The following is a 44,423-nucleotide window of genomic DNA, read 5'->3' as shown; positions in this document are numbered from 1 at the left end:
ATTTTGAAGGTCCCAAAACCAACCCCGCATCCCCCAAACCAACCGAATCAACACCCGAATCACAACAGAATCAGGGGGAATCAGGCGCCTTTCCCGGCCTTCCCGCCCCGGATGCGATGCTTCGCGCGCCGGAATCAGGAAACGGCGCCGCGTACCAGTTCGAACGCTTCGTCCCCGCGCCCCGCCAGCACGGCCTTGGCCGAATAGAGTGCGGTGCCGAATATCTGCGCCGCCTCGATCCTGGGCGGCACCACCAGCTCGAAGCGATCGGTGACGACATCGAGCAACGCCGGGCCCGGCTCGGCCAGCCATTGGCGCACGGCGTCTTCCACGTCCCCGCTCTTCTCCACGCGCCGGCTCCAGAAACCCATCGCCTCGGCCACGCGGGAGAAGTCCGGGTTCTGCAGGTCGGTGAAGGCATCGAGCAACCCCTCGACCTTCTGCTCGAGCTCGACAAAGCCGAGCGCGCCATTGTTGAAGATGCACACCTTGATCGGCAGCTTCTCCTGGATCGCGGTCATCAGGTCGCCGAGCATCATCGAGATGCCGCCGTCCCCCGATAGCGAGATCACCTGGCGATCGGGATAGGCTGCCTGGGCACCCAGCGCCTGGGGCATCGCATTGGCCATGGTGCCATGGGTGAGCGAGATCACGGTGCGGTTGCGACCGGTCGCGGGCACATGGCGCAGCGCCCAGACCATCGGCGAGCCGCAATCGGCGGTGAACACTGCGTCGGGCGCGGCGTGGCGGGCGATCGTCTCGGTCAGATATTGCGGGTGGATCGCCCTTCCCTCCGCCGCCACGGCATGCTTGCGCTGGCCGGCCACCGCCTTTTCATGCCGCGCGAGACAAGTATCGAGAAAGGCGCGGTCGACACGTTCCTTTATATGGGGGAGCAGCGCATCGAGCGTGTCGCGCACGCTGCCCACCGCGGCGATGTCGACCGGATGGCGGCGGCCGAGATGGGTGCCGTCCATGTCCACCTGTATGATCGTCGCCTTTGACGGGTAGAATTGCCGCCATGCGAAATCGCAGCCGAGCAGCAGCAGCGTGTCGCATTCCATCAGCGCGTCATAGCCGGCTTCCGAGCCGAACACGCCGGTCATGCCGACGGCATAGGGATTGTGCGGTTCGAGGAAGTCCTTGGCGCGCGAGGTATGGGCGACCGGCGCCTTGAGCTTTTCCGCCAGCGCCACGACCTGGTCATGCGCATCCTGGCAGCCCGAACCGCCATAGATGGCGACCTTGCCCCCGGCGTTGAGCGACTGGGCGATGCGATCGAGCTCGGCCTCCGAGGGCAGGATGCGCGGCTCGGCGCGGTGGACGGCGAAGTCGGGCTCGTCGGGCGCCTTTGCCGCGGAGACGTCGGCGGGGACGATGAGGACGGCGACACCCTTCCTGGCCAGCGCCGCCTGGGCGGCCATCGCGGTCATGCGGCGCGCCTGGGCGGGTGTGCGGATCTCGTCGCAGAACACGCTGCAGCTGGCATAGACCGACTTGAAGTCGACTTCCTGGGGGAAATCGAAGCCGAGCTCGTCGCGGACGATCTGGCTGGCGATCAATACTACCGGCGCGCGGTTGCGGTGGCTTTCGAACAGGCCGTTGATGAAGTGGAGGCTGCCGGGGCCGCAGGAGCCGGCACAGGCGGCGAGCTCGCCGGTGAGCAGCGCATCCGCGCCCGCCGCGAAGCCGCCGGCTTCCTCATGGCGGACATGGACCCAGCGGATGCCGCTCTCGCGGATCGCATCGGTGACATAGTTGAGCGTGTCGCCCGGCACCCCATAGCAGCGGCGGACGCCCGCCTGCTCGAGAGTCTCGATGATGACTTGGGCGACGGTGCGGGCCATGGCGTGCTCCTTGCTGGTATCGGCAAGGGCGTAACACCCGGCGTCGCGGGACGGTCCTTATACGTCGGTAGGTATGGCCGCCACGGGACAGCCCCGCGGCGGCCAGATAGCCAGGATCAGAAGCTGAACCCGGCCGAGAACTTGAACGTCCGCGGCGGATTGCCGCCGACGCTGAAGCCGCTCAGGTCGCCGAACCGGCCATTGTCGACCGGGTTGCCGGCTGCATTGACTACGCCGACCACCTTGTTGTCGCGGTTGAACAGCGGCGCCGGATTGGTGTCGGTGAAGTTGCTGTTATAGGTGGTGTAGTTGTTCTCGTTGAGCACGTTGAGCACATCGACGCGCAGCCGGACCCGCGAATTGCCGAGGAAGCCGAGCTTGATGTACTTGGTCGCCGCCAGATCGACCTGGCGCAGCGCCCACAGGTCGCCGAGGATGAAGGGCTGCTTGTTGTTGCCCTCGATCACCGCGATGTGGCGGATGCCGGCGGTGTCGTTGTAGAAGCCCTTCACGAACGGCGCCGAGGACAGGGTCACCTTGCCCGAGAAGGTGAAGCCCAGCGGCGCATCGACACTGCCGGCCGCGACGAAGCGGTGCCGCGGCACGCCGGCCGAGGCGAGCACCGGATAGTCCTTGATCGACGGGTAATCGAGCGAGAAGGTCTCGCCGAACTGCCGGTTCTCCACCGCATCCGTATAGGTATAGGTGGCGTTGAGGCTCCAGGGCGAGCTGGCCGAATAGCTCTTGGTCAGCTTCACATAGACCGAGTCCGCCTTGGTCTCGAGCCCGTTGTCGCCCAGGATGATCGAGCCGCGGCCCGGAGGGGCGTTGCCGAAGGGCGAGCTCTGGTTGCCGGTGGGCGCGAAGAAGGTGCCGTCCGGACGGCGGTTGCCGAGCAGCCAGACGAAGCCGTCATGGCTCTCGACATGGCTGTAGCCCAACTCCGCCTCGAACAGCGGCAGCACGCGGCCGCGCAGGCCGAGGCTGAACTGGTCCGAATAGGGCACCTTCAGGTCGTTCTTGAGGAAGCGCAGCTCCGAGCCGCCCAGCGCGCCGACCGAGCTGACCAGCTGCGCCCTGCCCTGCGCCGTCAGATAATTGGCGTTCCACGCCACGCAGGTCGAGCTCGGCGCGCAATTGTTGCGCGTGTCGCCCGGCACCAGGAAGTTGAAGGTACGGGTGGAATAGGAGCCGACCTGGGTTTCCTGCTGGACGAAGTCGAACTGGTTGCGGTCGTAGGAACGGCCGAACCCGCCGAACAGCGTGTAGCGCTTGTCCGCATCGAAATTGTAGCTGAAGCCGATGCGCGGCTGCCAGGCGCCCTTGAAGGTCTTCCGGTTCTTCCCGTTCGAGATGTAGTCGGCGATCTTGTAGTCGGCGTTGTTCAGGTTCGGATAGTTGGTCGGCGAAACCGCTGCCAGCGACGAGGCCGAGGTGACGAAGTTCACATAGGCCGGGGTGCGGTCGTAATCCCAGCGCAGGCCGAGGTTGAGCGTCAGCCGCGAGGTGACTTCCCAATCGTCCTGGATATAGGCGCCGAACTGGAAATTGTCCGACTTCACCGTCGGATCGCCGCCCAGCCCCGAGTCATAGCCGAACTGCACCCGGTACGGGGTCGCATCGTTCCAGGTCGCGCCGTTATACTGGGTGTTGTAGAAATAGACCGGGTTGTAGTTGTTGAGCTGCAGCGACTTGAGGCTCACCCACTTGGCCTTCACGCCCGCCTTGAAGGTGTGGCCCGAGATGCCGGTGAAGGTGAAGTCGTTCTGCGCGCCCCAGCCCTTCTGGCCCTTGTCCTGGTAGTTCGCGCCGCCGCCGGTGCGGAAGATCTGGGCGTTGTTGGCGTCCTGGAAGACGAAGGAATTCTCGAACACGCGCGGCGTCGGCGCCCATTGCGCATATTCATAGGTCAGCTTGAGGTCGTTGACCCAGTTGCTGCCGGTATGCTCCCAGCGCGCCAGGCCGCGATACTCGTTGACCACCGTGTCGATCGAGTTGCTGCGCAGGTTCGAGCCGCTGTTGATGCCCTCGCCGGTTTCCTTGCGGACCTTGAGCGACAGCTCGAACAGGTCGGCGGTCGACGGCACCAGGTCGATCTTGCCGAAATACAGGTCTTCGTTGAACGTCCGGTTGGTCGAGCCGAACTGGCTCTGGAACGCCGCCGGAATATTGGCGGTGTTGTTCGCGCTGCCCGGGAAGATGTCGACCGGGACCTGCTGGCGCTTGCCTTCGTAGGTCACGAAGAAGTGCATCAGGTCCTTGATGATCGGGCCGCCGAGCGCGCCGCCGAACTGGAAGTCGCGGGTGCGGGCCTTGCCGGTAGGGCTCCGCTCCTCGGTCGGGGTCTTCGCGCGCAGCGACTGGTCGGTATAATCGACGAACGCCTCGCCGTGGAACTCGTTGGTACCCGATTTGGTGACCGCGGTGATCGCCACCGAGCTGACCTGGTCGAACTCCGCCTTGTAGTTGGAGCTGATTACCCGGTACTCGCCCACCGCGAGCTGCGGGAAGGGATTGCCTTGGCTGGAATCCTGGCCGGTCACGCCGTTCTTGAGGACATAGTCCTTCTGGCCGACGCCATCGATGAAGATGTTGACCGTGCGGCTGTCCTGCGCGCCGCCCTGCAGGCGCGACGCGCCATTGGCGCCGGTGACGAACTGCACGCCCGGCGCGAGATCGGCAAAGGCCAGGAAGTTGCGGTTGTTCTGCGGCAGCTGCTCGATCAGGCGCGTCGAGATGTTCACGCCCACTTCGCCGCCCTCCATCGAGCGCATCTTGCTGCCGGTGACGACGATCGCGTCGCTGGCGCCGGCATCCTCGCCCGCGAAGTTGAAGTCGAGCTGCGCGTTCTGCGCCACGGAGAGCCGGAACTCATCGGTGTTGCGCGTGCCGGAACCGGTTACAATTTCGAGCCGATAAAGCCCGGGACGCAGCGAAGCGAACACGTACCCGCCGTCGGGACGGACCTCCGAAGTGCGGCGATAGCCGGTGTTCACTTCCACCGCGACGATCTGCGTGGCGGTGGTGCCGGCCGGCATCGTCACCGTTCCGCGCAGCGACGCATCGGATTCCTGCGCATGCGCGGGCGCTACCGCGACGGCGGTCAGCGACACGCCAAGCATCAATGCTGCTGCGACTTCCATCACGCGGCTGCGGCGCACGCGCGCGCGTTCATTCACCCTGTCGGACATGAATTTCCTCCCCTTTGTCCGATCGGCCCGCTTCTGCAGCCTCGCCGGAAATCCCGCATTTTGCGTAGATTTCGACGAGTCGTCGGGACCGATCGCCTTTGCGGTAGCACGTGTAACCGGTTCCAGGTAGCAAAATGTTGCTGGATGATTGCCCCTTCCCGTCCCCGGCGTGTCGCCGAACCGGGCGGACATTGTGCTGCCGGGCAGACAAAAAAGGGGGCCAGCCAAGGGGGTTGGCTGGCCCCGTTCCTGGGGTGGAGGGATGGCTGGACTTGGAGGCGTTAGAAGGCCAGCCGGGCACCCAGGACAAATTGGCGCCCGCTGTGCGTGAGCACGTTCAGGCGGTTGCTCACGTCCACGAACTGGTCGTTCAGCGCATCGGTGAGGTTGATCCCCTCGAGGCTGAGCTTGAAGTTCTCGGTGACGTTGTATGAGATCTGCGCGTCGATGTTCGTGGTCGAGTTGGTGCCGTTGTACGAGTTACCTTCGGTGCCCGGCACGGCGGTCAGATACTTGGAGCGATAGGCGACCGAGCCGCGGATCGCGAACTTCTTGGTCTCGTAATAGAGCGTGCCGTTTGCGGCGTGCTTGGACAGGCCGAGCAGCGGCGCCTTCACCGTGGTCGCGCCATTGGCCGAGGTCAGATACTCGATGTCCGAGCTGACATAGGTGTAGTTGGCCAGCACGCCGAAGTTGCTCAGGAAGCCCGGCAGGAAGCTGAAGGGTTGCTGCACGTTCACTTCGAAGCCGCGCAGCAGGCCGCCCTTCGAATTGACCGGCTGGCTGACGATGAACGCGTCGGTCGGGCTTGCGGTGGTGCCGTTGAGCAGCGAGTTGGGCAGGCCCAGGCTGCTATAGGGCACGGTGGTGTTCAGCGTCTGGACGAAGGTGCCGATGTCCTTCTGGAAGGCAGAGACCGCGTAGATCGCGCCGCGCGTCGGGTACCATTCAATCGAGGCGTCGAGATTGGTCGACTTGGTCGGCTTCAGGTCCGGATTGCCCGAGCTGAAGGTGCGGTTGCCGCCCGAGACGTTGAGGTTGCCGCCCGGGGTGAGCGAACCGATGCCGGCGCGAGCGATCGTCTTGGCCGCGGCGAAGCGGACCATCAGGTTGTCGGTCACGTCGAACACGAGGTTGGCCGAGGGCAGCCAGTTCTCATAGCTGCGATCCGCGCTGACCAGGTTGATCGCGGTGCCCTGGCTGGCATAGCCGGTCGAGAACTGGTCGGTCTTCACATAGCGCAGGCCGACATCGCCGCGGACCGGCACGCCGGCATTGGCGAGGTTGAACTCCGCCATGCCCCAGGCGCCCAGATCCTCCTCGCGCACCGTGACGAACGAGCCGCGCGCGGTTGCGTTCTCGACGCCGCCGGTGGCGTAGGTCGGGTTGCTGTAGGTGTTGAGATAGGCCTGGAACGCCTCGAGGTTCGGCACGACCCACGACGTCGGCGTGCCCGAGGGGATGGTAAGCCCGCGGCCGAAGCCCGAGAAGACATTGGTGAGCGGTGCGAGCTGGGCCGCGGTGAGCGTGGTCACCACCGTCTCGCCCGACAGGCGGCGCTGCTCGGTCGAGCTATATTCGAACCGGCGCCAGTCCACGCCCGCCTTGAGCTTGAGCTCGGGCGAGGTCGTCCATTCCAGGAAGCCCTTGGCGTTGGTGAAGCTGTTGTCGACGGTCTGCGGCCGGATGCGGACTTCCGAAGTGCCGTTGGTGAAGGCGAAGTTCGCGACGTTGCCGATGTCCACGCCCGGTCGGATCGTCGGGAAGCGCGTCGAGAAGTCGTAGAAGAAGCCGTTGGTGTTGGCGGCGTCGATCGTCACCGTGGTCTGGATCGGATTGCGGAACTGCGAGCTCGAATAGCCGACGATCGCGCCGAACTTGAGCGACTCCCCGATCTTCTGATCGAGCGTGCCGGTGAGCTGGTAGAAATCGGTGGTGAGCTTGTCGTAGCGGGCCTGGCTGCGCAGATCGACATTGTCGAACGTGCCGCTGATGATGTTGTTGTTCGCATCGACGGTGCCCGAACGGATGATCGTCTGCGGCTTGCCGGTGCCCGAGCGGCTGAAGCTGATCGCCTGGAACTGCGATTCCTGGCGGGTGCCGTCGAGCCGCGAATAGAGGCCGTCGATCGAGATCAGCGTCTTCTCGGTCGGTCGGAACTGCACGCCGAGCGCGGCGCCCAGGCGCTTCTGGTCGATCGCATAGCTCACCAGGCCCGGGATACGCGGGTGATAGAGCGCGGTGGCCGGATTGGTGTCGTTGATCTGGGCGATGGTCTTGCCGGCGATCGTCGAGGTCGGCGCGAAACCGCCGTTGAAGCCGCCATAGGTCCAGCGCGTGATATTGGCGCCTTCCTCGACCAGCGCACGCTCTTCATAGGCGACCGAGAGCAGCACGCCGAAGCGGCCATCGGCGGTGCTGGTGGTGAGCAGCGTCGAGACGCGCGGCTTGGCCTTGCGGGCAAGGTCATTGTAGCTCGCCGCCGCCTGCACCACTGCGGTGGGCTTGCGATAGTCGAACGGGCGCGCGGTCTGCAGGTCGACGGTGCCGCCGAGCGAACCTTCCTCGACATCGGCAGTGGCGGTCTTGCGCACCGCCAGGCTGTTGAACAGGTCCGACGAGAAGATGTTGAAGTCGAAGCCGCGGCCGCGGTTCACGCCACCCGAATTGTCGGTGCCGCCGGTGGTGCCGATCGCTTCCATGCCGTTGATGCGGACGCGGCTATATTCCGGGCCGAGGCCGCGGATCGAGATGTTGCGGCCCTCGCCATTGACGCGGCTGATCGCCACGCCCGGGATGCGCTGGAGCGATTCCGCCAGGTTGAGGTCGGGGAATTCGGCGACGTCCTCGGCCTTGATCGCGTCGATCGTCGCGGTCTCGTTGCGCTTCATGTTGAGCGCGTTGTTGAGGCTGGCGCGGAAGCCCTTGACGACGATCTCGTTGGAAGGACCATCGTCCTGCTCGGGCGCGGCGGTCTGCGGCGCCGGATCGGCGGCAGCGGCTGCATCCTGTGCATGGGCATCCTGTGCATGGGCGCTCGCCGCGGCGAGCACCGCTGCCGCGCTGGACAGGGCAAGGACGGATTTCAGGATTCGAGTGCGGGACATGCCTTCTGTCTCTCCCATAATGTGTCCGCTTCTTTGCCGAGCGGATTTGATTGCAGGCTGGTTAGCGAAGAACCGCCGCGACAAGCCAACCTCAATCGAACATGGATCGATGCGCTTCTTGCACTGATCGGCAATGATCCAGCCATGAACCCCAGCGATCCAGCCAAGGCGGGACTGGATCATTCCCCATTTTGGCTTGGACCGCGCCCCCTTCCCCCGGTACGCCTCAAGGATCGCGAAGCGTCGGCAACAGGCGCGCTACCCATGGAGAGAGATTTGTCCGAGCAGGCCGTCCGGCCCACGCGAGTGCGCTATGCAATCATTGCGCTGATCTTCGTGATCACCAGCGTCAACTATGCCGATCGCGCAACCTTCTCGATCGCGGGCAATGCCGCCGCCGGCGAGCTGGGCCTCACGCCGGTGCAGACCGGCTATATCCTCTCCGCCTTCGCCTGGGCCTATGCGCTGTCGCAGATCCCGGGCGGGCTGCTGCTCGACAAGTTCGGCACCAAGCGCGTCTATGCCGGCGCGATCGCGCTCTGGTCGCTCTTCACCTTCAGCCAGGGCTTTGCCGGGCTGATCCCGATCCTCTCGGCCACGGTGATGCTGTTCGCGCTGCGCTTCCTGGTCGGTCTGGCCGAGGCGCCGTCCTTCCCGGGCAATGCCCGGCTGGTCGCCGCCTGGTTTCCCGCCGCCGAGCGCGGCACCGCCTCCGCGATCTTCAATTCGGCGCAATATTTCTCGATCGTCGCCTTCGTGCCGCTGATGGGCTGGCTGGCGCACAGCTTCGGCTGGCGCTCGGTATTCTGGACGATGGGCGGGCTCGGCCTGCTCGCCACCCTCGCCTTCCTCCGTTTCATCCACAGCCCGGCGAAGCACCCCTCGATCAACCGCGCCGAGCTCGACGAGATCGAGGCCGGTGGCGGGCTGATCCATATGGAGGACCAGGCAGGATCCTCGGCGGCGTTCGAATGGGCCAATGTCCGCAAGCTGATCGCCAATCGGATGATGCTGGGCATCTATCTGGGGCAGTATTGCATCAACGTGCTGACCTATTTCTTCGTCACCTGGTTCCCGATCTACCTGGTCAAGGAGCGCGGGCTGAACATCATGGAGGCAGGCTTCGCCGCCGCCGCGCCCGCCCTGTTCGGCTTTGTCGGCGGGCTCGCCGGCGGCTTCATCTCCGATCGCATTCTCAAGCGCACCGGCTCGCTCGACTGGGCGCGCAAGGCGCCGCTGACCATCGGCATGCTGCTCGCCACCGCGATCATCGCCTGTGTCTGGGTGCAGCAGGAATGGCTGGTCGTCACACTGATGTCGGTCGCCTTCTTCGGCAAAGGCGTCGCCTCGCTCGGCTGGGCGGTGATGGCCGATGTCGCGCCCAAGAAGCTCGCCGGGCTCTCGGGCGGCGTGTTCAACATGTTCGGCAACATCGCCGGGATCGTGACCCCGATCGTGGTCGGCTATATCGTCGCGGGCACCGGATCGTTCGACCTCGCGCTGGTCTTCGTCGGCGCGCACTGCCTGCTGACGATCTTCGCCTTCCTCGTCATCGCCGGCCCGATCCGCCGCGTGGAGATCGCCGCATGACCGTCGATCGCCGCCAGTTCCTGCTTCAGGGCGCCGCCGGCGCGGTCGCCCTGCCCGCCACCGCCCATGCCGCGCCTGCCCGGCTGGTCGCCAGAACGGAGATGCCCGCACCCGACTGGGCGGTGCTGCAGCGCAGGCTGCTAGCCCGCAACGCCGCCGCCTGCGAGGCTTTCTACACCAAATATGTCGACGCGCGCGGCTGGCTGAAGGTGTTCGAGCGCTGGGGCGCCAATGACGGCCCCGACGACGCGGCCGAGGCGACCAATGACTGGCTGGTGCTTCACGCGCTCGGCGGTTCGGACCGCATCCTCACCCTCGCCCAGCACTTCTGGGAGGGGCACCTCAAGCAGTACACCGCCGCCCGCACCCTGGAGGTGCCAATCGCGCGGCAGGGCATGTATCACCGCGAGTTCCCGGTCCAGATGGACTGGCAGCACAACAGCGAGGGCCTCACCAGCTTCAACGTGATGGGCCTGTCGATCCCGCGCGACCGCAAGCTGCTGGCGCGGACGATGCGCTACGCCGATTTCTACACCGGCCGCGACCCGACGGTGCGGAACTACGATCCCGAGCGCCGGATCATACGCAGCATGATGAACGGCAGCCGCGGCCCGATGCTGCGCGAGGCGACCCCGCTCGACTGGGCCGGCGACCCGTTCGAGGCAGGCGAGCGCTTCCACATGGAGCATGGCGAGACGACGTACCAGCAGACGCTCGACCATTATGCCGAATATGGCGACGTGGTCGGCGACAACCCGCTCAACCTCCAGGCGACCACGCTAGGGCTCAACGCCTATGCGCTGGGCGGGGGCGAACGCTATCGGCGCTGGGCGCTCGACTATCTCGACGCCTGGGTCGACCGCGCCAAGGCCAACAATGACATCCTGCCCAGCCATGTCGGGCTCGACGGCACGGTCGGCGCGAACTGGTGGCGCGGCACCTATGGCTGGGGCTTCTCGCCGGTCGTCCCGCAAACCGGCAAGCGCGAGGACCGCAACCGCGTGCCCCGCTCAATCACCGCCTTCTTCAACGGCACGGTGCTGACCGGCGACCTCTCCTATGTCGAGCTGTGGCGCCGCCAGAACGCCCGGATCAACGAGGCCGGCCGGCAGAAGGACGGCAAGTTCGAGGCGCCGACCATGTACGGCGCGCAGGGCTGGTATGGCTGGAAGCCCGGCCCCTATCGCAGCAACGGCTTCGAGATCTGGTATTTCACCCAGGATCCGAAGGACCGCGCGGCGGCGGGCGAGCACCCCTGGGTCTCGTTCCTCGAGGGCGCCAATCCCGGCTATCCGCTCAAGGCGATGCAGGCCGATCTCGACCGGATCGCCGCGCGCGAAAAGGCGCAGGCCGAGGACCCGACCACACCCGAAACGCGGCTGGCCGACTGGCCGCTCGACATCACCCCGGCCAGCATCACCAGCCTGATCCAGCTGATGACCGGCGGGCTGCACATCGGCCGCCCGCCCTGGTCGCCGACCTCGCCCAACCAGGGCGGCGTGCCGCTCCATTGCCGGCTGCGCTATTTCGACGCGGACAAGCGCCGCGCCGGCGTGCCCGAGGAGGTCGCGGCCTTGGTCCATGCGCTGGGCGAAAGCTCGGCGGAGGTGACCCTGGTCAATCTCGGCGAGGCGCCGCGCAATGTGATCGTGCAGGGCGGCGCCTGGGCCGAGCATCGGATCGAGAGCGTCGTGATCGACGGCATCGAGACGCGGATCGGCCGCCCGGACTTCACCCTGCGGCTGGAGCCGGGCTGCGGCACGCGGCTGCGCCTGGCGATGCGGCGGTTCGCGAACCGGCCGACCCTGGCGTTTCCGTGGGGACGGTAGGTTTCACAAGCTGGATGCTCCCCGGCGGAAGCCGGGGCCCAGGGTCACGAGCGAGACAGCAGAGAAACCCTGGGCCCCGGCTTCCGCCGGGGAACCGAAAGTGGAATGACGGCCCCAGCTATGCCGGCACGTAGGTCAGCCGGATCACATCCGGCCCGATCCGCTCGTCCGCCACCAGCCGCAGCCTCGGCCGTGGCCCCGCGAAATAGGGCTTGCCGCCGCCCAGCACGACCGGGTGCAGATAGATGCGATACTCGTCGATCAGCCCCAGCTCGGTCAGGCTCTGCGCCAGGATCGTGCCCGAGACTTCGATCACCCCGTCCTGCCCCGCCTTCAATTCCCGCACCGCCGCCGCAAGGTCACCCCCAAGCAGCGTGGCATTGGGCCCGACCGATTCCAGCGAGCGCGACGCCACCCATTTCGGCATCGCCCGCCACGCCTCGGCATAGTCGCGCCGGGCCGCGTCCCATTCGGGATGCTCGTCGTCCCAGTAGCGCATGATTTCATACATGCGGCGGCCATAGATGCTGCCGGTCAGGCTCCGCACATCCTCGATGAAGTGCCGGAAGACGATCTCGTCGGGCGCGAACGCCATGTGATCGACATAGCCGTCGAGCGACTGGTTCAGGGCGTAGACGAGCCTGGCCATGGCGATCTCCTTCGGAAGGGTATCCATACACACTTCCGGTTCCCCGGCGAAAGCCGGGGCCCAGGGCCACAAGCGAGACGATGGAGAAACCCCGGACCCCGGCTTTCGCCGGGGAACAGCCAGCCTAACCGCCCGGCTTGATATAGGGCGCGACCGACCAGAGCAGCCGCTCCTCGCGACGCGGATCGTCCACCACGCGCGTATCCACATCGAAAACCATCGTCGGCCGCTTTTCCAACTCGAATTGCGGCCAGGCCGGGATGCCAGCACAGTTCGGATCGCCGGTGCGGGCAAAGGCGATGAAGACGTCCGCCATCCGCCCCGCCAGCCGCCGCGCCTCGGGCCCGTCGCCGGTGCGCGCCCCCCTGGCGCCGGTATTGTCGAACACCAGCGGTATATCGAGCGTATGGAAGGCGCCGAGCACCCCGCCCGCCTCGGGCGACGGGAAGTCGAGCTGGTACATCCAGGTCGGCGCGCCGATCTTCGCGCGCTCCTCGGCCTGGATCAGATGGCCGGGCCAGGAACGCCCCGCCGTGCTTGCCGCCAGCAGGATCTGGCCGGGCGTCTTCTCCGGATAGATCTCGCGGTAACGCTGCACCACCCAATCGGGCGCGACGTCCTTGGTGATCTGCGCCGTGACGCGCTCGGTCAGATTATCCCAGCTGGTATCGCCGCGCTTCAGCACTTCGCCCAGCCAGAAGCCGGTCTCGTCATGCGTGTTACCGACGATCAGCGGAATATGCGCCGCCTCGCGCGGGGCATCAGGCACGAAGGGATGGCGCGGCAGCACGCCGTGATCGAGCGTGGAGGTGAAGCTGATCTCGCCCTTCCCCTCCAGCGGATCGGTCATACCCATCGCCTCGACCAGCCGCTCCACCGGCAGCGTCGCCAGCGCAGCGACATCCGCCGCTCCCGCCTTCGCCATCCAGGCCCTGGCCCGCGTGGTGGCGTGCATCGGGCCGGCGGCGGTGACGTGCTGGCCGCTCATCGTCGCGGCGCGGTGGAAGAGCGGGCGCGCCTCGGGCATCGCCATCAGCGTCACCACCTTGGCGCCGCCGCCCGACTGGCCGAAGATCATGACGCGCGACGGATCGCCGCCGAAGCCCGCGATATTGTCGCGCACCCATTGCAGCGCGAGCACGATGTCGAGATTGCCGACATTGCCCGATTCCGCCGGTCCGCCGAGCTGGGCGAGATAGGCATAGCCCAATGCCGCCAGCCGGTGGTTGAGCGTGACCACCACCACATCGCCGCGGCGGACGAGATGGCTGCCATCATAGAGCGGGTCCGATCCCGATCCGTGCGCATGCGCGCCGCCATGGAGGTAGACCATAACCGGGCGCTTCCCGGCATCGAGCGCGGGCGTCCAGATATTGAGGAACAGGCAGTCCTCGCTGGTTGGCTCTTCCGCCCTGGTCTGCGGCGCGGCCGGGCCGTAGCGCGTGGCATCGGCCACGCCCTTCCACGCCACCGGAGGCAGAGCCCGCCGGAAGCGGCGGGTGCTGGTATCGGCGCCGTAGCGGACGCCCTTGAACACCAGCACGCCTCGCTCGCTCAGCCCCCGGACCCGGCCATAGCGGGTAGTGGCAACCGGATCGCCCTTGGCTCTGCCCAGCGCCGCGCCGGCGGGCAGCAGCAACGCACCGCCCAGCACCACGCCGCGCCGGTCTATCACGCGCCCGCCGTCTGGGCGCAGAGCCGGCGCATCGGCTCGAGCGCGGGATTGGCGTTGTCGCGGCGCCAGGCCATGTGGAGCTCGACCGGGTTCTCCGGATCGGTGCGCAGCGCGCGGAACTGGACATCCATCAGGTGCAGCCCCGATGCCGATTGCGGCACCAAGGCCGCCGCCAGCCCGGCATGGACCAGCCCGAGCATCGAATGGATCTGGGTGACGTGCTGCACATAGAGCGGCGAGACGCCGGCATCGTCGAACAGCCGCACCAGCATGTTGTGGAAATAGCCCGCGCCCTGGCGGGCATACATGATCAGCGGCTCGTCATCGAAGTCGGACAGCTCGAAGCTCGGCCGCGACTGGCGCGGATCGCCCGGCGGCAGCGCCACCACCAGCGGCTCGTGCAGCACGCACAGCGTCTCGAACTCGTGCCGGTCGATCGGCGGGCGGACAAAGCCGATATCGATCAGCCCGGTGAGCAGCGCATCGACCTGGTCGCCGCTGACCATCTCGTGCAGGTCGAGATCGATATTGGGCAGGCTCGCCCGGGCATTGGCGACGATGTGCGGCACAAGGCCATAGCCCGAGACGGCGGTGAAGCCGATCGCGACCTTGCCGGCATCGCCTTGCGCCACGCGCCGGGCGGAGAGCGAGGCGCTTTCGGCGAGCCGGACGATGCGCCGCGCCTCGATCAGGAAGACCTGCCCCGCCGGGGTCAGGCTCACCTGCCGGCTGGTCCGCTCAAGCAGGGTGACGCCGAGGATGCGCTCGAGCAGCTGGATCTGCCGGCTGAGCGGCGACTGGGTCATGTTCAGGCGCTGCGCCGCGCGGCCGAAATGGAGTTCCTCGGCCGCGGCGACGAAGCAGCGGAGCTGGCTTAGCTCGAACATTACCCTAGCCTAGCACCTCCGCAGCGCCTGTCACGCGGCGTGCGCGACCGACTTGGCGGAGACACCCTCGACCAGCGCGCGCAGCTCGTCATGCTCGGCGGCGGTGAGGTCGGTCAGCGGGGTGCGCACCGGGCCCGCATCGCGCCCGACGACGCGCATGCCCGCCTTGACGATCGACACCGCATAGCCGCGTCCACGGTTACGCAGCGCGATATAGGGCAGCACGAACGCCTTGAGCTGGGCCATCACCTCGGCCTGGTTGCCGGCGCGGACGGCGCGATAGAAGTCGAGCGCCCATTCCGGCATGAAGTTGAAGATCGCCGAGGAATAGGTGGTGACGCCCATGGTGAGGTACGGCGTGGCGAAGGTCTCGGCCGTAGGCAGCCCGCCGATATAGGTGAGCCGGTCGCCCATCCGCGCGAAGATGCGGGTCATCAGCTCGATGTCGCCCACGCCGTCCTTGAAGCCGACCAGGTTGGGATTGCGCTCGCACAGGCGGGCCAGCGTCTCGTCGTTCACCACCGCATTGTCGCGGTTGTAGACGATCACGCCGAGCCCGGTGGAGCGGCACACCTTCTCGATATGCGCGGCCAGGCCTTCCTGGCTCGAGCCGACCAGGTAGGGCGGCAGCAGCAGCAGGCCGTCGGCGCCGGCCCTTTCGGCGCCCTGCGCGATCTCCGTGGCGATGGCGGTGCCATAGCCGCAGCCCGAGATCACCGGCAGCTTGCCATTGGCCTCGGCCACGGCAGCCGCCACGACGGTGATGACTTCGGCCGGGGTCAGCGAGAAGAACTCGCCGGTACCGCCGGCGGCGAACAGGCCGGTAAGCTCATGCTCGAGCATCCAGGCGCAATGCGCGCGATACGCATCCTCGACGAAGGCGCCGTCGGCATCGAAATGCGTGACCGGAAAGGACAACAGGCCGCCGCCAAGGCTGCGCGCCATTTCAACCGGGCTCCAGGTCGTCACGATCTTCTCCTAATCGCCGCCCGTCGCATCGACGGGGGTCGGGTTCGATCGTTAGCTATTGGGTGATCCCCTTCGCGTCCAAACCAAAGCCGCGATGGATCGATGCAAGACTTGGCTTGATCCACATGCAGATGCGGCGCGCCTGGCTTGGAGGCCAGACGCGCCGCGGGCGGAGCAGTCCTGCTGTCCAGGCGGGCTGCCGCCGCCCGTCAGTCTGCCGACTTCTGCACTTCACCCTTGCCCATCGCCGAGACCAGGGCGTTGCCCGAACCGGTGAAATTGGCGGCGGGCAGCGTGGCGGTCTTGTCCTTCACCTTGACCAGCACCTGCTCGACCTTGCCGCGCCCGGCGGTGCGCACCGACTGGACGGTGCCGATCAGCTTGCCCTTGGCATCGGTGACCGGCATGCCGACCGAGACCGGGAAGGCGCCGTCGCCATTGGCCGCCGCCGAACCGGCGAGGGCCAGGGTGTTGCCTCCGAACGAAGCCGCGCCATTGGCGGCACCCGAAGCGGCTGCCGAGACACCATCCGTGCTGGGCACGGCATTGCGGGCACGCGAGACGGCGTTGCCGGCCGTCTCGCGGGTGCGGCTCACCGCATTGCCCGTGGTATCGCGGACGCGGTCGGTCGTGGTGCCGGCACGGTCACGGACATTGGACACCGTGTCGCGGGTGCGGCCCACGGCATTGCTTGCCGTGCCGCGCACCGCATCGCTACCGACCAGCTGCGCGTCGGCGCTGCCACCGGCATTGCCCGAGGCCGAGCCGCTGCCGCCGATCGTGCGATCGCCGACCCGGGTGCTGTTCGCGACCGTGGAGTCGAGCGAGCTGTCGTTCGAAGCCGTCACGCGGCCCTTGCGGGTATTGACGTTCTTTTCGGTGTGCGACGAGCCGCGCAGGCTGCTCGTGGTGTCGCTGGTGCTGGGCAGGCGACGCGTCGGGGCGTCGATCGTGCTGCCGAGCGTGCCCATGCCCGAGCCGCCGATATTGCCGCCGAGGCCGCCGCCACCCAGGCCGCCGCCAAGACCACCGCCCAGGCCGCCACCGCCGCCGAGGATCTGCGCCGAAGCCGGAGCCGCCGCGAGTGCGATGGCGAGGAAGGCGCTGGTGCCGAGAAGCTTGATCATGTCCGTTCTCCCAAAAATTCACTGACATCGGGAGAACGGTGGCCGGTTCGGGTTTAATCCCGAGAGCGCGAATATTTTTCGGAATTTCTGCTTTTTCGGCGCAAAATCAATTCATTGTGCGGGCGTTCGGCACGCCTCGCACAGCACACCGCGGCCATAAAGCTTGTCCGGCCCGCGCGATCCGGCGTCGCGTGCCTGTGCGTCCACCTTGCCGATCGCGGCGCGCAGTCCGCCCGGGTCCGGCGTTGCGTAGACGCGCGCGATCGTCGCGGCGACGAAGGGCGCGGCGAACGACGTGCCGCGCACCCGCATGGTGCGGCCGTTTGCCCCGATCGCCAGCATGTCGGCGCCGGGGGCGGCATAGTCGAGATGGCTCGCCCGCCCCGCCTCGATCAGCGCGCGCCCCTTGCCGTCGATGCCGGTGACCGCGATCACGCCGGGATAGGAGGCGGGATAGGCCGGCGGCGCGGCGGGTCCGTTGTTGCCCACCGCCGCGACGATCACCGTGCCGCGCGCCTGCGCCGCCGCGATCACCTTGCCGAGCAGCGGGTTGGCCGGACCGACCAGGCTGATCGTCACCACGCTCACCCGGTTCTGCACCATCCAGCCGACCGCCCGGGCGATCGCGGTGGCGTTGCCGCCGGCCGGATCGCTGCCATAGACATCGGCCGAGGCGATCCGCGCGCCCGGCAGTCCGCCGCGCACCGTTCCCGCACCGGCGATCAGCGAGGCTACGGCGGTGCCATGGTCGTTCGCCCGCGGCGCCCCGGTCGCGAAGCCCGAGGACAGCGCCGCTCCCGCCGCGCCGCCGTCGATCACCCCGACCACCGTCCCGCCCCCCGCCGCGACCGGCGCGGCGGGACCCGGCAGCGCCCCGCTCGGCGCATGGAGCTGGTCGGCGCTCACCTCCTTGCCGCCGAGCTTGCGGATCTCGCGGATCGCCTGGCCCAGCGAGCGACCGCGCGGGACCGAGAGGCGCGCATAGCCGACGCCCAGCACGTCCTCGCGCGCGATCACGGCATAGCCCTTGGCCACTGCCTTCGCGATCAGCGCGTCATCGGGCTCGTCGACCACCACTTCCCCCGCACGCGCGGGAAAGCCCTGGGGATCGAGCGCGATGCGATCGGGATTGTCGCGCACCAGCTTCGCCGCCGCCGTCCGCCGGACATCCTCGAGCCGCTGCGCGACCCCGCCGGTCACGCCCTGCACCTCCTGCCCGACCCGGTCGAGCACCTGCCCCGCCGGCAGCGGCAGCGCGGGCAGCCCCGGCGCCAGCTGGGCATGCGCCGGCACCGCCAGCGCCATCCACCCGATCCAGAGCCATCTGCCGCGCATCGCGCCCTTCTTGCACAAAATGAAGATCATGTGGATTAAACGCGGCACCCCGTCCGTTTCATCCACGGACAAGAGGAACCGGGATTGGCGGCTTTCGAGGACGACCTGCTGGCATTGCTGCCGCGTCTGCGGCGGTTCGCCCGCGCGCTCGCCCGCGACGCCGCCGATGCCGACGATCTGTGCCAGGTCGCGCTCGAGAAGGCGCTGGTCGGGCGCGCATCGTGGCAGCCCGGCACACGGATGGACAGTTGGATGTACCAGATCATGCGCAACAGCTGGATCGACACCACCCGCAGCCGCGCCCGCGCCGCGCAGACCTTTGTCGACCCCGATGCCGGGCTCGGTATCGGCGCGGACGGCGGCGCCGAGGCGCGCGTCGCGCTCAGCGAGATCGACGCCGCGCTCCACACCCTGCCCGACGAGCAGCGCGAGGCCGTCGCGCTCGTGCTGATCGAGGGGCTGGCCTATAAGGAGGCCGCCGAAGTGCTCGACATCCCGATGGGCACGCTCACCTCGCGGCTGGTCCGCGGGCGACAGGCATTGATGGCGCAGCTGGGAGAAGCGGCATGAGCATCGATCCCGAAATGCTGATGGCCTATGCCGATGGCGAGCTGAGCCCGCTCGAGGCCAGGCGCGTCGAGCGCGCCATCGCCGCCGACCCGGCGCTGGGCGAGGAAGTCGCCCGCCACCGGGCCCTGCGCGCCCGGCTCAGCGGCCATTTCGCCCCGGTGGCGGAGGAGCCCGTGCCCGACCGGCTCGCTGCGCTATTGCGCAGCAATAGCAATGTCGTCGCGCTGCCGATCCGCAAGCCCGCCCGCCGCATCCCCGGCTGGACGCGCTGGGGCGGCGCGATCGCGGCATCGCTGGTGCTCGGCCTCTTCATCGGCCACGGTCTGCAGGACCCGGGCGTGGTGCAGACGCACGGCGACCAGCTCTACGCCGCCGGTACGCTTGCCGGTGCGCTCGACCAGCAGCTCGCCTCCAATACCGGCGCGGTCCAGGTCCCTGTAAGCTTCCGCGACGCCAAGGGCAGCTATTGCCGCGTCTTCACCTCGGCCACCGCCGACGGCATCGCCTGCCGCGATACCCGGGGCTGGGCGCTGCGCCAGACCAGGGCGGGGGCGAGCGCCGCGAAGACCGACTATGCCCAGGCCGGCAGCACCGATCCCGCACTGATGGCGGCCGCGCAGGAGATGATGGCGGGCGACCCGCTCGACGCCGGCGCCGAGGCGAAGGCGAAGGCAAGCGGCTGGCGGTAGGAGGCGACAAAATTCCCCTCCCTGCAAGGGAGGGGCTAGGGGTGGGTTAGAAAAGGTCGGGCTCGATGCCCGGCCTTTTCTTTGTCTCCGCCGGCTGGCTGAGCTCCCCCGGCCTTCGCCGGGGTCGCAACCCACCCCCGACCCCTCCCTTACAGGGAGGGGAGTAAAGCGGAATCCAGCTGCCTATTCCCCCCGCAGCAAAATCCGCCCGAACCGCGCCGCCACCGGCTTGCCATTCACCAGCGCCGCCCGGCCGTTGACGAAGACATAGTCCATGCCCTGGGCATAGGCGTGCGGCTTCTCATAGGTGGCGGTGTCGCGCACCGTCTTCGGATCGAAGACGATCACGTCGGCGAACGCGCCCTTCCGCAGCGCCCCGCGATCGACCACGTCGAACACCTGGGCCGGCAGCCCGGTGGCGGCGTGGATGGCCTGGGCCATCGGGATCACCGGCTTGTCGAGCACATAGTTGCGCAGCTTGCGGGGGAAGGCGCCGTACGCACGCGGATGCTCTGCGGTCTTGCCGAAGGGCGGCAGCCCGCCATCGGTGGAGGTCATCGTCCAGCCTTGCCGCATGAACGCCTCGACATCCTTGTCGCTCATGTTGAACGACACGGTGGGCGCCCCGCCCTTCTTGAGCATCTCGATCGCGGCATCGAGCGGCTCGAGCTTCATGATCGCACCGACTTCGTCGAGCCGCTTGCCGTCGAGCGAGGGATCGGCCTTGTAGGCACGGATCTGGATCGCGTGCGGCCCGGCGCGGCGCTCCAGATTGGGCACCATCTCGGCGCGGATTTTCGCGCGCATCGCCGGATCCTCCAGCCTTTTGGCCAGCGCATCCGCCCCACCCTCCTGCGCCCAGCCGGGGACGAGCGAGGCCATCAGGCTCGAGCCCGAGGCGGTATAGGGATATTGATCGGCCCAGACCTGGACGCCGGCCGCACGCGCCTTGTCGATATGGGCGATCACCTCGGCCGACTTGCCCCAGACCTGGGGGCCGAGCACCTTGATATGGGTGACGACGCCGGGGATCTTCGCCTCGCGCGCAACGGTGATGACTTCCTCGACCGCCGCGACCACGCCGATATCGTAATTGCCCTCGTCGCGGATATGGCTTTCGTAAAAGGCGTGCGGGAAGGCGCTGGCGGCCTTTGCCAGCCCGACGATCTCGGCGGTGTTCGAATATTTGGCCGGGATATAGAAGGGCCCGTCGGACAAGCCGTACGCACCGAGCTTCATCGCGGCGGTGACCAGCCCCTCCATCTTCGCCTGTTCTTCGGGCGTGGCGTGGCGATCGACATTGCCCATCACCGCGGCGCGCACGGCATTGTGCCCGATCATCAGCGCGACATTGACGCCGGGGGTGTTGGTGCGAAGGTCCCTGATCTGCGGCGCCAGGTCGGCCGGGCCGCCGCCGTCCGGATTGGCGAACAAGGTGGTGATGCCCTGGTAGAGCATCGGCAATGCCGGCGCGAGCTCGGGCGTCTGGATATTGGGCGCCGCGTGCGAATGCGGATCGATAAACCCCGGGGCTACGATCTTGCCCCGGGCATCGACGGTGGTCTTCGCGGTCGCCGAAGCGGGGATCGCTCCCACCGCGACGATGCGATCGCCCTGGATCGCGACATCGGCGTTCCGGCCCGGCGCGCCGCTGCCGTCATAGACGGTGCCGCCCCGGATCAGCACGTCATAGTCCTGCGCAAGCGCCGGGGAAGTGCTGGCGAGGAGCGCGAGGGCGGTCAGGCCCCACCGATATCCAGAGTTCCGGTTCCCCGGCGAAGGCCGGGGTCCAGTTTCGGCGAACCCGGCGAGGAGGGGCAAACCTCCCGAACTACGTTGCAACTGTTCCCCGGCCTCCGCCGGGGAACAGCTGGGTGCTCGGCGCGTGCCGAATGTCATGCTGCGCCTCCCTCTCACATCTTGAACCGGGCGCCGATGCGGAAGGTCCGCCCGAGCAGGTCGTAGATCGACTGGTTGGTCGCCGGCGTCGCATAGGCGCTGCCGGCCGGTCCCGGCGCCACCACCGGCGGATCCTTGTCGAGCAGGTTGGAGACGTTGAAGAACAGCTGCACTTCCTTGCCGCCCATCTTGAAGCCCTGGGTCAGCGAGGCATCGATGTAGAAGGCGCCCTTGATCCGGTTGTCGTTGATCGTGCGGTTGGTCACCGTCGAGGCCGGACAGCCGCTGGTGCATTCGACGAAGCTGTTGTCGTACACGCCGTCGCTCACCCCGCGCCCGATCAGCGTGAGGTTGAAATCATCGACGTCATAGCTGGCCTGGGCACGATAGAGCCATTTCGGGGTGCCGCCCGGGGCGTTCTGGCCCACCGTGTCGGTCGGCGCGTCGATGCCGTTGTCGAAATAGTTCTTGATGTAGCGCGTCGCCATGCCGCGCAGCGTGAAGTTGCCGGCGCCGATCCGGGTGCGGTACGAAGCTTCGAAGTCGATGCCCTGCGCCTTCTGCACCGCGAAGTTGAACGGGCTCTCATACACCTGCAGGCTGTTGCCGAACGAGTTCGGCCCGCGCACCACGGCGGTGCAGAAGGCCTGGATGCCTTCGTTGCAGCGATCGACGATCGTCTGGGCGGCAACCGATCCGATCGCGCCGTTGATCTTGATGTTGTAGTAATCGACCGACATCGCGAAGCCGGGCACGAAGGTCGGCTGCAGCACCACGCCGACACCCCACTGGTCGGCCTTTTCCGGCTGGAGCAGCGGGTTGCCGCGGGTGGTGCCCGCGAAGGTGACCGATGCATTGTTCTGCGAGGAATCGATCAGCACGTTGATGCGGGTCGATCCGGCGGTGAACAGCTCGCCCAGATTAGGCGCGCGGATGTCGCGCGAGCGGCTGGCGCGGAAGCGGATGTCGGGGATCGGCTCGAAGGTGACGCCCGCCTTCCAGGTGGTGACATAGCCCGAGGTCGAATAGTCGGTGCCGCGCACCGCGCCGTTCAGGTCGAGCCCCTTGATCACCGGCACCACCAGCTCGACATAGCCTTCGGTCACGCTGTAGCTGCCGAAGCTGGGCAGGAAGTTGCCGACGAACCAGCCGGTCTGGAATTCGGTGGGCACCGAACCGCTGACCTTCTCGCGGCGATGCTCGCCGCCGATCGAGACCGAGACCGCGCCGGCCGGCAGGTTGAACGCATCGAACGCCAGGTTGGCGGCGACCACGTCCTGCTCGAACTTCTGCTTGCGATAGGGATTGCCCAGCACATAGGCGAGCGCCTCGGGGCTGGCGACGCCGATGCCCAGGCGGTTGAGCGGCACGCAGCCATTGGTCGGCGCGGTCAGCGTCGAGCGGCAGACGATCGTGCCGGCGGGCACGCCGATCGCGTTGCCGGCGGGGGCGAACACCGCATCCTGCGCCAGCGCGAGCCGGGCATTGTTGGTGATGTCGCGCGCCATCTCGCGCGTGCGGCTGATGCCCTTCTGGTAATAGACGTCCCAGCGCGCGGTGCCGGCGAACAGGGGGAAGCTGCCGTTCGCGCCGATCACATAGCGCTGCAGCTCGCGCTCGGTGTCGTTCTTGCGGATCGGCAGGTCGGCGTTGCTGGTGCCCAGCGTGAAGCTGGTGATCGCGCCGAGCTGGCTGCGGACCGAGGCCGGGATATAGGCATTGTCCGAGCGGATCGTCACGTTGTTCTGGTTGAGCTGCACGCCCAGCCAGCCGAGATTCTCCGACTTGGCATAGGATGCCTGGCCGAAGACGTTGAGCCAGTCGGCGACCTCGAAGCTGACCCGGCCGAACAGGCTCTTGCGGTTCTCCTCCGGATCGAGCGACTGGAAGCCGTTGACCTGGGTCGCCTGCCAGTCGCCGCCGATCTGCCAGGGATCGCGGTTGGTGCCGAAATTATACTGGCTGACCGCGCCGCCCAGCCCGAACTGGGTGCCGCGCAGCGCGGTGTTCAGGATGACGCCGCCGCGCGTCGCCTGGCTCAGGCCGGCGCCTGACACGACCAGGCGCTCGGGCTGGCCGTTCCCCGCCACATAGGCGGGGTTGTTGATCATGTACCAACCCTTGTTGTTCCAGTCGCGCGGGACGCCGTGCAGGCCTTCCTTCACCGCGATCTCGCCGTTGAGCAGGATATGGCCGCGCCCGCCGGCGAAGCCGGTGCCGGCGGTCAGCGTCGCGCGGTAGTTGGGCGCGTCGCCATAGGTCGAGATGCCGTATTCGACCGAGCCCTTCAGGCCCGAATATTCCTTGTCGAGGATGAAGTTGACCACGCCCGAGACCGCGTCCGAGCCATAGGCGGCGGAGGCGCCGCCGGTGACGATCTCGACGCTCTTGATCAGGCCTTGCGGGAAGGTGTTGACGTCGACCAGCCCGGTGACGGTCGAGCCGACCGAGCGCTGGCCGTCGAGCAGCACCAGCGTGCGCGCGGTGCCGAGCGAGCGCAGGTTGAGCGCGTTGACGCCCGCCGTGCCGGCCGAGATGTTGAGGTTCGAGTTGGCCGGGGTGACGCTGCCGACCAGCGAGGGGATCTCGTTGACGAAATCGGCGACGTTGGCCGGGGCGGTCGCTTCGATGTCGCCCGCATTGATCACGGTGAGCGGCGTCGGGGCCTGGTAGCCGTCGCGCTGGATGCGCGTGCCGGTGACGGTGATCTCCGCCGATTGGGCTTCGGGTTCGGGCGCCGGTGCCGGCGGGGTCTGGGTGTCCTGCGCGAACGCCGCGGCGTTCCACAGCAGCGCGACTGCCAGCGCGGGCAGCGAAACGGCTCTCAGTGACCTGGTCATGTTTCTTCCCCTTGATCAATATGGTGGAGCGTTGATGCCTCCCGTGCGCCGGTTGCCCCGGCTGCACCGCATCGGCTCCGTCCTGCGGTCCTTATTGGCCTCCTATCGACAGCTCCCCGGTTTCGGCTGGCGGGGTAGCGGGCGGCCGCCGGCAGCGCCGGTCGGTTCGCCATTCTCGATTGCGATCACGCCGTTGACGACCACCGTGCGCATGCCGGTGGAGAACAGCGCGGGATGGATATAGTCGGCGCGCGGCGCGAAGCGGGCGGGATCGAACATGATCACGTCGGCAAAGGCGCCGGCTTTCAGGTGTCCGCGTCCGTCGAGGGCGAACATGTCGGCGGTGACGGCGGTGCTGCGGTCGATGAACGCGCGCAGGTCGATCACTTGTTTGTCGCGGACGTAATTCGCATATTTGCGGGCGAACGAGGCGTAGTAGCGCGGGTGTCCCTGCGACGCGTCCGAGCTGGTGACGACCCAGGGCCGGTTCATGAAGGCGGCGATGTCCGCCTCGCTCTGGTTGAACGAGGCGACGCCGGCTTCGCGCTGCTTGAGGATCGCGATGGCCGCGTCGATCGGGTCGATGCCCTTGGCCTTGGCGATCTGCTCGAGCGTCTTGCCTTCGGCGTCTGCGGGGCCGGAAGTGATGAGCAGCGATGCGGGGCCGCCGCGGCGGCGCAGGTTATCGGCGATTTCGGGCCGCATCTTCGCCATCACGGAGGGGTTTTCGAATCGCTCCAGCAACGCCCGCCGACCACCATTCTGCGCCCAGCGCGGGATGAGCGCCGCCGAGAGCCCGGTGCCCGATGCGGACCAGGGATATTGGTCGGCATGAACGATCTGCCCGGCCTTCTGCGCCGCCTCGATCTGGTCGATGATCGCCTTGGCCTGGCCCTGCACATCGACGCCGAGCGCCTTGATGTGCGCGATATGGACCGGGATGCCGGCCTCACGGCCGATCTCGATCGCCTCGGCAACCGCGCCCTTCAGGCCGATCGTGTAGGAGGATTCGTCGCGCAGATGGCTGTCATAGATGCCACCCTTCTCCGCCGCCGCCTTGGCCAGCGCCACGACTTCGTCCAACTTGGCGAAGCTCTGCGGCGCATAGAACAGGCCGGTGGAGAGGCCGAGCGCGCCTTGGCACATCGCGCTGGAGACGAGGCCCTGCATCTTCGCCAGTTCTTCCGGCGTCGGCGCGCGATCGTCCGGGCCGATCACCTTCAGCCGGACGGCGCCCAGCCCGACATAGGTGGCGAAGTTGATGCCATAATCGCGACTCGACTGGCCGAGCGCCGCTTCGCCCTCGCCGCCCTTTGCGCCGCTGTCGCGCCCGAAGGTGCGGGCGACATCGGGATCGCCGCCGCCGTCCACGCCGATGAACGCGGTGGTCACGCCCTGGGTGAGGAACGGCATCACGAGCCGCGCGGCGGGATCGCCCGAGGCGAGCGCGCCATTCACATGGGTATGCGTGTCGATGAAGCCGGGGGCAACGATCATGCCGGTGGCGTCGATGATCTTCGTCGCCGTGCCCGGTGCCTTGGGCCCGACATAGACGATGCGATCGCCGCGGATCGCGACATCGCCTTTGAACGGCGCGGCATTGCCCGGATAGACGGTGCCGCCGCGCAGGATCAGGTCGGCGGCGGGTTCCGGGCTACCTCCCTGCGCGAGAGCGACGCCGGCGGCGGCGACCAGCGTGATGCCCGCCGCCATTCCAATCTTCAGTCTATGTCCCCGAACCATGTGCCGCGACTCCCTGTTTGGTTATGGCTTTCGGTTATGGCGCTCCCCAGAAGCCCGGCGAGGGCGGCGAGAGCACGCCGCGTTCGCCAAGCACCCCGCCCGGCCGGTCTTCCGCCAGCCATAACGGTCCATCGAGATCGACGAAGCTCGAGCGCGCGGCGATCACCAATGCCGGCGCGATCGACAGCGAGGTCGAGATCATGCTGCCGGTCATCACACCCAGCCCCGCCGCTGCCGCCGCGTCCGCAAGCGCCAGCGCGCCGGTGAGGCCGCCGGTCTTGTCGAGCTTGATGTTGATGACCTGATATTTGCTGGCGAGCGCGGCGGCATCGTCGGCGATGTGCGCGGACTCGTCGGCAGCGATCGGGATCAGCGGGTTGAAGCCTTCGAGCGCATCGTCCTCGCCCGCCGGCAAAGGCTGTTCGAGCAGATCGATGCGCAGATCGACCAGCATCGGCTGCAGGCGCTCGATCTCGGCAATCGTCCAGCTTTCATTGGGATCGACGATCACGCGCGGCGCCGGCGCCATCTCGCGCACCCGGCGGATCTGCGCCTCGGGGTCGCTGCGATCGACCTTGATCTTGATGAGCGGCACCGCCGCCAGCGCCTGTGCGGCGACCGCCATGGCATCGGGCGTGTCGAGGCTGACGGTCATCGCGGTGGGCGTGGGGCCAAGCGGCGGCAGGCCGAGCAGTTCGGTGACGCTGCGCCCGGCGAGCTTGGCCTCAAGGTCCCAGAGGGCGCAATCGACGGCGTTGCGCGCGGCACCGGCCGGCATCGCGACCAGCAGCTCCTCGCGCGAAATGCCCGCCTCGATCGCGCCGCGCACGGCCTCGATCTCCGCCAGCGCGCCTTCGATCGACTCCCCGTAGCGCGGATAGGGAACCCCCTCCCCGCGCCCGGTAACACCCTCGGCCGATACCGAGACGGTCACCACATCGGCGACCGTCTTCACCCCCCGCGAGATGCGGAACGGGGTGGCTAGAGCGAAAGCGTCGCTACGCGCGGCGAGGGTTCGAAGCATGCATTGATCCTGTCGATGATGGGATCCACACCCATGGCGAAGGGGTCGGTACAGGGCAGGCCGAGCGCATCGGCCGTCTCGGCGCAGAGCCGCCCGGCTTCGGCGCGGGAGAGCTTGGACGTGTTGAGCGCGACGCCGACTGCCTGGACATCGGGGCTGGTGAGCCGGGCGACCGCGAGATTGGCCTCCAGCGTCTCCTTGAGACCCGGCACCGGATAGTGCGGCAGGCCGCGCATGTGCGGGCGCACCGGATCGTGGCAGAGCACGAGGGCCGCGGGCTGGGCGCCGTGGAGCAACCCGGTCGAGACCCCGGCGAAGCTCGGGTGGAAGAGTGAGCCCTGCCCCTCGATCAGGTCCCAGCCGTCATCGTCGCGCGCCGGGGAAATCTCTTCGATCGCGCCTGAGATGAAGTCCGCGATCACCGCGTCGAGCGGCACGCCGCTGCCGGCGATGAGAATGCCGGTCTGGCCGGTGGCACGGAAATCGGCGGTCATGCCGCGGGCGCGCATGCCCTGCTCAAGGCAGAGCGTGGCGTACATCTTGCCGACCGAGCAATCGGTGCCAACGGTGAGCAGCCGCTTGCCTGCGCGCTTCTTGCCGTTGCCGACTGGAATGCCGGGCTTGGGATCGCGGACATCGTGGAGCTTGCGGCCATGCTTCGCCGCTGCCGCGACGATCGAAGGTTCGTCGCGCAGCCTGTGATGAAGGCCCGAGGCGACGTCGAGCCCCGCCTCGATCGCGGCGATCGCATCGGCCACCAGATCGGCGCCCATCCGGCCGCCGGCATTGGCGATGCCGAGCACCAGGGTCTTCGCTCCGGCGGCAACCGCCTCGGCAAAGCCCATGCGTGGCAGTTCCAGCGTCAGCGGGCAATCGTCGTACCGGAATTCCCCCACGCAGTCGTTCGGGCGGAACACCGCCAGGCCGCGCGAGGTCTTGATGCCAACTTCGTCGTGCGAGTGGCCAAGGTACAGGAGATAGGGACTGGCAATCATCGGAAACCCCAACCTGTGGTTCGAGTCACATGATTGCCGAAACTGGCGATATCACAACGTCGGAAAGCCGCGCTGCAACATAACCATTGGTTATGGAAAACCGGGTGTCACCATTTTGACGCGATTTACACGAGCCGAGAAAGATCCGCCCCGACTTGCGCCGGGGCGGAAGGCTTGGGGAACGGCTTAGAACTCGGCGCTGACGCCGAGGGTGAAGGTGCGCCCGCTAGTGGTGTAGACCAGGCGGCGCGCGATCTCCCCGCCGGCGAACTGCTCGATCGGCTCGTTGGTGAGGTTGATGCCCTCGGCGATCAGGCGGATGCCCTTGGTCAGGTTCACATGGGCCTGGAAGTCGATGTTATGGGTGGCGGCGATATAGTCGCCGACATTCCCGACCGTGCCGAGGCCGGTGTAGTATTTGCTGCGATAGGCGTCCGACACGCGGATGCCGAAGTCCTTGTCCTCATAATAGAGCGTCGCGTTCGCCGCCCATTTGGAGAGCTGGAACAGCGGCAAGCGCACGAAGGTGTTGCCGACCTTGCCCTGCTGGTGACCGTCGAACCAGGTGCCGTTGGCCGTCACGCCGAGATGCTTGAGCGGGCCCGGCAGGAAGGTGAAGTCGTGCTGGAACGCGACTTCGATACCCTTGATGTCCGCGCCCGGGCCGTTGATCGGCTGGCTCACGTCATAGGGGGTGTTGGCATCCTGGCCCTGGATCAGCAGCGACAGCGGCAGGCCGGTCTGGCCATAGGGCATCGTCACCGTCGACGGCGAGATGAAGCTATCCATGTTCTTGTAGAAGAAGCCGACCGAGGCGAAGCCCGAGCGGTCCATATACCATTCGATCGAGCCCTCGACCGAAGTTGCCTTGTAGGGCTTGAGGAACGGGTTACCGAGGCTGAGGCTGCCGCCGTTCGGACGCGTGGTGATCGATCCCGCCGCCGCCAGGTCGCCCAGGCCCGGACGATTGACGTTGCGGCTGGCACTGACGCGCACCACTAGGTTGCGAGTCACGTCGAGCGCGACATTGGCCGAGGGTAGCCAGCCCTTGCTGTTGGTCTCGATGACGACCGGCACGAAGCCTGCGCCGGTGGCAAGGTGCCCGGACGAGGTCAGGTCGGTCGAGTAGTAGCGCACGCCGGCATTGGCGCGCAGGCGCATGTCGCCGAGATGGGTATCGAGATCGAACTGGGCGAAGCCGTTATAGCTCTTCTCGTCGACATCGAAGTCGCTGCCCGCCTGGAGATTGGCGGCGGTCAGGTCACGCTTGTCGCCGACCGCGGCATAGACGCCGTCGACATTGCCGACGATGTACTGGAGCAGCGTGTCCGGCCCGACGAGCTGCTTCACGCTGTTCGGCACGACGATGTTCGCCGGCACGTTGTGGAACACCTTGTTCACCCAGGTGTAGCCGCTGTTGGTGAAGTGCTTGTAGGCGCCACCGGCCTTGAAGGTGAGCGCGTCGTTCAGCTCATATGCCGCATCCAGCTTGGCGTTGGTGTAGCGGTTGACGATCTTGTTCTCCTGCACGTCCAGGCGCTGGACGGTCCAGAGATCGGGGTTGGTCAGGTCGATGCCATAGCTGTTGACCGGGATGCGCGGGCGGGTGTCGTAGCTGAAGGCAGTCTGCTTGGCCTCCATGAACACCTTGTCGAACACCGGCTGGGCGAAGTCCGATTCCTCATAGCCGCCGAGCGCATGGATGGTCAGGCGATCGCCGAGCTTCCAGCTGAGGTTCGCCACGCCCTGATAGAAATCGGTGTGGTTCTTGACGATGTGATGCTCCGAGCGGAGATCGATGCCGGTGAAGCTCGCGGCGCGCAGCGTGTTACTGTCGTCGATCACCGCGCTGCGGATCACCTGGGTGCCAGTGACGCTCGAGCCGGTGAGCGGATTGCTGCCCGCGGTCGCCAGCGCATAATCGTCACGATAGTCCCACAGGCGGCCGTACAGGAAATCGACGTCCAGCTTGAAATTGTCGCCCGGATGATACTGGACCGACGAGGTGATTCCGAGGCGACGGCGGTCATTATACCAGGTCGAGGGCGACTGGGCGGTCGGCTGGTAGACGCCGGCGAGCAGCTTGGCGCGGGTCGCGGCATCCACTTCCGGGCCGATATTGGCGGCGCCGTACTTGGTCAGGCCCCAGCCCCAGTTGCGATAGCCATATTCGTTGTTCTTGATCTGGCTGTAGGCAACCGAGACCAGCGCGCCGAAATCACCCGAGCGGACCGAGGCGAGGCCGACCAGGCGCGGGGTGATGCCGCTGGTGTTGGTGTTGGTCTGGCCCTTGGCCGAGACGACGAACTTGGAGCCGGCGTAATCGAACGGCTTGGCGCTGTAGAGCTGGACGGTACCGGCGATGCCGCCCTCGTCCTGCTCGGCCGCGAACGACTTCTGCACCGCGACGCGGTTGAACAGTTCCGAGGCGAACAAGCTGTAGTCGAACGAGCGCGAACGGCTGACCGCGCCGCGATTGTCCATGCCCGACGCAGTGTTGCCCATCACTTCCATGCCGTTGAGCTGGGTGCGGGTGAAGTCCGCACCCAGGCCGCGCAGCGCGATCTGGCGGCCTTCGCCGCTGTCGCGGGTGATGGTGATGCCGGGCACGCGCTGCAGCGCTTCGGCGAGGTTCAGGTCAGGAAAGGCAGCGATATCGGATGCGACGATGTCGTCCTCGGCACCGACGGCCTTGCGCTTCAGGTCCTGCGCGGCGTTGAGACTCTCACGATAGCCCGAGACGACGATCTGCGACTCTTCCTGAACTTCGGGCTCCTGCGCGGCGGCCTGGGGCAGCGGGCGGGCAACCGGGGCAGCGGCGGCAACGCGGGTGGTGCGGCGCGGCGCCGGCGCTGCGCGCGACGGGGTGAGCACGACCACGCCGCCACGCACCGAAGCGGTCAGGTTGGTGCCGCGCAACAGCTGGTCGAGCGCAGCGCGAACGGTCAGCGCACCGCGCACGCCCCCGGTGCGGCGGCCGGCGACCGCGTTCGGCGCGACCACGACCTGCAGGCCGGTCGCCTGCGAGAATTGCGAGATGGCGCTGCGCAGGTCCGACGCACCGATGTCAAAGCGCATCTGTGCGCTCATCGATGCTTCGGCGCCGTGGGCCTGGGCCATTGCCGGCATGGCGAGCGTGACAGCCACAGCCATGAGTGAGATTCCCCTGATACGATCCATGTGTTCCTCCGCTCGGGCGCGATGCGCGCCTCGGGGGGAAGACGGGGGTGGATCAGCTTCCGGACAAAAGAATTTTGTTGCAGTGCAGCGTCATTGATCTGACGTTTTTGTGTCACTTCCGGCGGTGGGAACGAGGTGCAGTTCCTCGCCCTTGCGGACCACGTCGAAGCCGTAAGCCGCGCCCATCGCGTCGAGCAGTTGATGCGGATTATCGACGCGGAAACGCCCGGCAACTGCGACCGATGCCAACGCTCCCGGCGGAGGCGCGATCGGCGGACCACCCCGCCGGTTGAGCGCATCGACCAGTTCGCCGAGCTTCATATTATCGACATCGAGCCAGCCCTGACGCCAATCCTGCTGCGTCGCGTCGAAGCGGGTCGGCGCCCGCGCCTTGCCATCGGCGAAACGGGTGCGCCAGCCGGCCTCGACGATCACCGCGCCGTCCTTGCCCGCCGCCGCGCCGCCGAAGCGGACCTTGCCGCGATAGACGGCGATGCGCACGCCGCCGCCGCTCGCGATATCGATGTCGAAGGCCGTGCCGAGCACGCGCGTCGCCGAGCCGTCCGCCACCACGGTAAAGGGCTTGTCGGGGCGGTGAGCGATGTCGAAATAAGCCTCGCCCCGCTGCATCGCGACGCTGCGCGCCTTGTCGCCCAGCGTCACGTCTAGGCTAGTCTCGCCGTTCAGATGAAGCTTCGAGCCATCGGCCAGCTCGACATCGAGCTGCTGGCCGCGCGCGGTCTCATAGTGGAGCGGCACGGGGGCGGCCGGACGGTACCAGCCCGCCTGCCAACCGCCGACGCCGATCGCCGCAACCAGCACAAGCGCCCCACCCGTCCCCAGCGCACGGCGCCTATTGGCACGCATCGCCAGGATGTCGCCGTCCGACAGCCGGGGCACCTGGCCCATGGCATCGGCAAGCGCCGGGTCGTCAAGCATAGCCTGGATATCGGGCGCAGCAGCCGGCGGCGCCTCGCGCAGGACCGCGTCATCCTCGCGCATCGCCCAGCGGGCGGCATCTTTCAGGGCGGCGCGGCGACTCACCGGGCAGCTCCCGCCGGCAGGCCGCGGCGTTCGAGCGCGGCGCGCAGGTCGGCGACGGCGCGGGTGCAATGCTTCTCGACCGCGGCCAGGCTCATGTCGAGATCCTGGGCGATTGTCGCACAGGCGATCCCGTCGAGCCGGCGGCGGAGGAACACTTCGCGGCGGAGCACCGGCATCACCTTCAATGCCGCGACGAGAATGTCGACGCGCTGGCGATAGTCGAGCACTTCCTCCGCGCGAGGCATCGGGCAAACAATATCCTCTGCGAGCTCGGCGCTGGCGGGCATCGCCTGGCGGCGGCGGAAATGATCGAACACCAGGTTGCGCGCCACTGCGAAGCAGAAGGCGCCCACATCGGCGACGCCCCTGGTGCGGCGATAGTCGTAGAGGCGGACATAGGTTTCCTGGACGATGTCCTCGCCCTCGTCCCGGTCGCGCAGGCGGCCCTGGACGAAGCGGTGGAGCGCGGCGCGCAGCGCGGCATCCTCGGCCGCGGCGTGGCGGCGCGCGGCGATGGCAGTGAACTCGTTCACCGCGCCACACCCTTGAAGCAAGACCGCGCCGGCGCCGTCATGCCGCTTCTCCCCTGCCTGAGAATCGCCCCGCTCATTGCTTCAGCGCTAGGCACGCTCCGTGAAGCTCGCATGACAACCGCCCCGGCCCGGCTGCTTAAAACTGCAACCTGTCGCGCCTAAGCCCCTGCGAATCGGACGAAAGGAAAATGTGATGCGGTGGACGATCCTGCTGGCGCTGGCGGCAATTGGCGCGGGTCCTGCGCCGCGCGAAGAGACGCCGGCGTTCAGCATCGGCGCTATCGCCGACGCGCAATATGCCGACGCGCCCGACAGCAGCCAGCGCATGTATCACACCTCTCCGGGCAAGCTTGCCGCTGCGGTGGAGGATTTCAACCGCCAGAAGCTCGCCTTCGTTGTCCATCTCGGCGACTTCATCGACAAGGACTGGGCGAGCTATGACGCGCTACTGCCGGTGGCCGCCAAGTTGCGCCACCCGGTCCATTATGTGCTGGGCAACCACGAGTTCTCGGTCGATGACGCGTACAAGCTGCAGGTGCCGGCCAAGCTGGGCATGAAGAAGCGCTATTACAGCTTCGAGCGCGAGGGCTGGCTGTTCCTCGTCACCGACGGCAACGATCTGAGCAGCTATGCCTGGCCGGCCGGGAGCCCCGAGCACAAGCGCAGCATGGCCGCGCATACGGCGCTCTATGCCGACAAGCCGCTATGGGACGGCGCGATCGGCGGCGAGCAGATGGCCTGGATGGACGCCGAGCTCGGCCGTGCCGACAAGCGCCACCTGAAGGTGATGATCTTCAGCCATTTTCCGGTCTACCCCGAGAACAAGCACAATCTGTGGAACGCGCCCGCGGTGATCGCGCTGCTGGAGCGGCATCCCTCGGCCAAGGTCTGGCTCGACGGGCATAATCACGACGGCAATTACGGCGAGCGCGCCGGCATACATTATGTGAACATGAAGGCGATGCTCGACACGCCCGAGACCAGCTATGCCCGGCTCGACTTCTTCAAGGATCGCGTGGAGCTGCACGGTACCGGGCGGCAGCAGGACATGACGCTGAAGATCCGCCCGGATTGACGCTGCGCCGAAGAGCGGCCGCTATTCCTCAGCCGATCCCACGCGCCAGGCCATCGCCGACCGGACGAGCGGCGATCGGGCGGAGGAAATTTGCCGCACAGACTTGGTTACGCCCCTTGTTCTTGGCATCGTACAGCGCGCGATCCGCACGGTTCAGGGCATCATAAATGCTCCCATCGTCGGCCAGGATCGCCGAAGCGCCGAAGCTTGCGGTCAGGGCGTGGTCGATCCTCGCGGCCTCGGCACCGGTGGCGGCAAACGCCTGGCGGATCGTCTCCGCGCAGCCGATCGCCTTCGCCAGGTCCGCGCCCGGGAGATAGATGACAAACTCTTCTCCGCCAAACCTGGCGACCCGCGCCTCCTCGGGCATGTGCGCCATGATGACACGGGCGAATGCGCTGATCACCTGGTCCCCGCTTTGATGTCCGAAACGGTCGTTGACCGCCTTGAACCGGTCGATGTCACAACTGATCACCGCACCCTTGCGATCATGGGCGCCGACGCTCACCCGATCGAAGCCGCGCCGGTTGAGCGATTGGGTGAGCGGATCGAGTTCGGCTTCGCGACGATAGCGGGCGATGAGTTCGGACATGCAGCCGGCAAGCGCGGCGAGGCCGAGGAATAGCCCGAATACACTCGCGAACGACTGCATCAGGAAGAAATAGACGCTGTCGAGAAAGGCACCGGAGCCTCGCGTGACCAGCAAGGTGGCGAGACGGCTGAGGCCGTCGAACGCAACGAGCAGCGCGGCCAGGGCGAGCGCTTGGTCCAGGCGATTGCGAAGATGCGGGAGCGCCGCCACGAGCGGCAGCGCAATCAGGACGAAGGAGGCCGCGTCCGAAACCGCAAGCTCCAGCAGTGGCACCTGCAGCAATATGGCAACGCCACAACCCAGGACCGCCCCGACGGCGATGAACAGGCGCAAACGCAGGAGCCAGCGGGCGCGCCAACGCACCAGGAGAGCTTCGCTATAGGCGAGGAATGCACAGGCGAAGAGGGTATCGGCGAGGAGCGGCCAGGCCGGGGACGGCAATAGCTGGTCGATCGCCGGAGCCCAGAATCCCAGCGCCGCACAGCCGAAACCCGCTGCCCATAAAGGGGCCGCGGCGGGACCGAGGCGCGAAATGGCGAGGAACAGCAGCGCGAAGGTGCTGAACATGACCGGCAGGAAGAAGGCGAAGTTTGTCACGAGCGGCCCGGATGGCGAGGGAGAGCCGGGGATCTAGGGGCAAGCGGTAAACGCCGGGTTGCCCCATGGAGCGATTCGCGGGCGCAATTCCGCAAAAAACTGGTGGTAGGTGGCGGAGAGGGAGGGATTCGAACCCTCGTTACGGTTACCCGTAAACCGCATTTCGAGTGCGGCGCATTCGACCACTCTGCCACCTCTCCGCGAGGCGATTACTGCGCGGAAAACTCCGCGTCGGTCGCTGTGAGGGGCGGCCCCTAGCGCAGCGTTTCGGATACTGCAAGCGCATCCTTGTACCTAAACGAAGAGATATTAGATTAAGTCCATGACTCAAGCCCCCGGCGCCTCCCCTTCCCCCCTTGAGCCCGGAGTTCCGATGCCCGCCGTCGCGACCGCGCGCTTCGCCATCGGCGACGTGGTGCGCCACCGCCAGTTCGAGTTCCGCGGCGTGATCTTCGACGTCGACCCCGTCTTCGCCAACAGCGAGGAATGGTACGAGGCGATTCCCGAGGACGTGCGCCCCCGCAAGGACCAGCCCTTCTACCACCTGCTCGCCGAGAACGACGAATCGAGCTATGTCGCCTATGTCAGCCAGCAGAACCTGGTGGCCGACGACAGCGAGGAGCCGGTCGACCACCCCGCGATCAACGGGCTTTTCGACGGCTATACCGGCGGCCGCTACACTTTGAAGCGCACGCACCGTCACTAAACTGCCCTTTATGGGTAGTTACCGGTTGACTTCGGCGACTCTCTCCCTTAGCTGCGCCCTTCCTCCTGCCGGGGTGCAACCTTGGCGGGCACAAGCATTTGAACCAGAGAAGAGACCCGATGTTCGCTATCGTGCGCACGGGCGGCAAGCAGTATCGCGTTGCCGCAGGAGACAAGATCGTTGTCGAGAAGCTCGACGGCGAGGCCGGTTCGACGGTCACGCTCGGCGACGTTCTGCTCGCCGGCGAAGGTGGTGAGCTGAAGTCGACCGACGGTCTGACCGTTTCGGCCGAGATCATTGCGCAGGCGAAGGGCGAGAAGGTTATCGTCTTCAAGAAGCGCCGTCGCCACAACTATCGTCGCAAGAACGGCCACCGCCAGAACCACACCATCCTGAAGATCACCGCGATCGGTGCCCAGGAAGCCAAGAAGGCCGCGCCGAAGGCGAAGAAGGCCGCCGCTCCCGCCGAGGCTGAAGCCCCGGCCGCGGAAGCGTAAGCGAAGATACGAGGAGTATAGACCATGGCACATAAGAAGGCAGGCGGTTCTTCGCGTAACGGTCGTGATTCGGCCGGTCGTCGTCTTGGCGTGAAGAAGTTCGGCAGCGAAGCAGTCGTCGCCGGCAACATCATCGTGCGCCAGCGCGGCACCAAGATTTATCCGGGCGTGAACGTGGGCATGGGCAAGGACCATACCCTTTTCGCGCTCGTCGACGGCCGCGTGTCGTTCAAGGAAGGCAAGCTTGGCCGCAAGTTCTGCTCGGTAGACATGATTGCGGAAGCTGCCGAATAACATCGGGTGACCGACCGGGTTGCCCACCAGGGTGACCCGGGTTCGACGAACGAACCAGCTGAAAAGGGAGACGGGTCGCCCCGGCTCCCTTTTTTATTTCCTCCCTGACACCACGGCGCAACAACCTCGTCACACAAACGTGGCGTGGGGCGTCGCAGGACCAAGGAGACGGTCATGTTCGTGCGAACGCAGAGACTGACATTGCGCCCCGGCTGGCCCGAGGACGCCACCGCCCTGATGCAGGCGATCGGCCATGAGAATGTCGTGCGCAACCTGTCGCGCGCGCCATGGCCCTACCCCATGGAAGCGGCCGAGACCTTCCTCTCGAGCTTCGAGGATCCCGTCGATCCCAAGTTCCTGGTGTTCGAGCACCGGGACGGCGCCACGCGCCTGATCGGCGGCACCGGCCTGAGCGTGTGGAAGGACGAGCCCAATGAATTCGGCTATTGGTACACGCCGGACGCCTGGGGCCGCGGCATCGCGACCGAGGCCGGGCGCGCGGTGCTGCAGGCAGCGCGGGCACGCGGCATCCGCCGGGTGACCGCCGGCCATTTCATCGACAACCCCGCATCGGGCAAGGTGCTGCGCAAGCTGGGCTTCCGCCCGACCGGCCAGCTCGTCTCGATCTATTCGCGGGGCCGCGGCTGCGAAGCCCCCACCACCCGCTACGAGATCGACCTGTGCGAGGGCGATTGCAGCGGCGGCGGGGACGAGGACCACCGAATGGCAGCGTGAGGCCGTCACAACATCATTGATCCAGCTGTTCCCCGGCGAAGGCCGGGGTCCAGTTGCCATGGTGTTCGAGAGGTTTGACCACCCCAACCAACTGCGCCGAAAATGGGCCCCGGCCTTCGCCGGGGAACCGAATGAGCCGATAGCGGCGCAAATCTTCCATGTCGGGCCCGCGGTGAGTCCCTTTCGCGGGAGCAGCTTGCGGGCCGAATTGTATGATCTACCGGCTTTCCCCCTTGGAAATCATGCCGTAAGCGGTGTCTTTGGGGGCTTACCGCTGAACATGACCGTCGCACCACGCAAACGCCTTTCACCCGAAGAATCCCGCGACGCCGCACTCGAGGCCGCGCGCGAACTGCTGCTCGAGGCCGGGCCCGGCGCAGTGACGCTCAAGGCGGTGGCGGCGAAGATCGGGCGGACGCACGCCAATCTGCTCCACCATTTCGGCTCGGCATCGGGGCTGCAAAAGGCGCTGGCCGCCAATATCGCCGATAGCGTGACCGGCAAGATCGGCGCCGCGGTGATGCGCGCGCGTGCCGGGGCGGACCATGACGACCGCGAAGTGGTCAACATGACCTTCGACGCGTTCGACAAGGGCGGAGCCGGCGCGCTGGCGAGCTGGATGATCCTGACCGGCAACCAGGATGCGCTCGACCCGATCCTGGAGGCGATCCACCGGCTGGTCGACGAGCTGGCCGAGGGGCATGACGACAAGACGCATTCGCTGCATGAGGAGACGCTGCAGCTGGTGCTGATGGCCGTGGGCGACGCGCTGCTCGGCGCACCAATGGCCCGGGCACTCGGCCTGCCGCGCGACAAGGCCCGCGAGATCGCCGCCGCGCAGCTTTCGCGGACGATGGGGGAGCATCACGGGCATAGCCATCCCGGCGAGGAGTAACCGCCATGATCCTGTTTTCGATCGCGTTGTTGTCGCTGACCGTGCCGGACAAGGGCTGCAACCTGTCGGCGCAATGGGGCACGAAGCTGCCGAAGAAGAGCGCCAATGCCCATGAGGTGCGCGACAATGGCGGCGAGGCGCTGTGGGGCGTCCTGCGCGCCAGCGACACTTCGCTGGAGGACTTCGCCAGCGGCGCCGCGCGCGAGACGCCGCGCCGGCCGATCCTCCTCCAGGCCGCCGGCACCGATTGCGCGGTGGTGGAACGCTATGCCGCGATCATCGAGGCCGCGGCCAATTGCGCGCCGGACTGGTGCGTGGTGAACTACAAGCCGGTGGTCGCGAAGGCGGACTAGCCTTCTTCCTTCGTCACCCTGAACTTGTTTCAGGGTCCAACTATCGACGAGCGATGGGCAGGAGGCTCAAGCGCCTCCCCTGTTGCACGTTGGATGCTGAAACCAGTTCAGCATGACAGCGCTACTCCGCCGCCGCCCTGCCGGCGCGGCGCGATTCATGGGCCATGGCTTCGTTCACCGCCGCTTCGAGCCCGGCGATGGTGAAGGGCTTGCGCAGCACGGTGCGGCCCTTGAAGATGCCGGCATCGGCCTCGCCCGCGAAGCCGGTGACGAACAGCACCGCGACCCCTTCGATCCGATCGCCGAGCGCGGCGATCATCTCCGGGCCGGTCTGGCCGGGCATCAGCACGTCGGACACGATCAGATCGAGCCCGGGCACCAGCGCGAGCGCGCCCGGCGCCGCCTGCGGATCATCGCAGCCGGTGGCGCTGTGGCCGAGCTCCTTGAGCGCGCCGAGCGTCGCCGCCAGCACGCGCGGATCGTCCTCGACCACCAGTATCTCGAGCGGACGGCCGATATGCGCGGGCGCGTCTCCCGATTCGGCGGAAGCCTCAGCCGCTTCGCCCTCGCCGATATGGCGCGGCAGATAGAGCGTCACGCGGGTGCCCCTGCCCGGCGCGGTATCGATGCCGATCTCGCCGCCCGACTGTCGGACGAAGCCGAAGATCTGGCTGAGCCCGAGGCCCGTGCCCTTGCCGACCGGCTTGGTGGTGAAGAAGGGCTCGAACACGCGCGCGAGCACCTCGGGCGTCATCCCCTGGCCGGTATCGCCCACTTCGATCGAGACATAATCGCCGGCCAGGCATTCGCCGACCTGGTGATCGGCCAGGCGGATACCGCCGGTGTTGATGCTGAGGGTACCCTGCCCCTCCATCGCATCGCGGGCATTGACCGCGAGATTGAGCAGCGCGTTCTCGAGCTGGTGGCGATCGACCCAGATGCGCCAGTGCCTGCCGGCATCGGCAGTGGTGACCGCGATCCCGTCGCCCAGCGTGCGATCGAGCAGATCCGTCATGCCCTCGATCAGCGTGCCGGCCTCCACCGCTTCGGGCAGCAGGGGCTCGGCGCGCGAGAAGGCGAGCAGGCGGCGGGTGAGCGCGGCGGCACGGTTGGCGCCTTCCATCGCATTCTCGATATGCTTCTGCGCATCGGGGCCGCGATTGTGGAGATGGCGCTTGGCCAGTTCCAATCCGCCCAGCACGACCGCCAGCATATTGTTGAAATCATGCGCGATTCCACCAGTGAGCTGGCCAACCGCCTCCATCTTCTGCGCCTGGCGGAGCTGGTCCTGCGCGGCTTCGCGCTCGCTGGCCTCGGCACGGAGCTGCTCGGTCGCTTCGGCTACCGCTTCCTGCAGTTCCTCCGCCCGTTCGCGCTCGGCATCGGCATTGGCATCGGCGACGGCGCGCTCGCCCTGCGCCTCGATCGCCATCCAGCCGAGCAGCACCGCGCCCAGCACGATCAATATGCCGAAGCCGGTGAGCAGGCGGGATGCAAAGCCCGAATTGGCGACGAGATCGGCAGCGGCCTGGCTGCGCTGGCGCAGCGTCACCCGCTCGGCATCGACCATCTCGGTGAGCACCGATTCGAGCTGGCTGCGCGCCGGGCTGGCACGGACCTGGTAATAGCTGCCCCAGGCATCGCTGTGCCGCTTGTAGGAGGAGTAGAGCGCGGTGGTATCGAGCTCCTTGCCGCGGGCATCGAACGCCTGCTTGAGCCGGACGATGCGGGCCTGCTGGGCGGGATTGTCGGCGAGCAGCTGGCGGAGCCGGTTGAGCTGTTCCGAGGCGCGGCCCCATTGCGCGCTATATTGCTGGCCGAGATTCTTGTCGGCGCTGACGACATAGCGGCCGAGCGCCGCCTCCGCCCCCAGGATCGCGCCCGACAGCTGGCTGACCCGCATGATGACTTCGAACGTATGCTGCTGGCGCGCGATCGCCCGATCGCGCTCGGCATCGGTACGTGCCTGGATCACCGCCACGGCGGCAAGCACGACGATCCCGAGCAGCGCCAGCGCGCCGAGCAATGCCATCCGCCAGTTCGTCGCCCGGACGGCACGCTCCAGAGCGGTGTTACTCTCACTCATTACGGGCTCGGTTTTAATCGACCCTGACGGCGTAGGAAAGCGTCCTTGGGACGGATCGTTGCTCGCGGTGCCCGCTTTGGCCTGGCTATTGCCCGGCGAAAGCCGGAGCCCAGGGCCACAGGCGGCCCGGCAGAGAAACCCCGGGCCCCGGCTTTCGCCGGGGAACCAGGGATGCCCGATATCAGGCGATGACGCCCACGGCCTGGCCCGCCGCCTTGAACATGCCCAGCACGCGCTGGATCTGCTCGGCGGTGTGCTCGGCGCAGAGCGAGCAGCGCAGCAGGAAGGTGCCGGCCGGGGTCGCCGGCGGGCGGGCGAGGTTCACATAGAGGCCGCCCTCGAGCAGCGCCTGCCACATCATCGCGCCCTGGACCTGGTCCTCGAGGATCACCGCGATGATCGCCGAATCGGGGTTCTCGGTGCCGAGCTTGAAGCCCATTTCCTTGAGGCCGGCGTGCAGCGTGCGGGCATTTTCCCACAGATGCGCGCGCTTGTTGTGCGCGTGCATCAGCTTGCGGATCGAAGTCGCCGCGGTGGCGACCACGCTCGGCGGCAGCGAGGCGGTGAAGATGTACGGGCGGCAGGCGAGGCGGATCGCCTCGAACTTCGGGTGGTTCGACACGCAGAAGCCGCCGACGGTGCCGACCGACTTGGAGAAGGTACCGACGACGAAGTCGACCTGGCCTTCCAGGCCCTGGTCCTCATAGACGCCGCGGCCGTTCGGGCCGAAGAACCCCATCGAATGGGCCTCGTCCGAGAGCACCATCGCGCCGTGCTTCTTGGCGACTTCGACCATTTCCTTCAGCGGAGCGATGTCGCCGAGCATCGAGTAGACGCCCTCGAGCACGACCAGCTTGCCGGCCTCCTTGGGCAGGCGGCCGAGGCGCTTGTCGAGATCCTCGACGCTGTTGTGGCGGAAGCGGACGATCTCGGCATTGCCCTGCTTGCAACCGTCATAGATCGAGGCGTGGCTGTCGGCGTCGAGGATGACATACTCGCCCTTGCCGACGAGCGTGGAGATCATGCCGAGATTGGCCATGTAGCCGGTCGAGAAGACGATAGCGCCGGAGACGCCGTAGAATTCGCGCAGCGCCTGTTCCACATCCATATGGTCGTGGAAGGTGCCGTTGAGCATGCGGCTGCCGTTGGTGCCCGAGCCGAACTTGTCGAGCGCGTCCTTGCCGGCCTGGATCACGTCCGGATCGAACGTCATGCCCATGTAATTGTAGGTGCCGAGCAGGATCGTGTCCTTGCCCTTGATCACCGCCTCGGTGGGCGACTTCACCTGCTCCATCACCACCGCATAGGGGTCGGTGACGCCGCTGGCGAGCAGTCGCTCGCGCTCGTTGATCAGCGCGTCGAACTTCGACATCAGGTCGGTTTCGGGCGCGACGGCGGCCGGGTTGGCGGGGAGCGCGTCGGCGGTGTTCAGGCTGTCGGTCACGTGGCTCAGCCCTTGAGCTTCTGCACGGCATCGACCAGCTGGCCGATATTCTCGATCTCGGCCTGCATGTTCATCGTGATGATGATGTCGAACTCGTCCTCGATCGCCGCGACGAAATCCATCACCGTGAGGCTGTCCCACTCCAGGTCGCCGGCGAAGGTGGTGCTGTCGGTCAGCGCGACGCCCTTCTTGTTGAAGGGCTCGATCTGGGCGGTGACGGTCTCGAAGACGGAAGCGCGGTCGGTCATGGGGTCCCTCTAGTGGTATCGTTCCGCAGTGCCAAGCGATTGCGGCACAAACGGGCCAGCGACGGGGCAATGCGCGGCGGCAAAGTGAAGGGAGTCGGGGTAAATCGTTTCACTTTGTTTTGGGGCAATCGGGCGTGGCGCGGCAGCGCTTTTCCGGAAGCGAGGGGCCCGAACCCGATCATGGGAGGAGGAAACCAGACGAAATCCTACATTGCAAGGACGCATTGGCCGCAAGGCCGGGGTGACGAAGGGGGAATTTGGCTGGTGGCGCATTCCCCGCTAGAGGCCCGGGATGCTTCGCCTCTCCGGACTCTATCTGCCGCTCGACCATTCGCCTGAGGCCCTGCCCGAGGCGATCGTCAAACGGCTGGGCATCGCGCCCGCCGAGCTGAAAAGCCACGCAGTCTATCGCCGCGGCAATGACGCGCGCCGGCGCAATGCGATCCAGCTGGTCTATACGGTGGATGTCGAGCTGGCCGACGAAGCCGCGGTGCTGGAGCGCTTCCCGGACGACAAGGACCTGCGCCCCACCCCGGACATGACCTACACCTTCCCGGTAATGGCGCCGAGCGGCTGGAGCGGGCTGCGACCGGTCGTCATCGGCGCGGGGCCGTGCGGGCTGTTCGCCGGGCTGATCCTGGCACAGATGGGCTTCCGTCCGATTATCCTCGATCGCGGCAAGGTGGTGCGCCAGCGGACCAAGGATACCTGGGGCCTGTGGCGCCGGGGCGAGCTCAACCCGGACTCGAACGTCCAGTTCGGCGAAGGCGGCGCCGGCACCTTCTCGGACGGCAAGCTCTATTGCCGGGTGAAGGACCCGCGCTTCCTCGGCCGCAAGGTGCTGGAGGAGTTCGTCAAGGCCGGTGCGCCCGACGATATCCTGTGGGAAGCGCATCCGCATATCGGCACCTTCCGGCTCGTCACCATGGTCGAGAGCATGCGCCGCACGATCGAGGAACTGGGCGGCGAATATCGCTGGGAGACCCGGGTCGACGATATCGAGCTGGAGCGCACGCCCGACGGCAACCAGAAGGTGCGCGGGCTCCACCTGCACGATCTTGCAACGGGTGCGGGCAGCTTCCTCGAGGCCGATCATGTCGTGCTCGCGGTGGGGCACAGCGCCCGCCCGACCTTCGAGATGCTCCACCGACGCGGCGTGCATATCGAGGCCAAGCCCTTTGCGATCGGCGTTCGGATCGAGCATCCGCAGAGCTGGATCGACCGGGCGCGCTTCGGCCAGTGCGCCGGGCATCCGGACCTGGGCGCGGCGGCGTACAGCCTGGTGCATCACGCCTCGAACGGGCGCAGCGTCTACAGCTTCTGCATGTGCCCGGGCGGGCGCGTGGTGGCGGCGACTTCCGAGGAAGGCCGCGTCGTCACCAACGGGATGAGCCAGTATTCGCGGGCCGAGTTCAATGCGAACTCGGGCCTGGTCGTCGCGATCGATCCGGCCAAGGACTTTCCGGGCGGGCCGCTGGCGGGCATCGAGCTGCAACGGCACTGGGAGGACATGGCCTTCATCGCCGGCGGCTCCAACTATCATGCGCCGGGGCAGCTTGTCGGCGACCTGATCGCCGGCCGCGCCTCGACCGCGCTCGGCGAAGTCATCCCCTCGTACAAGCCGGGGGTGAAGATGACCGACCTGTCGGAGTGCCTGCCGGGCTTCGTGATCGAGGCGTTCCGCGAGGCGCTGCCGGTGTTCGGCCGCCAGATCGCGAACTACGACCATCATGATGCGATCATGACCGGCGTCGAGACGCGAACCTCTTCGCCGGTGCGGATCACGCGGGGCAAGGACCACCAGAGCCTGAACGTGGCGCAGCTGTTCCCGGCGGGCGAAGGCGCGGGCTATGCGGGGGGGATCCTGTCCGCCGCTATCGACGGGATCAAGACGGCCGAAGCGGTGGCGCGGAGCATGATGGGGGCCTGACTCCCTCGTCATGCTTAACTTGTTTCAGCATCCAACGCTCCGCCAGCGATATCCTCCGGGGCGCGTTGGACTCTGAAACGAGTTCAGGATGACGGTCGGGGAATTGGGCCCACAAACGGCTCTTTCCGCCGATGCGCCGCGACGCAACTCACCACGCTCGCAACCACCAGCACGAACGCCGCAGCCTCCAGCACAGTCGGCCCGCGATGCTCCCAGGCGAAGGCATAGAGCAAGGCGAACAGCGTCTC

Annotated in this window: 34 protein-coding genes and 1 tRNA gene (1 of these 35 cut by a window edge); 12 read left to right on the top strand and 23 right to left on the bottom strand. The window is 67.0% G+C overall.

The features are described 5' to 3' along the window. Positions 1–134 precede the first annotated feature (134 nt). From AC1RJ5_RS22330 to AC1RJ5_RS22320, 3 genes are all read right to left on the bottom strand, one after another. On the bottom strand, positions 135–1,847 hold the full coding sequence (locus tag AC1RJ5_RS22330; RefSeq protein WP_493115800.1) for a thiamine pyrophosphate-dependent enzyme: 1,713 nt from the start codon (positions 1,845–1,847) through the stop codon (positions 135–137). A 116-nt stretch (positions 1,848–1,963) separates the two neighbouring features. Beyond that, positions 1,964–5,038, bottom strand: a complete 3,075-nt coding sequence (locus tag AC1RJ5_RS22325) for a TonB-dependent receptor domain-containing protein (RefSeq protein ID WP_493115798.1) — start codon at positions 5,036–5,038, stop codon at positions 1,964–1,966. Positions 5,039–5,319: 281 nt separating this feature from the next. Then, positions 5,320–8,145, bottom strand: coding sequence for a TonB-dependent receptor (locus tag AC1RJ5_RS22320; protein WP_493115796.1), 2,826 nt, complete (start codon positions 8,143–8,145; stop codon positions 5,320–5,322). Positions 8,146–8,451: 306 nt separating this feature from the next. Here AC1RJ5_RS22320 and AC1RJ5_RS22315 point away from each other — a divergent pair, with 306 nt between their 5' ends. Together AC1RJ5_RS22315 and AC1RJ5_RS22310 are read left to right on the top strand one after the other, a co-directional pair. Beyond that, entirely contained in the window at positions 8,452–9,735 is a 1,284-nt protein-coding gene (locus AC1RJ5_RS22315; RefSeq protein ID WP_269575662.1) for an MFS transporter, read from the top strand. After that, complete coding sequence (locus AC1RJ5_RS22310) at positions 9,732–11,564, top strand: DUF8034 domain-containing protein (protein WP_493115794.1); 1,833 nt, start codon at positions 9,732–9,734, stop codon at positions 11,562–11,564. The genes AC1RJ5_RS22315 and AC1RJ5_RS22310 overlap by 4 nt, the downstream gene beginning before the upstream one ends. A 118-nt stretch (positions 11,565–11,682) precedes the next feature. On the opposite strand, the gene AC1RJ5_RS22305 is transcribed toward AC1RJ5_RS22310, so the two are convergent. The 6 genes from AC1RJ5_RS22305 to AC1RJ5_RS22280 form a co-directional block, all read right to left on the bottom strand. Continuing rightward, positions 11,683–12,240, bottom strand: a complete 558-nt coding sequence (locus AC1RJ5_RS22305; RefSeq protein ID WP_493115792.1) for a dihydrofolate reductase family protein — start codon at positions 12,238–12,240, stop codon at positions 11,683–11,685. A 97-nt stretch (positions 12,241–12,337) separates the two neighbouring features. Further along, complete coding sequence (locus tag AC1RJ5_RS22300) at positions 12,338–13,888, bottom strand: carboxylesterase/lipase family protein (RefSeq protein ID WP_493115790.1); 1,551 nt, start codon at positions 13,886–13,888, stop codon at positions 12,338–12,340. Beyond that, positions 13,885–14,775 (bottom strand): LysR family transcriptional regulator, encoded by an 891-nt coding sequence (locus AC1RJ5_RS22295; protein WP_184171257.1) that lies wholly within the window; start codon positions 14,773–14,775, stop codon positions 13,885–13,887. The genes AC1RJ5_RS22300 and AC1RJ5_RS22295 overlap by 4 nt, the downstream gene beginning before the upstream one ends. Before the next feature lie 30 nt (positions 14,776–14,805). Further along, entirely contained in the window at positions 14,806–15,744 is a 939-nt protein-coding gene (kdgD, locus tag AC1RJ5_RS22290) for a 5-dehydro-4-deoxyglucarate dehydratase (RefSeq protein ID WP_493115787.1), read from the bottom strand. 209 nt (positions 15,745–15,953) lie between these two features. Further along, positions 15,954–16,871, bottom strand: coding sequence for a hypothetical protein (locus tag AC1RJ5_RS22285; RefSeq protein ID WP_493115785.1), 918 nt, complete (start codon positions 16,869–16,871; stop codon positions 15,954–15,956). Positions 16,872–16,982: 111 nt separating this feature from the next. Continuing rightward, positions 16,983–18,236 (bottom strand): S8 family serine peptidase, encoded by a 1,254-nt coding sequence (locus AC1RJ5_RS22280; RefSeq protein WP_493115783.1) that lies wholly within the window; start codon positions 18,234–18,236, stop codon positions 16,983–16,985. Positions 18,237–18,290: 54 nt separating this feature from the next. Here AC1RJ5_RS22280 and AC1RJ5_RS22275 point away from each other — a divergent pair, with 54 nt between their 5' ends. After that, positions 18,291–18,776 carry a sigma-70 family RNA polymerase sigma factor gene (locus AC1RJ5_RS22275; RefSeq protein WP_493115781.1) on the top strand — a complete coding sequence of 162 codons (486 nt, stop codon included), beginning with the start codon at positions 18,291–18,293 and terminating at the stop codon, positions 18,774–18,776. Beyond that, positions 18,773–19,465: an anti-sigma factor family protein gene (locus AC1RJ5_RS22270; protein WP_269575671.1), complete on the top strand. Its 693-nt coding sequence runs from the start codon at positions 18,773–18,775 to the stop codon at positions 19,463–19,465. The genes AC1RJ5_RS22275 and AC1RJ5_RS22270 overlap by 4 nt, the downstream gene beginning before the upstream one ends. Positions 19,466–19,648: 183 nt before the next feature. On the opposite strand, the gene AC1RJ5_RS22265 is transcribed toward AC1RJ5_RS22270, so the two are convergent. From AC1RJ5_RS22265 to AC1RJ5_RS22230, 8 genes are all read right to left on the bottom strand, one after another. Beyond that, positions 19,649–21,151, bottom strand: coding sequence for an N-acyl-D-amino-acid deacylase family protein (locus tag AC1RJ5_RS22265; RefSeq protein ID WP_493115779.1), 1,503 nt, complete (start codon positions 21,149–21,151; stop codon positions 19,649–19,651). Positions 21,152–21,378: 227 nt separating this feature from the next. After that, on the bottom strand, positions 21,379–24,204 hold the full coding sequence (locus AC1RJ5_RS22260) for a TonB-dependent receptor domain-containing protein (RefSeq protein ID WP_493115777.1): 2,826 nt from the start codon (positions 24,202–24,204) through the stop codon (positions 21,379–21,381). Between the two features lie 102 nt (positions 24,205–24,306). Further along, positions 24,307–25,917: an N-acyl-D-amino-acid deacylase family protein gene (locus AC1RJ5_RS22255; RefSeq protein WP_493115775.1), complete on the bottom strand. Its 1,611-nt coding sequence runs from the start codon at positions 25,915–25,917 to the stop codon at positions 24,307–24,309. A gap of 64 nt (positions 25,918–25,981) precedes the next feature. Then, on the bottom strand, positions 25,982–26,971 hold the full coding sequence (dgcA, locus tag AC1RJ5_RS22250) for an N-acetyl-D-Glu racemase DgcA (protein WP_342250319.1): 990 nt from the start codon (positions 26,969–26,971) through the stop codon (positions 25,982–25,984). Further along, positions 26,929–27,966, bottom strand: coding sequence for an N-acetyltransferase DgcN (gene dgcN, locus AC1RJ5_RS22245; protein WP_493115772.1), 1,038 nt, complete (start codon positions 27,964–27,966; stop codon positions 26,929–26,931). The genes dgcA and dgcN overlap by 43 nt, the downstream gene beginning before the upstream one ends. 186 nt (positions 27,967–28,152) lie before the next feature. Next, positions 28,153–31,119, bottom strand: a complete 2,967-nt coding sequence (locus AC1RJ5_RS22240; protein ID WP_493115770.1) for a TonB-dependent receptor — start codon at positions 31,117–31,119, stop codon at positions 28,153–28,155. A 117-nt stretch (positions 31,120–31,236) separates the two neighbouring features. Beyond that, entirely contained in the window at positions 31,237–32,190 is a 954-nt protein-coding gene (locus tag AC1RJ5_RS22235; RefSeq protein ID WP_342250316.1) for a FecR family protein, read from the bottom strand. Then, entirely contained in the window at positions 32,187–32,723 is a 537-nt protein-coding gene (locus tag AC1RJ5_RS22230; RefSeq protein WP_269575678.1) for an RNA polymerase sigma factor, read from the bottom strand. Before AC1RJ5_RS22230 ends, AC1RJ5_RS22235 begins: the two co-directional genes overlap by 4 nt. 193 nt (positions 32,724–32,916) lie before the next feature. Here AC1RJ5_RS22230 and AC1RJ5_RS22225 point away from each other — a divergent pair, with 193 nt between their 5' ends. Further along, complete coding sequence (locus AC1RJ5_RS22225; protein ID WP_493115768.1) at positions 32,917–33,798, top strand: metallophosphoesterase; 882 nt, start codon at positions 32,917–32,919, stop codon at positions 33,796–33,798. Positions 33,799–33,826: 28 nt separating this feature from the next. On the opposite strand, the gene AC1RJ5_RS22220 is transcribed toward AC1RJ5_RS22225, so the two are convergent. Together AC1RJ5_RS22220 and AC1RJ5_RS22215 are read right to left on the bottom strand one after the other, a co-directional pair. Beyond that, positions 33,827–34,987, bottom strand: a complete 1,161-nt coding sequence (locus AC1RJ5_RS22220; protein ID WP_493115766.1) for a GGDEF domain-containing protein — start codon at positions 34,985–34,987, stop codon at positions 33,827–33,829. Positions 34,988–35,097: 110 nt separating this feature from the next. Further along, positions 35,098–35,187, bottom strand: a tRNA-Ser gene (locus AC1RJ5_RS22215). A 173-nt stretch (positions 35,188–35,360) separates the two neighbouring features. Between AC1RJ5_RS22215 and hspQ the strand changes: the two genes are divergently transcribed. From hspQ to AC1RJ5_RS22185, 6 genes are all read left to right on the top strand, one after another. Continuing rightward, positions 35,361–35,693, top strand: a complete 333-nt coding sequence (gene hspQ / locus AC1RJ5_RS22210) for a heat shock protein HspQ (RefSeq protein ID WP_184171213.1) — start codon at positions 35,361–35,363, stop codon at positions 35,691–35,693. 119 nt (positions 35,694–35,812) lie between these two features. Next, positions 35,813–36,190: a 50S ribosomal protein L21 gene (gene rplU / locus AC1RJ5_RS22205; protein WP_184000535.1), complete on the top strand. Its 378-nt coding sequence runs from the start codon at positions 35,813–35,815 to the stop codon at positions 36,188–36,190. Between the two features lie 24 nt (positions 36,191–36,214). Then, positions 36,215–36,484 carry a 50S ribosomal protein L27 gene (rpmA, locus tag AC1RJ5_RS22200; protein WP_180144722.1) on the top strand — a complete coding sequence of 90 codons (270 nt, stop codon included), beginning with the start codon at positions 36,215–36,217 and terminating at the stop codon, positions 36,482–36,484. A 174-nt stretch (positions 36,485–36,658) separates the two neighbouring features. After that, the gene (locus tag AC1RJ5_RS22195; RefSeq protein ID WP_342249729.1) at positions 36,659–37,219 is read left to right on the top strand and encodes a GNAT family N-acetyltransferase; all 561 of its coding nucleotides are present in this window, start codon (positions 36,659–36,661) and stop codon (positions 37,217–37,219) included. 280 nt (positions 37,220–37,499) lie between these two features. Then, positions 37,500–38,114 (top strand): TetR/AcrR family transcriptional regulator, encoded by a 615-nt coding sequence (locus AC1RJ5_RS22190; RefSeq protein ID WP_184171206.1) that lies wholly within the window; start codon positions 37,500–37,502, stop codon positions 38,112–38,114. Positions 38,115–38,119: 5 nt separating this feature from the next. Further along, positions 38,120–38,467, top strand: a complete 348-nt coding sequence (locus AC1RJ5_RS22185) for a hypothetical protein (RefSeq protein WP_269575837.1) — start codon at positions 38,120–38,122, stop codon at positions 38,465–38,467. 121 nt (positions 38,468–38,588) lie between these two features. Here the strand turns inward: AC1RJ5_RS22185 and AC1RJ5_RS22180 are convergent, their stop codons facing one another. The 3 genes from AC1RJ5_RS22180 to AC1RJ5_RS22170 all read right to left on the bottom strand — a co-directional run bounded on the left by AC1RJ5_RS22180 (position 38,589) and on the right by AC1RJ5_RS22170 (position 42,245). Then, the gene (locus AC1RJ5_RS22180) at positions 38,589–40,553 is read right to left on the bottom strand and encodes an ATP-binding protein (protein WP_493115761.1); all 1,965 of its coding nucleotides are present in this window, start codon (positions 40,551–40,553) and stop codon (positions 38,589–38,591) included. 181 nt (positions 40,554–40,734) lie between these two features. Beyond that, positions 40,735–41,925 (bottom strand): serine palmitoyltransferase, encoded by a 1,191-nt coding sequence (spt, locus tag AC1RJ5_RS22175; protein WP_493115839.1) that lies wholly within the window; start codon positions 41,923–41,925, stop codon positions 40,735–40,737. 77 nt (positions 41,926–42,002) lie between these two features. After that, positions 42,003–42,245, bottom strand: coding sequence for an acyl carrier protein (locus AC1RJ5_RS22170; RefSeq protein ID WP_116842527.1), 243 nt, complete (start codon positions 42,243–42,245; stop codon positions 42,003–42,005). 292 nt (positions 42,246–42,537) lie between these two features. Between AC1RJ5_RS22170 and AC1RJ5_RS22165 the strand changes: the two genes are divergently transcribed. Continuing rightward, complete coding sequence (locus AC1RJ5_RS22165; RefSeq protein WP_493115759.1) at positions 42,538–44,175, top strand: NAD(P)/FAD-dependent oxidoreductase; 1,638 nt, start codon at positions 42,538–42,540, stop codon at positions 44,173–44,175. Positions 44,176–44,258: 83 nt separating this feature from the next. Here the strand turns inward: AC1RJ5_RS22165 and AC1RJ5_RS22160 are convergent, their stop codons facing one another. Then, positions 44,259–44,423 carry the 3' portion of a DMT family transporter gene (locus AC1RJ5_RS22160; protein WP_493115757.1) on the bottom strand. It continues 807 nt past the right edge of the window, so only the last 165 of its 972 coding nucleotides appear in the window; its start codon lies beyond the right edge, outside the window; it ends in the stop codon at positions 44,259–44,261.

The sequence above is a fragment of the Sphingomonas sp. GW822-FHT03G08 genome (assembly GCF_058801135.1).
Note: the sequence above shows the minus strand (reverse complement) of the source record. Positions and strands in the feature narration are given on the sequence as shown.

Bases quoted from the DNA above. Each gene is read 5' to 3' on its own strand.
- spt (WP_493115839.1), bottom strand. From the start codon at position 41,925: ATGTCGAAGTTCGACGCGCTGATCAACGAGCGCGAGCGACTGCTCGCC.
- AC1RJ5_RS22295 (WP_184171257.1), bottom strand. From the start codon at position 14,775: ATGTTCGAGCTAAGCCAGCTCCGCTGCTTCGTCGCCGCGGCCGAGGAA.
- AC1RJ5_RS22260 (WP_493115777.1), bottom strand. From the start codon at position 24,204: ATGACCAGGTCACTGAGAGCCGTTTCGCTGCCCGCGCTGGCAGTCGCG.
- AC1RJ5_RS22320 (WP_493115796.1), bottom strand. From the start codon at position 8,145: ATGTCCCGCACTCGAATCCTGAAATCCGTCCTTGCCCTGTCCAGCGCG.
- AC1RJ5_RS22225 (WP_493115768.1), top strand. From the start codon at position 32,917: ATGCGGTGGACGATCCTGCTGGCGCTGGCGGCAATTGGCGCGGGTCCT.
- AC1RJ5_RS22285 (WP_493115785.1), bottom strand. From the start codon at position 16,871: ATGATCAAGCTTCTCGGCACCAGCGCCTTCCTCGCCATCGCACTCGCG.
- AC1RJ5_RS22270 (WP_269575671.1), top strand. From the start codon at position 18,773: ATGAGCATCGATCCCGAAATGCTGATGGCCTATGCCGATGGCGAGCTG.
- AC1RJ5_RS22310 (WP_493115794.1), top strand. From the start codon at position 9,732: ATGACCGTCGATCGCCGCCAGTTCCTGCTTCAGGGCGCCGCCGGCGCG.
- AC1RJ5_RS22165 (WP_493115759.1), top strand. From the start codon at position 42,538: ATGCTTCGCCTCTCCGGACTCTATCTGCCGCTCGACCATTCGCCTGAG.
- AC1RJ5_RS22330 (WP_493115800.1), bottom strand. From the start codon at position 1,847: ATGGCCCGCACCGTCGCCCAAGTCATCATCGAGACTCTCGAGCAGGCG.
- rpmA (WP_180144722.1), top strand. From the start codon at position 36,215: ATGGCACATAAGAAGGCAGGCGGTTCTTCGCGTAACGGTCGTGATTCG.
- dgcA (WP_342250319.1), bottom strand. From the start codon at position 26,971: ATGCTTCGAACCCTCGCCGCGCGTAGCGACGCTTTCGCTCTAGCCACC.
- AC1RJ5_RS22195 (WP_342249729.1), top strand. From the start codon at position 36,659: ATGTTCGTGCGAACGCAGAGACTGACATTGCGCCCCGGCTGGCCCGAG.
- AC1RJ5_RS22305 (WP_493115792.1), bottom strand. From the start codon at position 12,240: ATGGATACCCTTCCGAAGGAGATCGCCATGGCCAGGCTCGTCTACGCC.
- hspQ (WP_184171213.1), top strand. From the start codon at position 35,361: ATGCCCGCCGTCGCGACCGCGCGCTTCGCCATCGGCGACGTGGTGCGC.
- AC1RJ5_RS22255 (WP_493115775.1), bottom strand. From the start codon at position 25,917: ATGGCGGCGGGCATCACGCTGGTCGCCGCCGCCGGCGTCGCTCTCGCG.
- AC1RJ5_RS22180 (WP_493115761.1), bottom strand. From the start codon at position 40,553: ATGAGTGAGAGTAACACCGCTCTGGAGCGTGCCGTCCGGGCGACGAAC.
- AC1RJ5_RS22325 (WP_493115798.1), bottom strand. From the start codon at position 5,038: ATGTCCGACAGGGTGAATGAACGCGCGCGCGTGCGCCGCAGCCGCGTG.
- rplU (WP_184000535.1), top strand. From the start codon at position 35,813: ATGTTCGCTATCGTGCGCACGGGCGGCAAGCAGTATCGCGTTGCCGCA.
- AC1RJ5_RS22280 (WP_493115783.1), bottom strand. From the start codon at position 18,236: ATGATCTTCATTTTGTGCAAGAAGGGCGCGATGCGCGGCAGATGGCTC.
- AC1RJ5_RS22240 (WP_493115770.1), bottom strand. From the start codon at position 31,119: ATGGCTGTGGCTGTCACGCTCGCCATGCCGGCAATGGCCCAGGCCCAC.
- AC1RJ5_RS22185 (WP_269575837.1), top strand. From the start codon at position 38,120: ATGATCCTGTTTTCGATCGCGTTGTTGTCGCTGACCGTGCCGGACAAG.
- AC1RJ5_RS22190 (WP_184171206.1), top strand. From the start codon at position 37,500: ATGACCGTCGCACCACGCAAACGCCTTTCACCCGAAGAATCCCGCGAC.
- dgcN (WP_493115772.1), bottom strand. From the start codon at position 27,966: ATGATTGCCAGTCCCTATCTCCTGTACCTTGGCCACTCGCACGACGAA.
- AC1RJ5_RS22170 (WP_116842527.1), bottom strand. From the start codon at position 42,245: ATGACCGACCGCGCTTCCGTCTTCGAGACCGTCACCGCCCAGATCGAG.